This window comes from Conexibacter sp. JCM 18997 (assembly GCF_055391915.1).
Genome location: NZ_AP043885.1, coordinates 5,139,268 through 5,192,772, shown reverse-complemented (window position 1 = coordinate 5,192,772; position 53,505 = coordinate 5,139,268). Strand labels below are relative to the sequence as shown.

At 72.6% G+C, this 53,505-nt stretch carries 58 protein-coding genes, 1 tRNA gene, 1 pseudogene and 1 riboswitch (2 of these 61 cut by a window edge); of the genes and pseudogenes, 30 read left to right on the top strand and 30 right to left on the bottom strand.

Translation table 11 applies throughout. The features are described from left to right. The 4 genes from ACZ5UI_RS26035 to ACZ5UI_RS26020 form a co-directional block, all read left to right on the top strand. Window positions 1-656, top strand: the 3' portion of a protein-coding gene (locus ACZ5UI_RS26035; RefSeq protein ID WP_464192703.1) for a GNAT family N-acetyltransferase. Its footprint begins 178 nt before the window's first position; the window shows 656 of its 834 coding nt (coding positions 179-834); its start codon lies off the left edge, out of view; its stop codon occupies window positions 654-656. 191 nt (window positions 657-847) lie between these two features. Then, window positions 848-994 (top strand): hypothetical protein, encoded by a 147-nt coding sequence (locus ACZ5UI_RS26030; protein ID WP_464192701.1) that lies wholly within the window; start codon window positions 848-850, stop codon window positions 992-994. Window positions 995-1,016: 22 nt separating this feature from the next. After that, entirely contained in the window at window positions 1,017-1,364 is a 348-nt protein-coding gene (locus tag ACZ5UI_RS26025) for a rhodanese-like domain-containing protein (protein WP_464192698.1), read from the top strand. Window positions 1,365-1,377: 13 nt separating this feature from the next. After that, entirely contained in the window at window positions 1,378-2,427 is a 1,050-nt protein-coding gene (locus ACZ5UI_RS26020) for a glycoside hydrolase family 113 (RefSeq protein ID WP_464192696.1), read from the top strand. A gap of 15 nt (window positions 2,428-2,442) precedes the next feature. On the opposite strand, the gene ACZ5UI_RS26015 is transcribed toward ACZ5UI_RS26020, so the two are convergent. After that, complete coding sequence (locus tag ACZ5UI_RS26015; RefSeq protein ID WP_464192693.1) at window positions 2,443-2,646, bottom strand: cold-shock protein; 204 nt, start codon at window positions 2,644-2,646, stop codon at window positions 2,443-2,445. Between the two features lie 95 nt (window positions 2,647-2,741). Next, window positions 2,742-3,194 carry an SRPBCC family protein gene (locus ACZ5UI_RS26010; RefSeq protein ID WP_464192691.1) on the bottom strand — a complete coding sequence of 151 codons (453 nt, stop codon included), beginning with the start codon at window positions 3,192-3,194 and terminating at the stop codon, window positions 2,742-2,744. 41 nt (window positions 3,195-3,235) lie between these two features. Here ACZ5UI_RS26010 and ACZ5UI_RS26005 point away from each other — a divergent pair, with 41 nt between their 5' ends. Further along, window positions 3,236-4,975: a sensor histidine kinase gene (locus ACZ5UI_RS26005; RefSeq protein ID WP_464192688.1), complete on the top strand. Its 1,740-nt coding sequence runs from the start codon at window positions 3,236-3,238 to the stop codon at window positions 4,973-4,975. On the opposite strand, the gene ACZ5UI_RS26000 is transcribed toward ACZ5UI_RS26005, so the two are convergent. After that, window positions 4,939-5,655: a response regulator transcription factor gene (locus tag ACZ5UI_RS26000; RefSeq protein ID WP_464192686.1), complete on the bottom strand. Its 717-nt coding sequence runs from the start codon at window positions 5,653-5,655 to the stop codon at window positions 4,939-4,941. The two genes, ACZ5UI_RS26005 and ACZ5UI_RS26000, sit on opposite strands and share 37 nt — an antisense overlap. 33 nt (window positions 5,656-5,688) lie before the next feature. On the opposite strand from ACZ5UI_RS26000, the gene arfB reads away from it, so the two are divergent. Together arfB and ACZ5UI_RS25990 are read left to right on the top strand one after the other, a co-directional pair. Continuing rightward, window positions 5,689-6,102 carry an alternative ribosome rescue aminoacyl-tRNA hydrolase ArfB gene (gene arfB / locus ACZ5UI_RS25995; protein WP_464192683.1) on the top strand — a complete coding sequence of 138 codons (414 nt, stop codon included), beginning with the start codon at window positions 5,689-5,691 and terminating at the stop codon, window positions 6,100-6,102. Then, entirely contained in the window at window positions 6,095-7,147 is a 1,053-nt protein-coding gene (locus ACZ5UI_RS25990) for a phospholipase D-like domain-containing protein (RefSeq protein WP_464192681.1), read from the top strand. The genes arfB and ACZ5UI_RS25990 overlap by 8 nt, the downstream gene beginning before the upstream one ends. On the opposite strand, the gene ACZ5UI_RS25985 is transcribed toward ACZ5UI_RS25990, so the two are convergent. Further along, a complete protein-coding gene (locus tag ACZ5UI_RS25985) occupies window positions 7,111-7,833 on the bottom strand; it encodes an LOG family protein (protein ID WP_464192678.1) in 723 nt (240 codons plus the stop codon). The two genes, ACZ5UI_RS25990 and ACZ5UI_RS25985, sit on opposite strands and share 37 nt — an antisense overlap. A 27-nt stretch (window positions 7,834-7,860) precedes the next feature. Here ACZ5UI_RS25985 and ACZ5UI_RS25980 point away from each other — a divergent pair, with 27 nt between their 5' ends. Continuing rightward, on the top strand, window positions 7,861-9,324 hold the full coding sequence (locus ACZ5UI_RS25980; protein ID WP_464192676.1) for an MFS transporter: 1,464 nt from the start codon (window positions 7,861-7,863) through the stop codon (window positions 9,322-9,324). Here ACZ5UI_RS25980 and ACZ5UI_RS25975 read toward each other — a convergent pair. From ACZ5UI_RS25975 to ACZ5UI_RS25960, 4 genes and pseudogenes are all read right to left on the bottom strand, one after another. Continuing rightward, window positions 9,321-10,295: a PDR/VanB family oxidoreductase gene (locus tag ACZ5UI_RS25975; RefSeq protein ID WP_464192674.1), complete on the bottom strand. Its 975-nt coding sequence runs from the start codon at window positions 10,293-10,295 to the stop codon at window positions 9,321-9,323. The two genes, ACZ5UI_RS25980 and ACZ5UI_RS25975, sit on opposite strands and share 4 nt — an antisense overlap. Window positions 10,296-10,411: 116 nt before the next feature. Beyond that, window positions 10,412-11,488 (bottom strand): annotated as a pseudogene (locus ACZ5UI_RS25970) (aromatic ring-hydroxylating dioxygenase subunit alpha); the annotation flags it as partial. Between the two features lie 64 nt (window positions 11,489-11,552). Further along, on the bottom strand, window positions 11,553-11,945 hold the full coding sequence (locus ACZ5UI_RS25965) for a thiol-disulfide oxidoreductase DCC family protein (protein ID WP_464192670.1): 393 nt from the start codon (window positions 11,943-11,945) through the stop codon (window positions 11,553-11,555). 110 nt (window positions 11,946-12,055) lie between these two features. Next, on the bottom strand, window positions 12,056-12,820 hold the full coding sequence (locus tag ACZ5UI_RS25960) for a peptidoglycan-binding domain-containing protein (protein WP_464192668.1): 765 nt from the start codon (window positions 12,818-12,820) through the stop codon (window positions 12,056-12,058). A 125-nt stretch (window positions 12,821-12,945) separates the two neighbouring features. Beyond that, window positions 12,946-13,109, bottom strand: a riboswitch (cyclic di-AMP (ydaO/yuaA leader). Window positions 13,110-13,207: 98 nt separating this feature from the next. On the opposite strand from ACZ5UI_RS25960, the gene ACZ5UI_RS25955 reads away from it, so the two are divergent. Next, entirely contained in the window at window positions 13,208-14,911 is a 1,704-nt protein-coding gene (locus ACZ5UI_RS25955) for an ABC transporter ATP-binding protein (RefSeq protein WP_464192666.1), read from the top strand. 63 nt (window positions 14,912-14,974) lie between these two features. On the opposite strand, the gene ACZ5UI_RS25950 is transcribed toward ACZ5UI_RS25955, so the two are convergent. Continuing rightward, complete coding sequence (locus ACZ5UI_RS25950) at window positions 14,975-16,102, bottom strand: M20/M25/M40 family metallo-hydrolase (RefSeq protein WP_464192663.1); 1,128 nt, start codon at window positions 16,100-16,102, stop codon at window positions 14,975-14,977. 96 nt (window positions 16,103-16,198) lie between these two features. Between ACZ5UI_RS25950 and ACZ5UI_RS25945 the strand changes: the two genes are divergently transcribed. Next, complete coding sequence (locus tag ACZ5UI_RS25945; RefSeq protein WP_464192661.1) at window positions 16,199-16,954, top strand: hypothetical protein; 756 nt, start codon at window positions 16,199-16,201, stop codon at window positions 16,952-16,954. A 9-nt stretch (window positions 16,955-16,963) separates the two neighbouring features. On the opposite strand, the gene ACZ5UI_RS25940 is transcribed toward ACZ5UI_RS25945, so the two are convergent. Then, window positions 16,964-17,533 carry a histidine phosphatase family protein gene (locus ACZ5UI_RS25940; RefSeq protein ID WP_464192659.1) on the bottom strand — a complete coding sequence of 190 codons (570 nt, stop codon included), beginning with the start codon at window positions 17,531-17,533 and terminating at the stop codon, window positions 16,964-16,966. A 36-nt stretch (window positions 17,534-17,569) separates the two neighbouring features. Between ACZ5UI_RS25940 and ACZ5UI_RS25935 the strand changes: the two genes are divergently transcribed. The 4 genes from ACZ5UI_RS25935 to ACZ5UI_RS25920 are packed head-to-tail and all read left to right on the top strand — an operon-like array spanning window position 17,570 to window position 20,494. Next, entirely contained in the window at window positions 17,570-18,175 is a 606-nt protein-coding gene (locus ACZ5UI_RS25935) for a DUF4190 domain-containing protein (protein ID WP_464192656.1), read from the top strand. A 28-nt stretch (window positions 18,176-18,203) separates the two neighbouring features. Beyond that, the gene (locus ACZ5UI_RS25930; protein ID WP_464192654.1) at window positions 18,204-18,368 is read left to right on the top strand and encodes a hypothetical protein; all 165 of its coding nucleotides are present in this window, start codon (window positions 18,204-18,206) and stop codon (window positions 18,366-18,368) included. Next, a complete protein-coding gene (locus ACZ5UI_RS25925) occupies window positions 18,369-19,217 on the top strand; it encodes an ATP-grasp domain-containing protein (RefSeq protein ID WP_464192652.1) in 849 nt (282 codons plus the stop codon). An 11-nt stretch (window positions 19,218-19,228) separates the two neighbouring features. Then, window positions 19,229-20,494, top strand: a complete 1,266-nt coding sequence (locus ACZ5UI_RS25920; RefSeq protein ID WP_464192650.1) for a wax ester/triacylglycerol synthase domain-containing protein — start codon at window positions 19,229-19,231, stop codon at window positions 20,492-20,494. On the opposite strand, the gene ACZ5UI_RS25915 is transcribed toward ACZ5UI_RS25920, so the two are convergent. Together ACZ5UI_RS25915 and ACZ5UI_RS25910 are read right to left on the bottom strand one after the other, a co-directional pair. Beyond that, the gene (locus ACZ5UI_RS25915; RefSeq protein WP_464192647.1) at window positions 20,484-21,911 is read right to left on the bottom strand and encodes an FAD-binding oxidoreductase; all 1,428 of its coding nucleotides are present in this window, start codon (window positions 21,909-21,911) and stop codon (window positions 20,484-20,486) included. The genes ACZ5UI_RS25920 and ACZ5UI_RS25915 overlap by 11 nt on opposite strands. Further along, window positions 21,904-22,251 (bottom strand): DUF4190 domain-containing protein, encoded by a 348-nt coding sequence (locus ACZ5UI_RS25910; RefSeq protein WP_464192645.1) that lies wholly within the window; start codon window positions 22,249-22,251, stop codon window positions 21,904-21,906. The genes ACZ5UI_RS25915 and ACZ5UI_RS25910 overlap by 8 nt, the downstream gene beginning before the upstream one ends. Window positions 22,252-22,292: 41 nt before the next feature. On the opposite strand from ACZ5UI_RS25910, the gene ACZ5UI_RS25905 reads away from it, so the two are divergent. Then, a complete protein-coding gene (locus tag ACZ5UI_RS25905; RefSeq protein WP_464192643.1) occupies window positions 22,293-22,712 on the top strand; it encodes a DUF2752 domain-containing protein in 420 nt (139 codons plus the stop codon). 1 nt (window position 22,713) lies between these two features. Here the strand turns inward: ACZ5UI_RS25905 and ACZ5UI_RS25900 are convergent, their stop codons facing one another. The 4 genes from ACZ5UI_RS25900 to ACZ5UI_RS25885 form a co-directional block, all read right to left on the bottom strand. Next, window positions 22,714-23,418, bottom strand: coding sequence for a hypothetical protein (locus ACZ5UI_RS25900; protein ID WP_464192640.1), 705 nt, complete (start codon window positions 23,416-23,418; stop codon window positions 22,714-22,716). Next, window positions 23,415-24,497 carry a lysylphosphatidylglycerol synthase transmembrane domain-containing protein gene (locus ACZ5UI_RS25895; RefSeq protein ID WP_464192638.1) on the bottom strand — a complete coding sequence of 361 codons (1,083 nt, stop codon included), beginning with the start codon at window positions 24,495-24,497 and terminating at the stop codon, window positions 23,415-23,417. Before ACZ5UI_RS25895 ends, ACZ5UI_RS25900 begins: the two co-directional genes overlap by 4 nt. A gap of 7 nt (window positions 24,498-24,504) precedes the next feature. Continuing rightward, on the bottom strand, window positions 24,505-25,641 hold the full coding sequence (locus tag ACZ5UI_RS25890; RefSeq protein ID WP_464192636.1) for an MFS transporter: 1,137 nt from the start codon (window positions 25,639-25,641) through the stop codon (window positions 24,505-24,507). A gap of 72 nt (window positions 25,642-25,713) precedes the next feature. Beyond that, window positions 25,714-26,451 carry a MerR family transcriptional regulator gene (locus tag ACZ5UI_RS25885; protein WP_464192633.1) on the bottom strand — a complete coding sequence of 246 codons (738 nt, stop codon included), beginning with the start codon at window positions 26,449-26,451 and terminating at the stop codon, window positions 25,714-25,716. A gap of 59 nt (window positions 26,452-26,510) precedes the next feature. Here ACZ5UI_RS25885 and ACZ5UI_RS25880 point away from each other — a divergent pair, with 59 nt between their 5' ends. The 3 genes from ACZ5UI_RS25880 to ACZ5UI_RS25870 are packed head-to-tail and all read left to right on the top strand — an operon-like array spanning window position 26,511 to window position 29,313. Beyond that, on the top strand, window positions 26,511-28,385 hold the full coding sequence (locus tag ACZ5UI_RS25880) for a hypothetical protein (protein ID WP_464192631.1): 1,875 nt from the start codon (window positions 26,511-26,513) through the stop codon (window positions 28,383-28,385). Next, complete coding sequence (locus tag ACZ5UI_RS25875; protein WP_464192628.1) at window positions 28,382-28,516, top strand: hypothetical protein; 135 nt, start codon at window positions 28,382-28,384, stop codon at window positions 28,514-28,516. The genes ACZ5UI_RS25880 and ACZ5UI_RS25875 overlap by 4 nt, the downstream gene beginning before the upstream one ends. A gap of 20 nt (window positions 28,517-28,536) precedes the next feature. After that, window positions 28,537-29,313 (top strand): (2Fe-2S)-binding protein, encoded by a 777-nt coding sequence (locus ACZ5UI_RS25870; RefSeq protein WP_464192626.1) that lies wholly within the window; start codon window positions 28,537-28,539, stop codon window positions 29,311-29,313. Window positions 29,314-29,407: 94 nt separating this feature from the next. Here the strand turns inward: ACZ5UI_RS25870 and ACZ5UI_RS25865 are convergent, their stop codons facing one another. Continuing rightward, window positions 29,408-29,803, bottom strand: a complete 396-nt coding sequence (locus tag ACZ5UI_RS25865; protein ID WP_464192623.1) for an HIT family protein — start codon at window positions 29,801-29,803, stop codon at window positions 29,408-29,410. 29 nt (window positions 29,804-29,832) lie between these two features. Here ACZ5UI_RS25865 and budA point away from each other — a divergent pair, with 29 nt between their 5' ends. After that, window positions 29,833-30,609 carry an acetolactate decarboxylase gene (gene budA, locus ACZ5UI_RS25860; protein WP_464192621.1) on the top strand — a complete coding sequence of 259 codons (777 nt, stop codon included), beginning with the start codon at window positions 29,833-29,835 and terminating at the stop codon, window positions 30,607-30,609. Here the strand turns inward: budA and ACZ5UI_RS25855 are convergent, their stop codons facing one another. Beyond that, window positions 30,610-32,316: a beta-propeller domain-containing protein gene (locus ACZ5UI_RS25855; RefSeq protein WP_464192618.1), complete on the bottom strand. Its 1,707-nt coding sequence runs from the start codon at window positions 32,314-32,316 to the stop codon at window positions 30,610-30,612. A 77-nt stretch (window positions 32,317-32,393) separates the two neighbouring features. Here ACZ5UI_RS25855 and ACZ5UI_RS25850 point away from each other — a divergent pair, with 77 nt between their 5' ends. Further along, a complete protein-coding gene (locus tag ACZ5UI_RS25850) occupies window positions 32,394-32,918 on the top strand; it encodes a PH domain-containing protein (protein WP_464192616.1) in 525 nt (174 codons plus the stop codon). A gap of 12 nt (window positions 32,919-32,930) precedes the next feature. On the opposite strand, the gene ACZ5UI_RS25845 is transcribed toward ACZ5UI_RS25850, so the two are convergent. Both ACZ5UI_RS25845 and ACZ5UI_RS25840 read right to left on the bottom strand, forming a co-directional pair. Continuing rightward, a complete protein-coding gene (locus tag ACZ5UI_RS25845; protein ID WP_464192614.1) occupies window positions 32,931-34,118 on the bottom strand; it encodes an SDR family oxidoreductase in 1,188 nt (395 codons plus the stop codon). Window positions 34,119-34,206: 88 nt separating this feature from the next. Next, the gene (locus ACZ5UI_RS25840; protein WP_464192611.1) at window positions 34,207-34,968 is read right to left on the bottom strand and encodes a hypothetical protein; all 762 of its coding nucleotides are present in this window, start codon (window positions 34,966-34,968) and stop codon (window positions 34,207-34,209) included. A 97-nt stretch (window positions 34,969-35,065) separates the two neighbouring features. Between ACZ5UI_RS25840 and ACZ5UI_RS25835 the strand changes: the two genes are divergently transcribed. Continuing rightward, window positions 35,066-36,487 (top strand): sugar porter family MFS transporter, encoded by a 1,422-nt coding sequence (locus ACZ5UI_RS25835; RefSeq protein WP_464192609.1) that lies wholly within the window; start codon window positions 35,066-35,068, stop codon window positions 36,485-36,487. A gap of 23 nt (window positions 36,488-36,510) precedes the next feature. Continuing rightward, window positions 36,511-36,948, top strand: coding sequence for a hypothetical protein (locus ACZ5UI_RS25830; protein WP_464192606.1), 438 nt, complete (start codon window positions 36,511-36,513; stop codon window positions 36,946-36,948). 9 nt (window positions 36,949-36,957) lie between these two features. Here the strand turns inward: ACZ5UI_RS25830 and ACZ5UI_RS25825 are convergent, their stop codons facing one another. After that, complete coding sequence (locus ACZ5UI_RS25825) at window positions 36,958-37,746, bottom strand: hypothetical protein (RefSeq protein WP_464192604.1); 789 nt, start codon at window positions 37,744-37,746, stop codon at window positions 36,958-36,960. A 97-nt stretch (window positions 37,747-37,843) separates the two neighbouring features. Here ACZ5UI_RS25825 and ACZ5UI_RS25820 point away from each other — a divergent pair, with 97 nt between their 5' ends. Both ACZ5UI_RS25820 and ACZ5UI_RS25815 read left to right on the top strand, forming a co-directional pair. Further along, the gene (locus tag ACZ5UI_RS25820; RefSeq protein ID WP_464197894.1) at window positions 37,844-38,296 is read left to right on the top strand and encodes a phosphoribosyltransferase; all 453 of its coding nucleotides are present in this window, start codon (window positions 37,844-37,846) and stop codon (window positions 38,294-38,296) included. Window positions 38,297-38,390: 94 nt separating this feature from the next. Beyond that, on the top strand, window positions 38,391-39,263 hold the full coding sequence (locus tag ACZ5UI_RS25815) for a hypothetical protein (RefSeq protein ID WP_464192602.1): 873 nt from the start codon (window positions 38,391-38,393) through the stop codon (window positions 39,261-39,263). An 8-nt stretch (window positions 39,264-39,271) separates the two neighbouring features. Here the strand turns inward: ACZ5UI_RS25815 and ACZ5UI_RS25810 are convergent, their stop codons facing one another. Both ACZ5UI_RS25810 and ACZ5UI_RS25805 read right to left on the bottom strand, forming a co-directional pair. Continuing rightward, window positions 39,272-40,324 carry an ABC transporter substrate-binding protein gene (locus ACZ5UI_RS25810; RefSeq protein WP_464192599.1) on the bottom strand — a complete coding sequence of 351 codons (1,053 nt, stop codon included), beginning with the start codon at window positions 40,322-40,324 and terminating at the stop codon, window positions 39,272-39,274. A 45-nt stretch (window positions 40,325-40,369) separates the two neighbouring features. Then, window positions 40,370-40,789: a GFA family protein gene (locus ACZ5UI_RS25805; RefSeq protein ID WP_464192597.1), complete on the bottom strand. Its 420-nt coding sequence runs from the start codon at window positions 40,787-40,789 to the stop codon at window positions 40,370-40,372. A 54-nt stretch (window positions 40,790-40,843) separates the two neighbouring features. On the opposite strand from ACZ5UI_RS25805, the gene ACZ5UI_RS25800 reads away from it, so the two are divergent. After that, entirely contained in the window at window positions 40,844-42,121 is a 1,278-nt protein-coding gene (locus tag ACZ5UI_RS25800; protein ID WP_464192594.1) for a class I SAM-dependent methyltransferase, read from the top strand. Window positions 42,122-42,298: 177 nt separating this feature from the next. On the opposite strand, the gene ACZ5UI_RS25795 is transcribed toward ACZ5UI_RS25800, so the two are convergent. The 3 genes from ACZ5UI_RS25795 to ACZ5UI_RS25785 are packed head-to-tail and all read right to left on the bottom strand — an operon-like array spanning window position 42,299 to window position 46,422. Then, window positions 42,299-44,731, bottom strand: a complete 2,433-nt coding sequence (locus ACZ5UI_RS25795; protein WP_464192592.1) for a GH92 family glycosyl hydrolase — start codon at window positions 44,729-44,731, stop codon at window positions 42,299-42,301. A gap of 9 nt (window positions 44,732-44,740) precedes the next feature. After that, window positions 44,741-45,319, bottom strand: coding sequence for an NIPSNAP family protein (locus tag ACZ5UI_RS25790; RefSeq protein WP_464192590.1), 579 nt, complete (start codon window positions 45,317-45,319; stop codon window positions 44,741-44,743). Continuing rightward, window positions 45,316-46,422, bottom strand: a complete 1,107-nt coding sequence (locus ACZ5UI_RS25785; RefSeq protein ID WP_464192587.1) for a serine hydrolase domain-containing protein — start codon at window positions 46,420-46,422, stop codon at window positions 45,316-45,318. Before ACZ5UI_RS25785 ends, ACZ5UI_RS25790 begins: the two co-directional genes overlap by 4 nt. A 219-nt stretch (window positions 46,423-46,641) precedes the next feature. Here ACZ5UI_RS25785 and dacB point away from each other — a divergent pair, with 219 nt between their 5' ends. From dacB to ACZ5UI_RS25765, 4 genes are all read left to right on the top strand, one after another. Then, complete coding sequence (gene dacB, locus ACZ5UI_RS25780; RefSeq protein WP_464192586.1) at window positions 46,642-48,201, top strand: D-alanyl-D-alanine carboxypeptidase/D-alanyl-D-alanine endopeptidase; 1,560 nt, start codon at window positions 46,642-46,644, stop codon at window positions 48,199-48,201. A gap of 64 nt (window positions 48,202-48,265) precedes the next feature. Continuing rightward, a complete protein-coding gene (locus ACZ5UI_RS25775; RefSeq protein ID WP_464192583.1) occupies window positions 48,266-48,634 on the top strand; it encodes a hypothetical protein in 369 nt (122 codons plus the stop codon). Window positions 48,635-48,657: 23 nt separating this feature from the next. Then, entirely contained in the window at window positions 48,658-49,155 is a 498-nt protein-coding gene (locus tag ACZ5UI_RS25770; RefSeq protein ID WP_464192581.1) for a hypothetical protein, read from the top strand. Between the two features lie 184 nt (window positions 49,156-49,339). Then, a complete protein-coding gene (locus ACZ5UI_RS25765) occupies window positions 49,340-50,206 on the top strand; it encodes a S1 family peptidase (protein ID WP_464192578.1) in 867 nt (288 codons plus the stop codon). 45 nt (window positions 50,207-50,251) lie between these two features. Here ACZ5UI_RS25765 and ACZ5UI_RS25760 read toward each other — a convergent pair. The 4 genes from ACZ5UI_RS25760 to ACZ5UI_RS25745 all read right to left on the bottom strand — a co-directional run bounded on the left by ACZ5UI_RS25760 (window position 50,252) and on the right by ACZ5UI_RS25745 (window position 53,197). Beyond that, a tRNA-Met gene (locus ACZ5UI_RS25760) sits at window positions 50,252-50,325 on the bottom strand. 36 nt (window positions 50,326-50,361) lie between these two features. Beyond that, the gene (locus tag ACZ5UI_RS25755; RefSeq protein ID WP_464192576.1) at window positions 50,362-50,751 is read right to left on the bottom strand and encodes a cupredoxin domain-containing protein; all 390 of its coding nucleotides are present in this window, start codon (window positions 50,749-50,751) and stop codon (window positions 50,362-50,364) included. Next, window positions 50,748-52,082 carry a right-handed parallel beta-helix repeat-containing protein gene (locus tag ACZ5UI_RS25750; RefSeq protein WP_464192574.1) on the bottom strand — a complete coding sequence of 445 codons (1,335 nt, stop codon included), beginning with the start codon at window positions 52,080-52,082 and terminating at the stop codon, window positions 50,748-50,750. Before ACZ5UI_RS25750 ends, ACZ5UI_RS25755 begins: the two co-directional genes overlap by 4 nt. Before the next feature lie 8 nt (window positions 52,083-52,090). Next, window positions 52,091-53,197 (bottom strand): multicopper oxidase domain-containing protein, encoded by a 1,107-nt coding sequence (locus ACZ5UI_RS25745; RefSeq protein WP_464192571.1) that lies wholly within the window; start codon window positions 53,195-53,197, stop codon window positions 52,091-52,093. A gap of 63 nt (window positions 53,198-53,260) precedes the next feature. Here ACZ5UI_RS25745 and ACZ5UI_RS25740 point away from each other — a divergent pair, with 63 nt between their 5' ends. Further along, window positions 53,261-53,505: the 5' portion of a TetR/AcrR family transcriptional regulator gene (locus ACZ5UI_RS25740; protein WP_464192569.1), read on the top strand. 334 nt of this gene lie beyond the right edge of the window; 245 of the gene's 579 nt are visible here — the first part of the coding sequence; the start codon lies at window positions 53,261-53,263; its stop codon lies off the right edge, out of view.

The following is a 53,505-nucleotide window of genomic DNA, read 5'->3' as shown; positions in this document are numbered from 1 at the left end:
CCGGGTTCGGCGCCACAGGGTGGATCGGCGCGCTGGGCGTCGCCTCGCGGGCCCGCCGCCGGGGCGCGGGCACCGCGCTGACCGAGGCCTGCGTCGCGCGCCTGCACGACTTCGGCGCGCGCACCTCCCTGCTGTTCGCCACACCCGCCGGTCTGCCGGTCTACCAGAAGGTCGGCTTCGAGACCGACGGCCTCGTCCACGCCTGGCGCGACGTCGCGCCGCCGCGCGGCCGGTCCGGCGGCGACGGTGTCCGGGCGCTCCTGCCCGCCGACCTGGCCGTCGTCCACGCGCTCGACAGCGCGGCCACCGGCGAGGACCGCGGGCCGGTCTTCCGCGCGATGAACGGCACGCTGGCCGGCCTCGTCGTCGAGCGGGCCGGGCGGGTGGCCGGCAGCGCGCTGCGCTCCCCCTGGGGTCTGGGGCCCAGCGTCGTGGCCACCGATCGGGAGGCCGGCGTCGCGTTGCTGTCGGTGCTGCGCCGGGTGCCCGGCGCGCCGCTGACCGTCAGCCTCCCCGACGCCAACACCGACGCCGTGCGCGCGCTGCGCGCCTGGGGCTTCCAGGCGATCAACGGCGCCACGCGCATGCGCCTGGGACCGCAGCCGGCGTTCCAGCCGACCCAGGTGTTCGGGATGTTCAACCTCTTCTGGGGCTAGCCGAACCCCGTCGCCCCCGCTGTGTGCGCTTGCCCACAGCCCACCCAGAGATTGTCACAAGGGTGTTACAATCTCCCGCGACGGACCGACGACGTGTCCGCAGGAGCGCCACGGAGACGGAAGCCTGTCCCCCGTCCCGACGCGCTCCACCCGCAGCACCCACAACCGCATACGACCAGAAGGATCCGATCATGACCCGACGCCTGATGTCGGTCGTGGCGCGCACCCTGCGCACCAACACCCCGACCGCGCACGACGCCGTCCACTTCCACAACGACGCCGGCCAGCCCGCGCCCTGCTTCGATGCTCGATGCGCCAGGCCGCAACTGGCGACCTAGGAGTCTCAGTACCCTCCGGCGCATGGCAGACGCCGAGCCGGACCCCATCGAGATCGGGCCTCAGGAGGCCGCTGAGCGCCAGCGCGACGGCGTGCTGATCGTCGACGTGCGCGAGGAGTTCGAGTGGGATGCCGGGCACATCCCCGGTGCCCGGCTGATCCCGCTCGGCCAGCTGACCGAGCAGGCGGCCACGCTGCCCGCCGACCAGCCGATCGTCTTCTCCTGCCGCTCGGGCGGGCGCTCGCTGATGGCCGCACAGGCGTTCCGGGCCGCCGGCCGGTCGGCCAGCTCGCTCGCCGGTGGCCTGCAGGCCTGGCAGGACGCCGGGCTGCCCATGGATCCCGAGGACGGCGTCGTCGCCGACCACTAGGCGGGGCGCCGCGTTGGCGATCGCCCTGACCGCCGTCGCGACGATGCTGACGGCGTGCGGGGGCACCAGCGGCAAGACCACGACGACGACCCCGATCGACGTGCCGCCGCTGCGCGACGGGATGGCCCGCGGCGCAAACGTGACCGCCTACAGCCCCGACGCGCTGGCCAGCGGCGACACCAATGCCGCCCTGCAGAACCTGCGCGCCCAGGGCGCCGACTTCGTCGTCTTCCCCGTCCTGTGGTTCATGCCCACCAAGGACTCCACGACGATCGCCCCGGAGACCGAGCAGACGCCGAGCGACGACTCGATCATCGCGGCGGTGCGCCAGGCCAAGGCGCTGGGCATGCGCACCGGGATCGCGCCGCACATCAAGGTCGAGGACGGCACCTTCCGCGGCGAGATCGCGCCGTCCGATCGGGAGGCCTGGTACGCGTCGTACCGCACGATGGTCGAGCACTACGCCTCGCTGGCCCAGCGCGCCAACGCCGGCCTGCTCGTGGTCGGCTCCGAGCTGGTGTCGATGAGCAAGGACACCGACCAGTGGAAGTCGATCATCTCCGACGCGCGCGGGCGCTTCTTCGGCCGCCTCACCTACGCGGCCAACTGGGTCCAGGAGGCCGAGCAGGTCCAGTTCTGGAGCGATCTGGACGCGGTCGGGATCGACGCCTACATGCCGCTGACGCCCGACGACCCGAACCCGACGATCGACGAGATCGAGGCGGCCTGGGGTCAGTGGATCCCCCGCATGAAGGCGGTCGGCGACAAGGCGGGCAAGCCCGTCCTGCTCACCGAGATCGGCTTCACCAGCCGCGAGGGCACGGCGCAGGCGCCCGCCACCGAAGGCGACGGCGCCATCAGCCAGCAGGCGCAGGCCAACGCCTACGCCGGATCCTTCCGCGCGCTGGGGCACCAGGACTGGATCGGCGGCATGCTGATCTGGGACTGGTCGGCCGAGAGCCGTACCACCGCAGGGGACTACAGCCCACAGGGCAAGCAGGCCCAGACCGTCATGCGCCGCTGGTTCGGTGGTGGCGTCGCCCCCAGCGACACCACGGGTTGAGGGGCGAGCTGGTTCTTAGATCTTCGCGACGTTGATCGCCTTGGGACCCTTGTCCCCGGCTTCTTCGTCGTAGGACACCTTCGCGCCCTCCGCGAGGGTGCGATAGCCATCCGCCTGGATGGAGCTGTGGTGCACGAAGAGGTCGCGCGAGCCTTCGTCCGGGGTGATGAACCCGAACCCCTTCTCGTCGCTGAACCACTTCACGGTTCCTGTGGCCATAGCAGCCGTTTCCTCCGATGATTCCTCTCGCCGGGGTCCTCTCCCCGGGCCGACGGCGGGAACGTACCATGTGTCACACACGCACTCATAGGGTCCTACGCGAACAGTGATGTCTCAGTTTTCGGAGCAGCCCGTTCGTCGAGGCGTCGAAGGGTCACCGCGAAGCGCCAGGCGAGCCACCGGCGAGCCCCCAATGCGAGCAGCAGACGGTCGCCGCGGCCGGCGCTGAGCACGTCCGCGACGAGCGTCACGCGCGTGGCCTGAGCGCCCTGGGCGACCAGCTGCCAGCGCACCCGCGCGGAGGTCTGACCGCCCAACATGGCGATGCCCTCCAGCTCGGTCGGGGCGACCCGCTCGGTCACGCGCACGTGCACCGTCCGGCGCACGCCGGCGGGCCCGCGCAGGCGGATCGAGCCGCCGTCGGCGTCGATGCGCAGCACCTCGGTCCAGCGGTCGGCCAGCATCCAGTGCTCACGCAGGTCGGCCAGCAGCGCCCACACGGCGTCCACGGGTGCCCGGACCTGCGCCTCCGCCGCGATCGGCCGCATGCGGGCAGCCTACGTAGGATCACCGAGGCAAGGACGCTGCCGTGCACCGCAATCTCATCACCCGCCTCGGGGTCGCGACCGGGATCGTCGCCGCGATCATCGCCCTCGTCTTCGTGCTCGTGTTCGACACGGTTCGCACGGCGCACGACGCCGCGGGCAACGCCGAGCGGGCCGAGCAGCTGGCCGACGCGGCCGAGGACCTCGACCTCGTCGTCGGCCAGGTGGCGATCGGCGTGCAGGCGCTCGAGCGCGACGAGCCGCCCGCCGGGCTGCGCGTCGCCCGCGCGGACCTCCCGGTCCTCAGCGCCCGCGATCAGCGCCTGGCCGCCGGCGACGACGCGCGCGAGCAGCGCGCCCGCGACATCGACCAGCGCCTGCAGGCGTGGCTGGCCGGCGAGGTCGATCCCGAGCTCGACGAGCGCCGCGACGTGACCACGACCGCGACCCCGCGCCTGCTCGACCTGCACGCGCGCCTACGCTCGCTGCACGACGACGAGGCGGCCCGCGCCCGCGACGAGCGCGCCACGTCCTCCAGCGCCGAGCGGCGCGCCACCGTGCTGACGATCGCCGGCCTGGGCGGCTCCGCCGGGCTGATCTTCCTGCTCACCGCCTACCTGGCCCAGTACATCGTCGTTCCCCTGCGGCGCGTCGGCCGCGCCGCTCAGCGCATCGCCGCCGGCGACCTGACCGCGCGTGTGGCCGAGGAAGGCGATGCCGAGCCCGTCGAGCTGGCCCGGTCGTTCAACGAGATGGCGTCCTCGCTGCAGCAGCGCAGCACCGAGCTGGCCCGTCGCGTGCGCATCAACGACGCGGTGCTCGACGCCACCCCCGACGCGATCGGCCTGTACGGGCCGGCGGGCGAGGTCGTCCTGCAGAACGCGCCGATGGAGGCGCTGGGCCCCGGGCTGCTCGACGACCCCGGCGAGGATCCGGACCGCGAGCTGCGCGACGAGGTGCAGCGCGACGGCCGCCTGCTGGCCCGCTGGGGCGCCCCGGTGCGCGACCACGAGGGCCAGCTGCTGGGGCGCATCGTCGTGCTGCGCGACATCACCGCCGAGCGCGAGTCCGAGCGCCTCAAGGACGAGTTCTTCGCGCTCGTCTCCCACGAGCTGCGCACCCCGCTGACCTCGATCCTCGGCTTCCTGGAGCTCGTGCTCGACGAGGACGAGCCGCTGGACCCGGCGGTCCGCCGCCAGCTGGAGGTCGTGCACCGAAACGCGCGGCGCCTGCTGCGGCTGGTCGGCGACATGCTGTTCGTCGCCCAGGCCCAGGGTGGCCGGCTGACCATCAAGCGCGGGCCGGTGGATCTGGGCGAGGTGGCCGCCGAGGCGCTCGAGGCCGCCCGTCCGGCGGCCGAGGTCGCGCGCGTCGTGCTGACGCTGCGCACGGCGGCCGTCCGACCGGTGCTGGGCGACGACGACCGCCTCGGCCAGCTGCTCGACAACCTGGTCTCCAACGCGATCAAGTTCACCCCCGCGGGCGGCGACGTGATCGTCCGCGTGGAGCCGGACGCCGCCGGCGGCGGCGCCGCCGTCGAGGTCTCCGACACCGGACCGGGCGTCGCCCCCGACGAGCAGGAGCACCTGTTCGAGCGCTTCTACCGCGCGTCCGGCGCCACGTCGGCCTCGATCCCGGGCATGGGGCTCGGGCTGACGATCGTGCAGGCGATCGCCCGCGCCCACGGCGGCACCGTGCAGCTGGCCAGCGCGCCCGGCGAGGGCTTCGCCGTGCGGGTCGTGCTGCCCTACGCCGCGGGCGGCGGCGACGCGGGCGACCGGTAGCGGTAGCCGAAGCCGCGAACGGTCTCGATCGGCACCTCACCGGACGCGTCGACCGCCTCCAGCTTGCGCCGCAGGTAGCCGACGTAGAGCTTGACCTGGCCCGGCGAGGCGGCATCGGCGCCCCACACCTGGTCGAGGATCTGGTCGCGCCCGAGGATCTGGTCGCGATGGCGGACGAGCACCTGCAGCAGGCGCAGCTCCAGCGGCGTCAAGACGACGCCCTTGCCCAGCACCTCGACCGTCGCGTTGGCCGAGTCGATGTGCAGGTAGCCATCCTCGTAGACCTCCGGGGCGGCCGACGTGCTCGTGTGCACGCGGCGCAGCAGCGCCTGCACACGGGCCAGCAGCTCCTGGCGGCCGAACGGCTTGGTCACGTAGTCGTCGGCGCCGGCGCGCAGCCCGCGGACCTTCTCCAGCTCGCTGGCGTGGGCGGTCAGCATCAGCACCGGGACGTCGCTGAAGTCGCGGATCCGCTCGAGCGCCTGCCAGCCGTCGAGCTCGGGCATGGCCACGTCGAGGATGACCAGCGCGGGGTTGTGGGCGTGCACGCCGCGGAGCGCCTCGCGCCCGTTCGCGGCCTCGATCACGTCGAGGCCGTCGCGGCGCAACAACTCCCGGACGAGCTCCCGAATGTCGGGATCGTCGTCGGCGACCAGGACGCGAGCAACAGGCACGAGCACCGTTTCTTACCAGTCACGTCAGACTCGCGTGCGATGGAGGACCCGATTCGCATCACCCGCGACCTGTCGCTGCCGCTCTCGGAGGTGCTGATTCGCACGTCGCGATCCAGCGGTCCCGGCGGCCAGCACGCGAACGTGACCGCGTCTCGCGTGGAGGCGGTGTTCGACATCCACGCCTCGCAATCGCTGTCCGATCGCCAGCGCGAGCGCCTGCTGGCCCGCTTCGGCCCGCGCGTCGTCGCCGTCGCCCAGGACGCCCGCTCGCAGTCGCGCAACCGCGAGCTGGCGCTGGAGCGCCTGCGCGACCGGATCGCCGGCGCGCTGCACGTGCACCGCCCGCGCACGGCGACCAAGCCGTCGCGCGCGGCCCGGGCGCGGCGGGTGGAGGCCAAGAAGCAGCGGGGCTCCGTCAAGCGCGACCGACGCAGGCCGACCGGCGATGACTGAGCCGATCGAGCTGACGTTCCTGGAGGACGGCGGTCAGAGCGCCGACGACGTGGCCGACCGGATCCTGGCCTTCCTGGCCCCCGCCCGGCGCTCGCTGGAGCTGGCGCTGTACGACATCCGCCTGCCCGGTCCGGTCGGCGACCGCGTGCGCGACGCGCTGGTCGGCGTGCACGAGCGGGGCGTCGAGGTGCGCCTGGCCTACAACACCAACGCCGCCGCCTTCCCCGAGGACTCGGCGCCGCCGCGCACCGATCCAGGCCTGATCGAGTCGCTGCCGCTGCCCACACGGGCGATCCCCGGCGTCCCCGATCTGATGCATCACAAGTACGTCGTGCGCGACGGCGAGGCCGTGCTGACCGGCTCGACGAACTGGACGCTGGACTCCTGGGAGCGCCAGGAGAACGTGCTGGTCGTGGTCGAGGACGTCGGGGTGGCCACGACCTACCGGGCCGACTTCGACGACCTGTGGGCCATGCGCCGCGTGCTGGGCAGCGGCGCGGACCCGGTGCGCACCTTCGGCGTCGGCCACGCCAGCGTGCGCCCGTGGTTCTGCCCCGCGCACGGGCCCGAGCTGTCGCGGCGCATCGCCACGGCGATCGCGCGGGCCAAACGGCGGGTGCGGATCGCCTCGCCGCTGCTCACCGCCCACCACATCCTGCGCGCGCTGGACGCCGCCGAGGGCGACATCGCCGGCGTCGTCGACGCCACCCAGGTCCGCCAGGTCCTGCACCAGTGGCGGATGCCGAGCTCCAGCGCCACGTGGAAGGCCGACACGCTCGTGCGGCTGCTGGAGCGCCACGGCTTCGCGGGCAAGCGCTCCGTGCCCTGGGCGGTCGACCAGCCCCACGACTTCCTGCACGCCAAGGTCGCCGTGTGCGACGACACCGTCTTCGTCGGCTCGTTCAACCACTCGCACTCGGGCGAGCAGAACGCCGAGAACGTCCTGGAGATCGAGGACGCCGCGCTGGCCCAGCGCTTCGCCGAGTGGATCGACGCGCTGCGCGCCCGCTACGACGGCGCGACGCCCTGGGCCAGCGCCGCCTGACGCATCCGGAAGGCGACCTCGTCGGGCTCGTCGACCAGCTCGACGAGATCGAGGTCCTCGGCCGAGACGTAGCCGCCGCCCAGCAGCCGGTCCTGCACCCAGTCCCACAGCGGGCCCCAGTGCTCGCGCCCGACGAGCACGACCGGGAAGTGGCGGACCTTGTCGGTCTGGATCAGCACGAGCGCCTCGAACAGCTCGTCCAGCGTGCCGAAGCCCCCGGGCAGGACGACGAAGCCGGTCGCGTAGCGCACGAAGCAGACCTTGCGGGCGAAGAAGTAGCGGAAGGTCAGCGACAGGTCGACGTAGGGGTTCTCGTGTTGCTCGAAGGGCAGCTCGATGTTCAGGCCGATCGAGCGGGCGCCGACCTCGCGGGCGCCGCGGTTGGCCGCCTCCATCAGCCCCGGGCCGCCGCCGGTGATGACGGTGAACCCGGCCCGCCCGAGCGCGGCGCCGACCGCCGTGCCCAGCGCGTAGTCCGGGTCGTCGGGCGCGACCCGCGCCGAGCCGAACACCGTCACCCCGCACTCGGTGCCGGCCAGCGCGTCGAAGCCCATCTTCAGGTCGGCCTGCATCCGGGCCAGCCGCTCGGCGTCGGTGTGCAGCGACTCGACGACCGGGGACTCGGCGGCCAGCAGCTCCTCGTCGGGGGTCAGCGGGATGCGGATCCCGGTGTCGTGCTCGGTCATATCGTTTGCTTGCTAACTTTCATGGGCATGGCCTTCGGCGTCGCCAACGATCACCCCAACTACAAGTGGTGGGCGCTGTCGTGCACCAGCCTGGGGATGCTGCTGGCCACCGTCAACTCGGGCACGCTGATCATCGCGCTCCCGGACCTCGAGCGCGCGCTGCACACCTCGCTGCTGGAGCTCGTGTGGGTGATCCTCGTCTACCTGATCGCCTCGACCGTGCTCGTGCTCACCGCCGGGCGCCTGTCGGACCTGTTCGGGCGCAAGAACGCCTACGTCGGCGGCTTCCTGCTGTTCGCGGCCGCATCGCTGGGCGCGGGCTTCGCCGGCGGCGGGACCGAGCTGCTGATCTGGCGCGTCGTGCAGGGCATCGGCGCCGCGTTCCTGTTCGCCAACGCCAGCGCGATCGTCACCGACGCCTTCCCCCGCGAGCAGCTCGGCCTGGCCATGGGCACCAACGTGATGATCGCCGCCGTCGGCCTCGTCGTCGGACCCGTGCTGGGCGGCGCGCTCGTGCTGATCGGCTGGCAGTGGGTGTTCTGGTTCAACGTCCCGTTCGCGCTGCTGGGCAGCCTGTGGGCCTGGAGCGTGCTGCACGAGCTGCACCGGCCCGACGAGATCCGCGGCCTGGACGTCGGCGGGACCGTGCTGTTCGTCGTCGGCCTGACCGCGCTGGTCTACGCGATCTCCAAGGGCGGCCTGACCAGCTGGACCGAGCCGATCGTGCTCGTCTCCTTCGCCATCGCGATCGTGCTGCTGCCGCTGTTCGTCGTGGTCGAGCGCGGCCAGCGGGCGCCGATGCTGGACCTGACGATCTTCGACGACCGCCTGTTCGCGGCGGCCTCCGCGGCGGCGTTCCTCAACGGGCTGGGCCGCTTCGCCCTGACCTTCATCTTCGTCTTCTACTACCAGGGCGCCCAGGGCGACGACCCGATCGTCGCGGGCATCAAGCTCGCCCCGATGGCCCTGGGGATGCTCGTCGCCTCGCCGCCCGCGGGCTGGTGGGCCGACCGCCACGGCTCGCGCGTGCTGGCCACAGCCGGGATGGCCGTCACCGCCGTGGGGATCGCCGGCATGACGCTGCTGCAGGCCGACTCCCCGTACTGGATCTCGGCGATCATGCTGCTGCTCGTCGGGGTCGGGTTCGGCGTGTTCAACAGCCCCAACACCTCGGCCATGATGGGCGTCGTGGCGCCCAACCGGCGCGGCATCGCGGCGGGCGCGCGCACGATGGTGCAGAACACCGGCGCGGTCATCTCGATCGCGCTGGTCATGGCGATCATCACGTCGGGCATCCCCAAGGAGACGCTGTTCAAGATCTTCTCGGGCCTGGCCGACCAGCTGCCGGCCGCGGCGATCGACGCGTTCATCACCAACATGCACACGGCGCTGTGGGTGCTTACCGGCGTCACGGTGCTGGGCACGCTGATCTGCCTGCTGCGCCCGTCGACCAGCCGGGGCATCGAGCTGGCCGCCGGCCACGCCGGCTAGACCCGCCGCCCGGTGTCGATGGTGATCGCGCCGCCGACGGCGCGCGACACGCACGTGCACAGCTTGCGCCCCTCGGCCTGCTGGGCCTCGGACAGGAACACGTCGCGGTGGTCGAGCTCGCCCTCCGCCTCGAGCACGTCGACCACGCACAGCCCGCACTCGCCGCGCAGGCAGTCCCACATCACCTCGACGCCGGCGGCACGCATCGCGCTGAGCATCGTGCGGTTGGCCGGCACGGCGATCTCGCGGTCGTCGTGGCTGAGCCGCACCACGAACGGCTCGGCCGCGAAGCGCCCGCCCGAGGCGAACGTCTCGAAGCGCAGCAGGTCCGCCGGGCGGCCGGCCTCGCGCCAGGCCTGCTGCGCGGCCTCGCGCAAGGCCTGCGGCCCACACAGGTACAGCTCGCCCCCGGGGTCCAGACGCCGCAGCTCGGCGGCGAGGTCGACCCGCCGGCCCTCGTCGGAGACGAACAGCTCCAGCCGCTCGCCGTGCAGCTGCGCCAGCTCGGTGGCGAAGGCCAGCTGCTCGCGGGTGCGCGCCGCGTAGAGCAGCCGGTAGTCCGCGCCGCGTCGGTGCAGGGCCTGGGCCATGCCGACGAGCGGCGTGATGCCGATGCCGCCGGCGATCAGCAGGTACTCGGGGCGGCCCAGGTCCAGCTCGAAGTGGCTGCGCGGCGCCGACACCTCGATCCGCGCGCCGGGCGCCAGCGCGCGCACGGCGTCCGAGCCACCCCGGCCGGCCGCCAGGCGCTTGACCGCGATCCGGTAGGCGCCGCCGGCCGGCGCGGCGCCCACGAGCGAGTAGGAGCGCACGTCGGGCAGCTCGTCGATCATCACGGCGATGTCGATGTGGCTGCCGGTCGCGTAGGACTGCGCGCCCGCCGCGGGCTCGATCTCGATCAGGCGCACGTCGGTCGCGACGTCACGCACCGCGCGGACCCGAGCGGCGGCGAAGGTGCCGCCCGCGCTCATGCCACGCCCAGGCGCCGGCGATCGGCCTCCGTGGCCTGCACGTGGACCGTCTCCGGCTCGCCCGCCGCGGCCGCCCGACCGTCGGAGACGGCGCCGGCGTAGCGCGCGTCGTCGCCGCGCTCGGCGGCCACCAGCTCGTCGATCAGCCGCCGCGCCCACATCGCGCCGCTGTCGATGTTCAGGTTGTAGAACTGCTTCTCCGGGTTGGCGTCGATCGCCCGCTGCTGGGCGTTGAGCACGATCTCGTCCTCGCCGAAGACGCCCGCGACGCCGTCGCGCAGCAGCGTGGTGATGCGCTGGTCCTCGAGGCTGTAGTTGCGCGCGAACGCCCAGAAGTAGTGGCAGCTGCCCGCGTTCTCCGGGGTCATCGTGTTGAGCACGAACCCGTTGACGCCCTGGGAGCGGTCGCCCTCCGGCGCGCCGGTGCCGGTCGGGGCGACCCCGACGTCGATGGCGATCGTGCTGGGCGGCTCGTAGTGGACGATCTGCCAGCGGTCGACGTTGCCCTCCGGCGCGTGCCCCAGCTTCCACCCCAGCTGCATCGCCCAGAACGGCGGTGCCGGCACGTCGATCATCCAGCGCGTCACGGTCACCGAGCGCGGGCCGTGGGTGACCTCGAAGGGCACCTCGGCGACCGACCGGTGGCCGATGCTCGACCCGTGCACGAACGTCTCGTGGGTCAGGTCCATGAGGTTGTCGACCACGAGCTTGTAGCTGCAGTCGACGTGGATCAGCGCGCCGTCGCCCGCCCACTCGGGATCGTCGTTCCAGTGCAGGTCGGGCACGCGGTCGGGATCGGCGGCCGCGGGGTCCCCGGTCCACACCCACACGAAGCGGTGGCGCTCGACGATCGGATAGCTGCGCACGCGCGCGGCCGGGTTGATCGTCTCCTGGGAGGGCATGAACACGCAGCGGCCCTCGCCGTTGTACATCAGGCCGTGGTAGCCGCACACGACGTCGTCGTCCTCGAGGTGCCCCTCCGACAGGGGCAGCAGGCGATGCCAGCACGCGTTCTCCAGCGCCACCGGCGACCCGTCGGTGCGCCGGTAGAGCACGAGGTTGCGCCCCGCGATGCGCCGAGGCAGCAGCTCGTGCTTGAGCTCGACGTCGTACGCGGCGGCGTACCAGGCGTCCTGCGGCCACTCCGGCAGCGCGAACGTGCCGGGCGCCACGGACCCGTTGGTGGACCCCATGCCCTCTCCTCTCTCTCAGGCTTCCTGAGAACCTACCCCGCGCGGGCGGGCCCGACGCACCGCGTCAGGCGCGACGGGCGATCTGATCGGCGGCCGCGCGCTTCCAGCGCGACGGCACCCAGCGGCTGATCGCCGTGCGGTGGTCGGCCACCCAGCGATAGCCGCGGTCGACCGGGCCGGGCAGCGCCTCGGCCAGCCAGGCCACCGGCGCGCCCGCGGGCAGCGCGCGCGCGATCACCGCGGTGGCGGCGCCCCCGGAGTGCACGACCCCGGCGTCGTCGACCACGTGCGCCGAGCGCAGGCGCTCGGGCGCGGGGACGCCGCCGCGCTCCAGCAGCGCCTGCCCCTCGGGCGACTGGATCGCCACCGGCCGCAGGCGTCGGTGGCGGTCCCAGGCCAGCAGGCGGGCGACGCTGAACCGGCAGAAGCCGCAGTCGGCGTCGTAGAGGACGATCACCGCAGCGTCAGGTGGCCCGGGCGCATCGGCGCCCGGGTGGCGCGCAGGACTGCGGTGATCGGGACCCGGCGACGCACCGGGCCCCAACCTACCGAGATGTCGACGCGGGGTTAGAGCCCCGTGGGGTGGCGGACCGTGAAGCCCGAGCTGGAGCGCTTGGCGGTCTGCCAGCGCGACGGCTTGGCGCCCGAGGTGTCGAACCGCAGGCCGGCGACGATCATGTACATGTGGTCGCCGCGGGCGTACAGGGTGACCCACTGGCCGGGCCCGGCGTCGCCCCAGGTCTCGAAGTTGCCCGAGGGCAGCGGCGAGTCGAGCAGGTCGGCGCCGTGGAGCGCGTAGGAGACCGAGCCCGAGCAGTCGTAGCCGGTGTCCTTCCACTTCAGCGTGTGACCGCCGCCGTACTTGTACGGCTTGGAGGCGATCTCGTTGCCGGCGGCGATGATCGCCTGGACCGCGGGCGGGGCGCTGGCCGGCGCCGTGGCGGTGCCGTCGGCGTTGAGGATCGCGGTCTCGCCCGGGATGCCGACCGGCGTCTGGGTGGTCGCGCCGCCCATCGTGGTCGTGGTGGCGGGCGTCGTGGTCGTCGTCGTCGTGCCCGTGGTGGTGGGCGTCGTCGTCGACGTCGGCGTGGCCGCGCCCGTCGTCGGGTCGGTCGCCGCATCGGTCTGGCGCGCGGAGGCGCCGTCGACGGCGGCCTGCTGCAGCGTGGGCGCCTCGGTCGGCTCCAGCCGCCCGTTGGGCGTCAGGCCGGCGGTCTGCTCGAAGCTCAACACGGCCCGCTTGGTGGCCGGGCCGAACTGACCGTCGGGGGTGAGGCTCTCGCCGGTCTGGCGCAACAGCTTCTGCGCCACCTTGACGTCGCTACCCGACATGCCCTGCTTGAGCGTGCGCGCTCCGAACGTGTACGCCGATGCGGTTGCCGGTATAGCGGCCACGGCAGCCGTGGTTAGGAACACGGCTACCGCGGGAAGTCGTATGTCAGGCACTACTGGGATCCCCTATCTCTTTCCAGTGCCTGCGGGGTTAGCTGACGGGCTCGCGCAGAAAGAGCAGCGCTACTCCGGCTCTCGGCCGGTGATTCGCCCCGGGCCGCTATTGGCGGCCAAGTGGTTCCCCCGCTGCCCGTCGGCGGAAACGACGGGCATTCGGCTTTGGTCATTCGACGGCGGGAACTGTAGCGAACCCTCCCGCTGTCTGTTTCCCGTAATAGTTGAGCCGTTCAACTATTAGCTAGACTGCCTCCTGTGAGAATCGCGCGATTGTTCCGCCCCTATCGCGGCCGCCTGTCGGCCGTTCTCGGGCTGATCGTGCTGTCTGCAGGGATTTCGATGGTCTCGCCGTTCCTCCTGCGCGCGATCCTCGACACGGCGCTCCCCGACCGCGACACCACGCTGCTGGCCTGGTTGGTCGGCGGAATGATCGCCATCGCCGTGGTCACCGGCGCGCTCGGCGTCGCGCAGACGTGGTTGTCGACCCAGGTCGGCCAGGCCGTCATGCACGACCTGCGCACCCAGGTCTATCGCCATCTGCAGCGGCTGCCGCTCGCCTTCTTCACGCGCACCCGCACGGGCGAGGTGCAGTCGCGCATCGCCAACGACATCGGCGGCGTGCAGTCGGTCGTCACCTCGACGGCCACCTCGATCGTCTCCAACGTCACCACGGTGCTGGCCACGATCGTGGCGATGTTCCTGCTCGATCCCCTGCTGGCCGGCTTCTCGCTCGTCGTGCTGCCGCTGTTCGTGTGGCTGTCGCGGCGGGTCGGCGCCGAGCGGCGCAAGATCACCCGCCGCCGCCAGGAGTCGATGGCCGACATCTCGACGCTGATCGAGGAGTCGCTGTCGGTCTCGGGCATCCTGCTGGGCAAGACCATGGGCCGCACCGGGGCGCTGGCCGAGCGCTTCGACGGCGAGTCGCGCAACCTGGCCGACCTCGAGGTGCGTTCGCGCATGGCCGGTCGCTGGGTGATGGCGACAATCCAGATCTCGTTCACCGCGATGCCGGCCCTGATCTACCTGTTCGCCGGCCTGTCCCCCGACGCGGTGTCGATCGGCACCGTGGTGGCCTTCACCACGCTGCAGACCCGGCTGCTCTCCCCGATCGGGTCGCTGCTGTCGGTCGGCGTCGACGTGCAGAGCTCGCTGGCGCTGTTCGATCGCATCTTCGAGTACCTCGATCTGCCCGTGGACATCCAGCCGGGCGCGCGCGAGCTGCACGGCCGCGGCGGGCGCGTGAGCTTCGACGACGTGTGGTTCCGCTACGGCGAGGACGCGCCCTGGACCCTGGCCGGCGTGTCGATCGACGTCGACCCCGGGACGACGCTGGCCATCGTGGGCGAGACGGGCGCGGGCAAGACGACGATGGGCTACCTCGTCTCCCGCCTGTACGACGTCGAGCGCGGCTCGGTGGCGATCGACGGCGTCGACGTCCGCGACGCGACGCAGGAGTCGCTGGCCGCCACCGTCGGGCTGGTGTCCCAGGACACGTACCTCTTCCACGCCTCGATCGGCGACAACCTGCGCTTCGCCCGGCCCGAGGCGACCGACGAGGAGCTCGTCGCCGCGGCCAAGGCCGCCCGCATCCACGACCTGATCGCCGGCCTGCCCGACGGCTACGACACCGTGGTCGGCGAGCGCGGCTACCGCTTCAGCGGCGGCGAGAAGCAGCGCATCGCGATCGCCCGCACCGTCCTGCGCAACCCGCCGGTGCTCGTGCTCGACGAGGCCACCTCGGCGCTGGACACCGAGACCGAGCGCTTCGTCCAGGAGGCCCTCGACGATCTCTCCGCCGGCCGCACGACGATCGCCATCGCCCACCGCCTCTCCACCGTCCGCCACGCCGACCAGATCGTCGTGCTCGACGCGGGCGAGATCGTCGAACGCGGGACGCACGAGGAGCTGATGGCGCTGGACCGCCGCTACGCCGCGCTGGTGCACGGCGGGCACGGCGAGCTGCTGGCGTCCTAGCCGGGCGCGGGGCGGCTCCGACGGGCAGCGACGGCACGCGAGCGATCGCGCTCCCCGACGCGGTCAGGCCAGCAGCGCGTCGACCATCGCCAGCGCCACCTGCGCTCGCGACTTCAACGACGCGCGCAGCACGAACTCGTGCGGGGCGTGGGCGCCGCCGCCGCGCGGGCCGAGCCCGTCGACGGTGAGCGGGATCACCGGGGCGAAGTGCGACGCGTCGGACGCGCCGCCCCGGGAGGCGGCGATGATCGGCCGGCCCAGCCGCTCGCCCGCGGAGGCGAGCAGCCCGACGGTGGCGTCGCGCGCGTCCATCGCCGGCCAGATGCGCTCGAACTCGGCGTGCAGCTCGGCGCCGCCGACCTCGGTGGGCAGCGAGGCGAGCACCGCGTGGAAGGCCTCGGTGCGATCGGCGCGCAGGTCGCAGTAGAGCTCGCCGCCGCTGGGCACGACGTTGAACGCGTCGCCGGAGTGCAGCACCGTCGGCACCGCGGTCAGGCGATCGGCGCCGCCGGGATCGTGCGCGTCGGCCACGTGCTGCGCCGCGGCGGCCAGGGCCAGCAGCGCGTTGCGCCCGCGCTCCGGGGCCGAGCCGGAGTGCGCCGACGCACCCGTCGCGCGCACGAGCAGCGTCCCCGCGGCCTTGCGGCGCACGACGACGGCGTCCTGGCCCTCCGGCGTCAGCTGGCCCGCCTCGAAGCACAGGCAGGCGTCCCAGCCGGCGAAGCGGTCGATGTGCACGAACGGCGCGCTGCGCCACTCCTCGTCGCAGACCAGCAGCAGCGTGATCTCGGCGAACTCGGACCGCCGCCCCGCCAGCGCCCGCAGGACGCCGAGCGCCAGGACGTCGCCGCCCTTCATGTCGACGGTGCCCGAGCCGATCAGCCGGTCCTGCTCGCGCAGCAGCGGCCGATGCTCCTCGTGGGAGACCACCGTGTCGAGGTGCCCGAGCAGCAGGATGCGCCGCGTGCCGGTGCCCGGGAGCCGGACGATCAGGTCGTCGGCGTGGTCGGGCGACGAGCAGGTGACGCGCTCGGTGGCGGCGGCGGACGGCAGCAGCGCGCCCACGACGCTGATGCACTCCTCGGCGCCGTGCACGTCCCCCGACGGCGACGACACCGCGACGAGCGCCTCGAGCTCGCGCTCGGCCCGCGCAGCGATCTCCTCGGCCTGCTCGGCGATCCACGCGCTCACGGCGTTGCACGGTAGCCCCCGGGTGCGCATGGCAACAGAGACGCCGGGGTATTCGGAGCGCCGAACCACCCCTGCCGCGCCCTCTGGAGGAGAAGGATGCACAAGCTGATCGGGATCGCCGCCGTGGCCGTCGCCTGTTCGGCGGCCCTGCCTGCGGCCGCCGGCGCTCAGGCCCCGCTGCCCCCGCTGCCGCTGCCACTGCCACTGCCCGCCGATCCCGGGCTGCCCGCGCTGCCGGCGCTCCCCGCCCTGCCGGTCCCGGTCCCCGTGCCGCCCGACTCGACCGTGGACCCGCTCGGCCAGGTGTTCGACGCGGCCGGCCAACTGCTGGGCGTGATCGACACGGCCACCGGGCTGTTGATCCCGGCCGCCGCGACGCCGACGCCGACGACGCCCGCCGGCACGACCGGCACGGCGACGACCGGCACCGCCCGGCCGACGACGACCACGACCACCACGACGGCGAAGCCCACCACCACCTCGACCGCGACGAACGGCGCGGCCAGCAGGGCCGACACCGTCGCGCCCGGCCTGAGCCTGCGCGTGAGCTACTCGACCAGCTCGGTCAACGCGCGCAAGAAGGGCCTGCGCGTCGTCGCCCGCTGCACCGAGGCCTGCCGGCTGACGCTGCGCCTGACCAAGGGCGCGCAGTACGCATCGGTGACCAAGACGCTGCGGGCCAACAAGACGACCGCGCTGAACCTGAAGCTGAACTCCGGCGCCAAGAAGGTCCTGGCCCGGGCCCAGCGCGGGACGAAGCTGACGCTGCGCGGCCAGGCGACCGACACGGCCGGCAACCGCTCCAAGATCCTCAGCCGCACCGCGATCGTCCGCGGCGTCGGCCAGCGCTAGGTCAGCGACTCACAGGTTCCATTTCGCCACGGCGGCCTGACCGTGCTCGCTGCCGAGCACGCTCACGCCGGCCGGGGCGAACAGGAAGCGCCGCCCCTCGGCGGGATCCAGCGACAGCCAGCGCGCGGTGAGGATGCGCAGCGCGTGCCCGTGGCCGAACAGCAGGATCCGCTGCGGTGACTGCGCCTTGAGGTCGGCGATCAGGCTGTCCATCCGGGCGCCCACGTCGGCGGCGGACTCGCCGCCGGGGCAGCCGTCGCGCCACAGGTCCCAGTCGGGCCGGGTCTCGTGGATCTGCGCGGTGGTGATCCCCTCGTACTCGCCGTAGTCGAACTCGCGCAGGCGGTCGTCGGGCTGCGGATCGAACCCGGCCAGGTGCGCGGTGTCGAGCGCGCGGCTCAGCGGGCTGGAGCGCACGATGTCGAACGCGACGCCCTCGAGCTTGGGCTGCAGCGCCCGGGCCGCCGCCTCGCCGTCGGCGTTGAGCTTGATGTCGGTGCTGCCGGTGTGCTGGCGCGACACCGTCCACGCGGTGTCGCCGTGGCGGGCCAACCAGAGCTCGGGAAGCGCGTCGGTCATCGGGCAAGTGTCGCGCAACCTGCTTCAATCGCGCCGATGAGCGGAGACGACACGAACCGGGATGCCGAGCGCGCCTTCGGTGGCGACGCCCCCTCATCCGGGGCCGACGCCTTCGGTGGCGGCGGGTTCCAGCCGCCGTCGACCCCGCCCACGGCGCCGTCGACGCCGCCCCGCCCGCAGTCCGCGCCCGTGCCCGCGCCCACCCACGGCGGCTTCGTCCCGCCGGAGATGCCCGCCGCCGACCCGGTCGCGCCGCCCCCGCCTCCGCCCCCGCAGTCGCAGCCGTCGCCGGCCGGCCCGGCCCCCACATCGACCTGGCCGCCGGTCCGCGACCCCGCCACCACCGCGGGCCACGCCTCCACCTGGCCGCCGCCCGATCCCGGCTACAAGCTGCCGGCCGCCGCGGGCGCGACCGCATCGCTGGTGCTGGGGATCATCAGCTGGATCATCTGCCCGATCGTCCTGTCGATCCCGGCGATCATCCTGTCGCGCAAGGCGCGGGCCGAGATCGACGCCAGCCCGACCCCGCTGGGCGGGAAGGACAGCGCCTCGGCGGGCTTCTGGCTGGGCATCTCCTCGCTGATCGTGTGGGGCGGCTTCCTGATCATCGAGATCCTCATCGAGGTGTCACGGAACAGCTGACGGGCCGGCCCGGTATTCTCCCCCGCGCATGTTCGCCGCCAGCCAAGCCTTCCTGATGACCTTCGGCCTGGTCATCGTCTTCCTCGTCGGCCTGCCCGTCCTGGTCAATGTCCTCGTCGTGTTCATCGCCGCGCAGGTGGGCGGCGAGCGCCAGGACAACCTGCAGTACGAGCGCGAGCACCCGAACCCGTAAGTGCCGCGGATCGCGCTGGCGACCTGCGCGGACCTGCCCGACCTCGATCCGGACGATCGCCTGGTCGTCGCGCCGCTGGCCCAGCGGGGCATCGAAGCCGTCCCGGTGATCTGGGACGACCCGGCCGCTGACTGGGCCGCGTTCGACCTGACCGTCGTGCGCAACCCGTGGGACTACATCCTGCGTCGCGACGCGTTCGTCTCCTGGGCCGAGTCGGTGCCGCGGCTGGCCAACGCCGCCGACGTGATCGCCTGGAACACCGACAAGCGCTACCTGCAGGAGCTGGATGCCGCCGGTCTGCCGATCGTGCCGACGGTGTTCGTCGCGCCCGGCCAGAGTCGGGTCGTCGAAGCGGCCGACGCCGCCGAGCTCGTCGTCAAGCCGACGGTCTCGGCGGGCTCGCAGGACACCGTGCGCGTCACCCCGGCCGCCGTCGCCGAGCACATCGGCCGGCTGCACGCCAAGGACAAGACCGCGATGGTCCAGCCCTACCTGAGCGAGGTCGACACGGCCGGCGAGACCGCCCTGCTGTACTTCAACGGCGCCTTCTCCCACGCCATCCGCAAGGGTCCGATGCTCACCCCCGGCGAGGTCAAGGACCCCGAGCTGTTCTACGCCGAGGAGATCTCGGCCCGCGAGCCGTCCGCCGCCGAGCGGGCGCTGGGCGACCGGGTCATGGCCTACGTGCTCGATCGCTTCGGGACGCCGCTGTACGCGCGCGTCGACCTGCTCCCGTTCGGCGACGCCCCGGTGATCATCGAGCTCGAGCTGACCGAGCCGTCCCTGTTCGTCGGCTACGCCGACGGAGCGCCCGAGCGCTTCGCCGACGCGATCGCCGCCGTCCTGTAGCGTCGCCACCGATGGAGGCGGCGATCCCCCTCGGACCCGAGGACCGCACGATCCTGAAGGTCGAAGGACCGACGGTCGCCGGGCACACGTGCAAGGTCATCTCGGTCGGCACCGGTGCGCCTGACATCACGGCGCTGCGCGCGTCGATCGCCGCGCGCCTGCCCAACGTCCCGCAGCTGACCTGGCGCCTGAACGGCGACGACGCCGCGCCCGCGTGGGTGGTCGATCCCGACTTCGACATCGACCGCCACGTGACGGCGGCCGCGCTGGACGCGCCGGTCGACGACGCGGCGCTGACCGCCGAGGTCGCACGCCGCTTCGAGCAGCGCCTGGACCGCGACCGGCCGCTGTGGCACATGGAGCTCGTGCCCACCGCCGACGACGGCGCGGCGATCGTGTGGCGCATCCACCACGCCCTGGCCGACGGCACGACCGCGATGCGCTTCGCCCGCGACGTCCTGTGGGACGCCGTCGGCGCCGATCCGGCCAGCGCGCCGGCCGCGCACCCGTCCAACCCGGCCCAACAGGCCGACGACGAGCGCCGCCGCCAGCACCTGGCCGGCTTCCTGCGCCGCGAGTTCGCCCGCTCGCATCAACGCTCGCCGTTCGACGGGCGCATCGGCACACAACGGGCGATCTCGTTCGCGGCCATCCCGCTGGCGCCGTTGCACGACGCGGCCAAGGGCCACTGCGGCGCGACGCTCAACGACGCGGTGCTGTCGGTCGTCGCGGGCGCGCTGCGCCGCTGGGTGCTGGCCCACCACGGTCGCCTGGGCGAGGTGCGCGTGCGCGTGCCGGTCAGCCTGCACCGCGAGGGCGACGACGCGCTCAACCGCGACTCGTTCTTCAGCGTCGCGCTGCCGCTCAACGAGTCCGATCCGCTGACGCGGCTGATGCTCGTCCACGAGGCCACGCGCCAGCGCAAGGACGACCACGACGCCGAGACGATGGACGACCTGCTCAACGAGCTGGGGCGGATGTCCCCGCGCCTGCGCGAGCTGGCCCGTCAGATCCAGGGCAGCCCCCGCCGGTTCGCCGTCAACGTCTCCAACGTCCCGGGCCCACGCCAGGCGGTGTCGATCCTGGGCGCGCCCGTGCGCGCGCTGCACTCGATCGCCGAGATCGGCGAGCGTCACGCGCTGCGCGTCGCCGTCGTGTCGATGGCCGGCACGCTCGGCTTCGGCTTCTGCGCCGACCCGGCGATCGTCACCGACCTCGAGGTGATGGCCCGCGGCGTGGAGATCGAGGCCGACGCGCTCGTGGCCGCTACGGCGTGATGCCCTGCGCGAAGCGGAACACCTGGTGGGGGTCGTAGCGCGCCTTGACCGCCTGCAGCCGCGGCCAGTTCTGCCCGTAGTAGGCCTGCTGCCAGCCGCCCAGCTGCGGGTCGATGTAGTTCTGGTAGCACTGCCCCGAGGCGTACGGCGCCATCGCCCGGCGGGTCGTCTGCACCCATGAGGTCGAGCTGCCGGGGGCGTAGTACTGGATCGCGAACAGCTGGCGGCGATGGACGAAGGCGGTGGCGTCGGGCGCGACGCGGTTGATCGCCCCGCCGTAGGCGTCGAACAGCAGGGTGCCGCCGCCGCGCTGCACGGCGCCGATCGCCGCGGCCCGGCCGCGCGCGGACAGCGGCTTGGCGAAGTAGTCCGAGCCGGCATCGAACGGCTGGGGCGAGAAGCGATCGCACTCGTCGACGGTCTCGCCCGAGCAGCCGGCCCAGCGCTGCATCATGGCCAGGTAGCCCAGCGTGCCGATGCTCAGCGAGGCGCCGCTGACCTGCAGCAGCGGGCCGATCAGCTTGCGCAGCTGCGCCTGTGAGCCCAGCAGCTGCCCCTGACAGGAGGCCGAGCGGCCGGCGGCCAGCGTGAACAGGGCGGTCAGCGCGCCGGGCGCGTGCGGGGCCAGCTTCTGCCAGGCGGCCAACGCCTCGCTGGCCTGCGACCACGGGTAGGTGATGCGAAACCAGCTCGCGCTGGAGACGCGATGGGCGCGCAGCTGCAGGCGCGTGACGATCCCGAAGTTGCCGCCGCCCCCGCCCTTGCAGGCCCAGAACAAGCCCGGGTTGGAGGTGGCGTCGGCCGTGCGCACCTGACCGTCGGCGGTGACGATCTGCACCGCGCGGATGTTGTCGCAGGTCATCCCGAAGGCCCGGCCGGCCAGCCCCATGCCGCCGCCCAGCGCCAGTCCGCCGAGGCCGACGGTCGGGCACGTGCCGCCGGGAACGGTGGCGCCGCGCCGCGACAGGGCCGCGTACAGGTCGATCAGGTTCGTGCCCGCGCCGGCGGTCACCGTCGAGCCGCTCAGCGAGACCGAGTCGAAACGGCGCAGGTCGACGACCAGCCCGCCCTGGACGGTGCAGTAGCCCGCGTAGGAGTGGCCGCCCGAACGGGCGCGGATCGGCACGTCGTGGCGCGCGGCCCAGCGCACGCAGGCCTGCACGTCGGCGGCGTTGGCCGCCTGCACGACGGCCAGCGGCTTGGCGCCCGCGTAGCGCGAGTTGAACACGAACGCGGCCGAGTTGGACGGCAGCAGCATCGGCCCCTTCAGCTGCCGGCGCAGCGACTGCAGCGCCGGGCTCGGCCGCGCACCCGCCTGGCCGGCCAGCACGAACCCGGGGATCAGCAACGCGGCGCCGCCGGCCGCGGCGCGCCCGACGAGCGCGCGCCGGGTCAGCGAGCCGCTGCCGTCAGTCATCGCCGACGGCCGCGCCGATGATGATCAGCACCGCGAGCAGGGCGATGCCGACGATGCCGCAGACCAGACCGGCGGTGGCCATGCCGCGGCCGGTCTTCTCCGGGAAGGGGCCGGCCGTCTCGTTGCGGCCGAGCACCCCGAAGACGATGCCCAGGATCGCGGGCACGACGCCGACCAGGCACCAGGTGGTCAGCAGGCCGATGACCCCGAGCACGAGCGCGGCGATGGCGAACCCGGACTGGCCGCCGGTCGGCGCGGCCGAGGCGCCGGCGGGCGAGCCGAAGGCGGCGCTCGGCGGGCTGCCGGACGTTCCGAACGGGTCAGGCGGTTCCGACGACATCGGCGAGTTATCGCACACTTCGTAGACTGCGACCGTCGCCGATGCCGCACCTCGCGCACCGCAACCGGCTGAGCCGCTCGGCGAGCATCGGCCTCCTGGTGGTCGGCCTCCTGCCCTTCCTGATCGGCGCCAACCTGCAGGTCAGCGGCGGTCATCTGGACGCGGTCTCGCTGCCCTGTCCGTTCCGCGAGGCGACCGGCCTTCCGTGCCCGTTGTGCGGGTCGACGCGGGCGGTCGTGCTGGCCAGCCACCTGGACGCGGGCTTCGGCTCCTACAACGCCGTGATGGTCGCCGTCCTGCTCGGGCTGGCCGGGCTCGGCCTGGCCGGCCTGCTGGTCAGCCGGCGGCCGGGCGCGGGGCTCCGCCTGCCCGCGACCCGATGGCTGGTCGCGGGCGGCGTGACCACCGTTGCCGTGCTGTGGTCGTGGACGCTCGTCCACCACAGCACGATCGTCAGTTGACCTAGACGGCGGGTGCCTCGGGGGCGACGACCGGCGCGGGCTCGGTGCCCTCGACGGCGCGCAGCTCGAAGAACAGGATCGCCGAGGCCAGCGCGGTCAGCGGCGCCAGCAGGAAGCTGACGATCCACGAGACGAGGACCGCGACGATCGTTCCACCCCCGCTGACCAGGAGCGCGGCGAGCCCACCGATCACCAGCGTGACGATCCAGAAGACCACGATCACGCCCAGCGTCTGCCAGAAGTTCGGCTTGACCAGGTCCCAGCTGCGGCTCATCGCGTCGAACACCCCGCGCCGCTCCACGACGATCGCCGGGGCCAGCACGGCCCACAGCGTCAGCAGGATCACGCCCGGGATGATGCACAGCACGAGGCCGATGCCGATCGCGATGCCCGCGAGGATCGAGGCCAGGACCAACGTCAGCAGCACCGGGGTGACCTGCCGGAACAACCCACCCATCGACGCGTCCAGCTCGCCGTCACGCGTGTCGTTGACCACCTCGACGACGACGCCCGTGTAGAGCTGGCTGACGATGATGCTGATGACCGTCCCGATCAGCGACAGCCACACGCTGTCGCGCCCGGCCAGGCTGAACGCGGCGTTGATCAGGAACAGGATCGCCGCGATGCTGATCAGCACCACGAAGTACTTCTGGTACGTCTTGAAGACCTTGTCGACGACGGTGCCGACATCGATGTTGCGTTTCACGCCTGCCTCTCGTGGGCGGTTGGGTGTGCCCCTGCGCGCGCAACCCTAGACCCCGCCGTGGCCGATTGCAGTAGCGCTTCCTCCTCGTCGCTCTCGCCGTAGCGGCGCCGGTGCAGGAACCAGCCGACCAGGCCGGCGGGCAACGGCAGCCAGTAGGAGGCCAAGCGGTAGGCCAGCGCGGCCAGCACCGCCGCGCCGCCGTGGACGCCGGCCAGCGCCAGCGTGCCGGTCAACCCGGCCTCGACGAAGCCCAGCCCGCCGGGCGTCAGCGGGATCTGGGCCAGCACCTGGGCGGAGACGAAGGCCAGCAGCACGAGCGTCGGCCGGGGCGAGGCGCCGACGGCGGCCAGCGCGGCCAGCAGCGCCAGGTAGTCGAAGAACCAGCGGCCGATCGTGGCCAGCAGCGCCTCCCACCAGTTGCGGCCCAGCACCTCGAGGATCAGGTCGCGCTCGGCCAGCACGCGGTCGGGCAGGTCGGTCATCGGCGTGCGCTTGTGCCACAGGCGGTTGCGCACGCGCTGGACGAAGCCGGCCAGCTGGCACAGCGGGCCGTTCATGGTGATCAGCGCGGCGCCCACGGCGAACATGGCCGCGAACACGACGAGGCCGATCAGCGCCGCCCGCACCAGCTCGTTGTCGGTCGACACGACCCCGCGCAGCACGGCGGGGATCGCGAACACCGGCAGCGCCAGCAGGACCGCGAAGACCAGCAGCGACGAGGCGGTCAGCCCCGACGCGGCGGCGGCGCCAGGCACGCCGGACTGCACCAGCATGCGGTACTGCAGCGCGCCGGCCGCGGCGCCGCCGCCCGGCACGATCCGCCCGAACGCGTTGCCGGCCACCTGCGAGGTGGCGATCGCGAACATGTCGTGGGTGCGCACGGCCAGGCGCTGGAGGATCCACAGGCACACGAAGCTGGCCGACTCGGCGATCAGCATGGCCACGAACCACACCGGCTCCAGGTGGGTCAGGCGCGGCCACGCCGACAGCACCTGAAGCAGGCTGGGGAAGACGAGGTACAGCGAGATCGCCGTGACGACGAGCAGGAGGACTGTGCGCGGGAGCTTGCGACGCGTCACGAAACCCTCAGTATGACCGGACCGCGCCGCGCTTCCGCCCGTGCACGAGACCGGGCGCGGCCGCGCGCAGCCCCAGCCCGACCAGCAGCACCGCGACGGCGATCAGCACCCACAGGACGGTGTTCCACCCGTTGGTGGCGTCGTGCAGCGCGCCCATCGCCAGCGGGCTGGCCGCCGCGGCGACATAGCCGATGCCCTGCACCATGCCCGCCAGGGCGGTCGCCCGTGGCCCGTCGGGCGCGCGCAGCACGACGAGCGTCATCGACAGCGAGAAGCTGCCGCCCTGGGCGATGCCGAGCACGACCATCCACAGCGGCGTCAGCGCCGTCCGCGACAGCAGCAGGCCGGCGAAGCCGATCGCCCACAGCGCGCCCACCACCACGACCATCGGGCGCTGGTCCGGCACCCGCGCGGCCAGCAGCGGCGTGACCAGCGACAACGGGATGCCGACCACGAGGAAGATGGCCACCATCGCCCCGGCCCGCCCGTCGCTCAGGCCGCCATCGCGCAACAGCTCGGCCAGCCAGGCGACCGCGGCGTAGAAGAGCACGGACTGCGCGGCGAACAGCGCGGTCAGCGACCAGGCCACGCGGTCGCCGCGCATCTGGATCGGCTCGGGCGCCTCGACCGCGTCGGATGCCGCACGCCGGCGGCGCGCGGTCCGGGCGATCGGCAGCCAGGCGATCGCCGCGACCGCCGCGGGCAGCGCCCACACGGCCAGCGAGGCCTGCCAGGAACCCAGCGCGCGCTCCAGCGGCACCGCCAGCCCGGCGGCCAGCGCCGCACCGCCGACCATCACGCTCGCGTAGCCGCCCAGCAGCGCCCCGGGCCGCGCCCACTCGCGCTTGATCATCACCGGCATCAGGACGTTGGCCACCGCGATGCCCGCGCCCAGCACGAAGGTGCCCAGGAACAGCGGCGCCAGCTCGGGGACGATGCGCAGCCCGGCCCCGGCGACCAGCGCGACCATGCCGCCCAGCAGCGCCAGCTCGACGCCCACGCGCCGGGCCAGCCAGGGGACCGCGGCACCCGCGGCCGCGAAGCACAGCAGCGGCAGGGTGGTGAGCACGCCCGCGCCCACATGCGACAGGCCCAGGTCGGCGCGCAGGTCGTCGAGCACCGGCCCGACCGAGGTCAGCGCCACCCGCAGGTTGAACGCGATCGCCAGCAGGGCGAACGCGGGCCACCAGCGCCGGCCGGCGGTGGCGGTCGTGACCTACCGCCCGCTCGAGCGCTTGGTCAGCTCTTCGCCCAGCGCCTTCTCGACGGCCTTGGTCATCACCTGCTGGAAGGTGGCCAGCAGCGCCTCGCCGGCCAGCGGGCGCAGGCGTTCGACCGCGGCGGCGGCGCGGGCCCAGCCCTCGGGGTCGTGACCGGACTCGATCTGCCCGAGGATGTCCTCGCGGAACAGGCGGATGAAGGCGTCGGCCACCGACTGCGAGCTGCGCGTGACCTGCTCGAGCACGGCGAGCGCGTGGCCGATCGGCACGCCGAGCGAGACGACCTCCTCACCCGCGCGCAGCAGCGCGGGGCTGGGCACCTCGTAGCGGTCGTCGCCCACCGAGACGATCAGGCGCAGCTTCTCGGCCCGGCGCAGCAGCTTGGGATCGTCGATGCCGAAGCGGCGGGCCAGCTCGGCGGCGTCGACGTACTCGGGCTCCTCGTCGGCGAAGGGCGACAGCACGCTGCGCGTGAAGCCGAGCAGCTCGGTGCCCGCGCCCGTGGTCTGCGCCAGCAGCCGCTCGATCGCCTTGAGGTTGAAGCCCTCGGCCTGCATCTCGCGGATCAGCTCGAGGCGCGCGAGGTGCTCGGGCCCGTAGTAGCCCGTGCGGGCGCGCACGACGGGCGGGGGCAGCAGCCCGCGCGACTGGTGGGCGCGGATGTTGCGCACGGTCACGCCGCTGCGGCGCGCCAGCTCGTCGATCGTCAGCTCCTGCTCGGCCGGATCCGTCATGAGACGCACGTCACAGTATCGGGGGTTATATGTACCATCAATCGGTGTAACATAGATCCATGTCCCGCTCCCTGTTGGCGGCCGCCGCTCCCGCGGGCGGTGCCGCGCTCGACCAGGTCTTCATCGCGTCCGCCGTCGCGACCCTGCTGACGATCGCCATGCTCGCCCTCGCGGTGGGCCATCGCAGCGGCCGGATCGCCTGGATCGGGCGCCTGGGCGCCTACGGCGAGCGGCTCACCGGCCTGCCCGGGTGGGCGGTCGTGCCGTCGGCGATCACCGGCGTCTCGCTGATCGTCGCGCTGGTCGGCATGTACTGGGACATCTCGCTGCACATCGACAACGGCCGCGACCCCGGCCCGTTGGCCAACCCCGCGCACTACCTGATCCTTCTCGGCCTGTTCGGGGTGCTGTTCGCCTCGGTCGCGGCAATCGCGCTCCCGCTCGAGCGCACCGGCCCGACGGCGGTCAAGATCGCTCCCGGCTGGTACGCGCCCGTGGGCGGCGTGCTGCTGTTCTTCTGCGCGGCCTTCGCGCTCACCGGCTTCCCGCTCGACGACGTCTGGCATCGCCTGTTCGGCCAGGACGTGACGCTGTGGGGGCCGACCCACCTGATGCTGATCGGCGGCGCGTCGCTGGCCACGATCGCCGCGCTCGTGCTCAGCGCCGAGGGCGTCGCCGCCACCCGCCGCGACGGTCGCCGCCGCGAGGTGACGCCCGTCCAGCGCCGCATGCACTGGGTGCGCACCGGCCTGCTGGCCGGCGGCCTGCTCGTCGCGCTGTCCACCTTCCAGGCCGAGTTCGACTTCGGCGTGCCGCAGTTCGCGCTGGCCTTCCAGCCGCTGCTGCTGGCGCTCGCCTCGGGCATCGCGCTCGTCGTGGCCCGCATCCACCTGGGCCGCGGCGGCGCGCTGCTGGCCGTCCTCTCCTTCCTGGTCATGCGCGGCCTGCTGGCCCTGCTCGTCGGCCCCGTCCTCGGCCAGACGATGCCCCACTTCCCCCTGTACGTGGTCGAGGCGCTCGTCGTCGAGGCCGTCGCGCTGTGGCTGGGCCGCGAGCGCCCGCTGCTGCTCGGCGCCGTCGCCGGCCTGGGCATCGGCACGCTGGGCACGCTGTCGGAGTGGGGCTGGACCCACGTGTTCATGCCCGTCGCCTGGCCGGTCGAGCTGATGGGCCGCGGGTTCCTGCTGGCCGTCGTGACCGGCGTCGCCGCCGGCCTGGTCGGCGGCTGGATCGGCGCCGCGGTCACGCCGCAGGTGCCGCTGCCCGGCCGCGCGGGGCGCTCGGCCACGGTCGCGTTCGCCGTGCTGCTGGCGGCGATCGCCTGGACGTTGCCCGTCACCACCGGCAGCGACGTGCGCGCCTCGGTCACCCTGCGCGAGCTGACGCCCGCGCCCGACCGCACCGTGCAGGCCACGGTCCGGCTGCAACCGGGCGACGCCGCCGACGGCGCGCTGTGGTTCATGCAGACCTCCTGGCAGGGCGGCGGCTCGGTCATCGCCCCGTTGCGTGAGACCGCGCCCGGCGTGTGGCAGACGACGAAGCCGATGCCCGTCTCGGGCGAGTGGAAGAGCCTGCTGCGCCTGCACCGACCGGGCTCGATCGACGGCCTGCCCGTGTTCCTGCCCAACGACCCGGCGATCCCCGCCGCGGAGGTCCCGGCCCGGGCCAGCTTCGAGCGCACGTTCTCGCTGGACCGCCACATCCTCCAGCGCGAGGCCAAGACCGGCGTGGCCGGCTGGCTGTGGCTGGTCGCCTACCTGATCGTGCTGGCCATCGCGCTGTCGATGGCGGCCGCGCTCGGCTGGGGCCTGTCGCGCGTGCGCCGCAACCTCGATCCCGAGGACGGCACGCCGCCCCCGTCGATCTCCGGCGAGGAGCGCTTCACGCGCGAGCCGGCCGCCCCGCGCCCGACCGGCGCCCCGGTGGCGTCGTGATCCTCGCCCACATCGGCCACGTGCTGATCGACCTGCCGCTGTACGGCGGCCCGGTCGTCGGGCTGGTGGCGGCGCTGTTCGTCGTACGGCGCATGGGCGGCATCGAGCACCGCCAACGCGACCCGCATTAGGGTCGCCTAACCTACGGGCGGTGCACCCGCTCGGCGAGACCTTGGCCCGAATCGACGGGCGGGTGCACGGAGCCCAGCTCGGGGCGCCCGACGGGTGGCTCAGCCCCGCCGACCTGGTCGGGGACCCGGACGTGTTCGCCTCCGCCCTGGCCATCGCCACCGCCGCCTACGACACCGCGCGCCGCGACATCCTGGGCAACCGGCTGCTGGAGATCTGGGCCTGGCTGGTGGCCACGCCCGCCGCGATGACGCTGCTCCTGGAGCGGCGGCTGCCCGACATCGGCGCGGCCAACGTCACCGTCGACCCCGGCCTGTGGAGCGACCCCGCGCCGATCGCGCTGCGCACCGGGCGCTTCTGGTGCCTGCCCGGCGATTCGGCCGCCGAGCACGCCGACGCGGTCGTGGTGGCCGACGAGCGCGCGCTCGCGCTGCAGTACGCCGAGACGCTGCGCGAGCACCACCTGGGGCCGCTGGTCGAACACATCGCCGGCTGGTCGCGCCGCGGCCGGCGCGCCCTGTGGCGCGGCGCGACCGATCAGCTCGTCGGCGCCCTCACCGGCGCGGGCAGCGCGACCGACCGCGAGGACGACGCGCTGGCGCTGGCCCGCCTGACCGGCGCCCGCGTCGAGGTGCGGCGCTTCGAGCTCGACGGCCTGCCGGCGCACACGATGCACCTGCGCGAGGGCTGCTGCCTGTACTACCGGGTCGACGGGCGGCCACCCAACTGCTCCAACTGCCCGCTGATCGACGACGAGCGACGCGTCGAGCTGCTGGCCGCCGAGCTGCGCGCGTCCTAGTGTCCTGATTCAAAAATTCGCCCGCATCTGGCGGCGCCGGAATCGTGTCTGCCCCGGCATCCACCAGCTGCACACGAATTTCCGAATCAGGACACTAGCTGGCGATCCGCGCGCGCAGCGCCTGCGCCATCTGGGCCAGGTCGTCCTGGTCGGCCTCGCGGGCCTGGCGGAAGTCGATGTCGTAGATCTCGTCCAGCGGCACGAGGTGCACGTGCGCGTGCGGGACCTCGAGACCGACCACGGCGACGCCCACGCGAGCGGCGCCCGACTCGGCCTTGATGGCCGCGGCGACCGGCTTGGCGAACACGAACAGGTCGCCCAGCAGATCGTCGGGGAGGTCGAACAGCTCGTCGATCTCCTGCTTGGGGATCACCAGCGTGTGACCGGCGCGGATCGGGCGGATGTCGAGGAAGGCCAGGAAGCGGTCGTCCTCGCGGATCTTGTGGGCCGGGATCTCTCCGGCGACGATGCGGGTGAAGAGCGAGGCCATGCGGCCACGTTATCTATCGTCCGCTCGCCATGGATGACCGCCTCCTGCACGCGCTCCACGTGCGCGCCCTGCACCACGCCGAGCTGCACCCCGAGCACGAGCCGCACGTGCTCTTCCAGATCTCGACGATCGGCGCGCTGCTCGACGGCGCCTACGAGGGCGACGTGACGATCGGCGAGGTGCTCGAGCACGGCGACCTCGGCCTGGGCACGCTGAACGCGCTCGACGGCGAGCTCGTCGTGGTCGACGGCGTCGCCTACCGGGCCGACGTGGACGGCGGCCTGCACCCGGTCGCCCCCGACCGGCTCACCCCGTTCGCGGTGGTCACGCCGTTCGCGGCCGACGTGACGGTCGAGCTGACCGGGCCGCTGACGCTCCAGCAGCTGCTGGCCACGGTCGACGAGCACCTCCCCGGCGGGGCGACGCTGGCCCACGCGGTGCGGGTCGACGGCCACTTCACCTCGGTCCGCGCGCGCTCGGTGCCCGCCCAGCACAAGCCCTACCGGCCGCTGGGGGAGGTCGTGGCCGAGCAGCACGTCTTCGACCTGCCCGACGGCGACGCGACGATGGTCGGCTTCCGCTTCCCCGCCGATGCGGGCGCGCTCAACGTCACCGGCCACCACCTGCACGTGGCCGACGCCGCCCGCGCCCGCGGCGGCCACGTCTTCGACTGCGTGCTCGAGCACGGCACGCTGCAGATCGACCACTCCTCCGACGTGCACGCCGAGCTCCCGCCGGGCGTGGAGATCCCCACGACCGTCGACGAGGCGCAAGCGGCCGCGGTCGCCGCGGCCGAGACGGAGTAGCTACCCCGCGGCGGTCGGGAACGGCAGCCAGCTCTGCGCGGCCAGGCCGTCCAGCGCCGCCGACTGCACGCCCGCGTACGGATCGATCAGCAGCAGGCGGTCGCCGACCACGACCGCCCGCGAGAACGTGCTCGGCGCGGTGGCGCTGACCCGGCCCGCCTCGGCGATCTGGGTCTGGCCGATCTTCAGCCCGACTGAGCCGCTGAACGTGCGGTCCGACACCGGCAGCACGACGAGGCGCGTGGCCGGCCACCACAGGAACGCGTGGTGGTCGCTCTCGGCCATCGTCCAGGCATCGGCGCCCAGCGAGCGCGCGTCCAGCCGCTTGGGCGCGGCGGGATCGGAGACGTCGAACAGCGACACCTGGGCGCCGAGCAGACGTCCCTGCTCGGTGGCGTCCTGCCCCACGCCGAGCAGCAGGCCGTTGCCCACCGGGTGCAGGTAGGCCGAGTAGCCCAGCAGCTTCAGCTCCCCGGCCACCCGGGGCGCGGCCGGCTGCGACAGGTCCAGCGTGTAGAGCGGGTCGGTCTGGCGGAAGGTCACGACATAGCCGACGTCGCCGATGAAGCGCACCCCGCGGATGCGCTCGTCGGGGCCGATGCCGGTGACCGACCCCAGCGGCTGGAGCGCCGGGTTCAGCGTCGTGACGGTCGAGTCGCGCTCGCCGGTCGAGGCGACACGCAGCACCTGGCCCTGCTCCGACAGCGACCACTGGCTGAGCAACGACCCGGGGACCGAGCCGCTGGCCGCGTAGTCGGCGCCGTCGCCGCGCAACGCGAACCGGTGGATCGCCGTGGTCGCGGCCGTCGCGCCGGGGTCCCAGCGCTGCGTGGCGATGTACAGGTTGTCGGCCGAGGCGTACACCGTCTCGGCGTCGGCCATGACGGCGGCGGCCGAGATCGGCACGGGACCGGCGTCGATGTCGACGGTGAGCACGGTGGTCAGGCCCGTGCCCGAGAAGACCGGGGGCCGGCGCACGTTCCCGCAGCGCACGAGCTGACGCGGCTGCGCGCCGCTCAGCGTCGCGGTCGGGACCCAGCCGCCGACGCTGTCGATCGAGATCGGATCGATGACGTATCGGGGCGCCGAGTTGACGACGATGCGGGCCAGCCGGCCGTCGGCCCGCGACGTGACCGGGCTGCCGTCGAAGGTCAGCGTCCGCCCGACCACCATGCGCGCGGGATCGCGCACGTCGACGCTGGCCAGGACGGTCTGCGGCGGCTGGTAGGCGATGCGCTCGAGGCTGGGCCCGTCGATCGGCAGCGGACGCACCGGCTCGACGACCTGCTGGCCGATGACCAGCGCGCGGCCGTCGTGCAGCAGCAGCTCGTCGCCGCTGCCGGGGAGCGCGACCGCGCCGATGATCCGCGGCGTCGCGGCGCGCGCGTCGATCGAGTACAGCGTGGACCCCGAGACGACGAACAGCGTCTGGCCGTCGGTCTTGACGACGTCGGGCTCGTCGATGCCCGCCTCCTGGACGTTCGTCTGCGAGACGTCGTCGGTGGCGGCGGTCTTCTCCGACGAGCCGCCCGCGCCCGCGCTGGACTGCGGCGCGGCGGTCGGACCGATCGTCGGCGTGACCGTCGTGGTCGGCAGCGGCATCGCGGCCCGGGCGTGCGCCGAGGCGTACTGCACCAGCGCCGGGCACGAGGCGAAGGTCTTCAGCCGCGGTCCCTTGGCCGGCGCGGTCGCCGGGAGCAGCAGCACGCCAGCCATCAACGTCCCCGCAATGACCCTCCCCGTCATGGACTCCAACCTAGCGCGACCGTAGACTCGCGCGCACCATGGACATGCATCCCGGTGAGGAGATCATCTACAACGGCCACCCGTCGTGGCGCTCGACGTGGGCGCTGTACGGCCGGGGCCTGCTCATCGCGATCATCCTGACGCTGCTGGTCGGCGGCGGAACCGCGGTGTTCGGCGACCAGGCGGAGTGGACGCTGGCCATCCTCGTCGGCGTGGTCGTGCTGTGCATCACGATCCTCGTCGGCTTCGTCCACCGGATGTTCACGATCTACACGATCACCACGCAGCGGCTGCGCATCCAGAAGGGCATCATCGCCCGCAAGGTGCAGCAGACGCGCATCGAGCGCGTGCAGAACGTCAACACCGACCAGGGCGTCCTCGAGCGCATCCTGAAGGTGGGCGACGTCGACTTCGACACCGCCGGCACGACCGACTCGGACTTCCGCTTCAACGGCGTCGGCGACCCCGAGGCCGTGGTCACCGCCGTGGACCGGGCCCAGCGCGAGCACTCGATTCACACCACCGAGTCCGGCGGCGACCCGACGCTGACCGACGGCCTGTAGGCCGCTGGGCCGCTAGGCCGTCGCGGGGCGCACGACGCGGGCGAACCGCCCGCTGCGCTCGGCCGGCTCGGGCGCCGGCGCGCGGCCCCAGTCGACCTGCTCGGCGTAGTCGATCAAGCCGTCGAAGTAGGCGGCCAGCGGCGCGGGAACCAGGCCCGTGGGCTCCAGCGCGGCCCGCGTCCGCGTCGCGTCGAAGCGCACGCGCGCGGCGAAGTACGGGAAGAACACGTCGGCCCGCTGCAGCCAGCGCTTGCGCGACCCGCTGCTGCGGGCCAGGAGCACCGGATGCACGGCGCGCCGGTACAGCGCGGGCGACACCGTGCGCAGCGGCGGGCGCCCCATGCGCCGGGCGCTGAGCGCGATCAGCTCGGCCACGCTGCTGGCCCGCTCCGAGGCGGTCAGGTGGTAGGTCCGGCACTCGCCCGCGTCGCTCAACGCGAGCGTGGCGATCGCGTCGGCCACGTAGGAGACCGAGACCACGTCGACCGGCGCCGAGCGCACGGCCGGCACGAGCGGCAGCGCTCCCCGCGCGTAGGCGCGCAGCGGCGTGTAGATCACGTTGAACGACGAGGTCCAGCCGCTGTCCTGATCCCCGACCACGATCGACGGGCGCAGGATCTGCACCGGCAGGCGCTCGGCGTGCGCGCGCACCAGCGCCTCGGCCTCCCACTTCGTCTGCTCGTAGGTGTTGTTGAACGCCTGGCCGACGTCGTGGTCGTCCTCGGTGAAGCGGCCCCGGTGCGTGCCTGCGACGTAGGCGGTCGAGACCTGCGTGTAGCGGTGCAGCCCGTTGCCGTGCTGCGCGCAGCGCGCGGCCAGGTCCAGCACTCGGCGCGTGCCCTCCACGTTGATCGCGCGCGCCTCCTCCAACGGCAGCGTGAACGACACCGACGCGGCCGAGTGGATCACGTCGGTCACCCAGCGCGAGATCGCCTCGGTCTGGCGCTCGTCCAGGCCGAGCCACGGCTGCTGCAGGTCGGCGGCGACGGCCACCACCCGCTCGCAGGCGGCGTCGAGGTCGTCGACGAGCGGGGCCAGCGCCACGCGAATCCGTTCGGCGGCCTGGGCGTCGTCGTCGGCGCGGACGAGCGCCCACACGCGGCGCTCAAAGGGTGCGTTGACGAGCCGGGCCAGCAGCGCGGTTCCGACAAAGCCGGTCGCGCCGGTCAGCAGCACGTCACCGTGATGGGAGGTGCGCATGGCCTTCAAGGTGCCACATCGCCCCGCGCGTCTCCCCGACCCGCTGAACAGACTTCGAGCGACCGGCTCCGACCGCCGGTCGAACGGCTCAGGCGACCTTCTCGCCCGTGAACGGCTGCTGACCGAGCGGCCCGGCGGACACCGTTCCGGTCATCACGTCACCGTCGACCGACGCCGTGAAGTCGAACTCCATCGGCATCGGCTGGGTGGCCGAGATGTGCCAGACCAGGTCGTTGCCGTCGACCGTGCCGCCGTCGAAGTCGAAGACCCCGAACGCGGTGTTGGAGCGCCCCGACAGGGCGGTTCCGTCGGTGTGGAGCGTCAGCAGGACCTGCTGCTCGCCCATCGGCGTGTCGAGCTTGCACTGCCAATCGCCGTCGATGCCGGGCATGGTGTCGGAAGAGCTCCTCTGCGGGGGTGGCGTGAAGGCACTGGGTGTGCCCGGGAGCGTGCCCGAGCGCATCGCGCGGAACATTCGCAGAAGCGCCGCCGCGTCGGCGTACGCCGCCAGGAACAGCGCGAGCGCGAGCAGCAGCCCGGCCCAGGCGACGGCGGTGCGGCCGGCGTCGATGTCCAGGAAGCGGATGAACGTCAGCAGCAGCACGAGCGCCGACAGCGCGAGCGTCGGCAGCTGCAGCGGGAGCGCCGGCCCGAGCTGCAGGCCCGACGCGCGCAGGCCGAGCACGATGGCGATGAGGAAGGCGAGCATTCCCGCGCCCACGCCCACGCCGTGCCACATGGTCGCGGTGAACGCGCCGTCCAGCAGGCTCTGCCAGTCCAGGAACGACGCCACGATGTAGGCGAACAGCGTGGCCAGGACGGCGATGAAGGTGCGGGCCTGCGTCGGCATGGTCCGGCGATCCTCGCAGAAGTTGGCCTCGTGGCCGATCAAGCGTCTAGAGTCGCGACGCGGGGGCTTCCGTTGCCCCACAACACGGAGGGTCACGTTGCCGATCACCGCCCACGGGCACCACACCTCGTACCAGGCACGCACCTGGATGGCCGCCGGGATCGCCGGCATGGGCGGCCTGCTGTTCGGCTACGACACCGGGATGATCTCCGGGGCCCAGGTGTTCATCGAGCAGGACTTCGATGTGTCCGCCTCCGGGATCGGCGTCGTGGTCAGCGCGGTCACGCTCGGCGCGCTGGTCGGCGCCCTGCTGTCCAGCGGCTTGACCGAGCGCTTCTCCCGCCGGGCGCTGATCGTCCTCTCGGCGGTCGTCTTCATCATCGGCGCGGTCCTCGCGGCGGCGGCGCCGACGCTGTTCGTGCTCGTCGTCGCGCGCTTCGTCATCGGCCTGGGCATCGGCGTGGCCTCGACGGTCGTCCCGCTCTACATCGCCGAGATCGTGCCGGTCAAATCGCGCGGCTCGATGGTCGCGTTGTTCCAGCTGGCGATCACCGCCGGCATCCTGCTCGCCTACCTGGTCAACGCGGCCTTCGCCGACGACGGCGAATGGCGCGCGGTGTTCGCGCTGGCCTGCGTGCCCGCCACGCTGCTGCTGTTCGGGATGCTGCTGCTGCCCGAGAGCCCCCGGTGGCTGGTCGCCCGCGGGCGCGACGCCGAGGCCCATGCCGTGCTCGACGAGGTGCGCGATCCCGACGACCCGGCCACCGAGCACGAGTTCCAGGAGATCGTCGACACGGTGCAGGCCGAGCGCCAGCGCGTGAAGGAGCCGATCCTGCGCGCGCTCAGCAGCCCGCTCGCGCGGACGATCCTGTTCGTGGGCATCGGGCTGGGGATCTTCCAGCAGATCACCGGCATCAACACGATCATCTACTACGCCCCGACGATCCTGGCCCAGGCCGGCCTGGGCACCGAGACCTCGATCATCACCACCGCCGGGATCGGCGCGCTGAACTTCAGCGCCACCGTGATCGCGTTGATGGTCGTCGATCGCATCAACCGCCGCACGATGCTGCTGGGCGGCATGATCGGCATGACCGCGTCGATGGGCCTGCTGGCCACGATGTTCGCGATCGACGACTTCACCGGCATCCTGCGCTGGGTCGCCGTCGGGTCGCTGTTCTCGTTCATCGCCTTCTTCGCCGTCAGCTGGGGCTGGGGCTTCTGGGTGCTGGCCAGCGAGATCTACCCGCTGTTCATCCGCGGCCAGGCGATCTCGATCGGCAACTCGATCCAGTGGGGCGCGAACTTCCTGATCTCGCTGCTGTTCCCGATCCTGCTGTCCTCCTGGGGCGGCGCGCCGGTGTTCTACATGCTCGCCGGCTTCGGGGTGCTCGCCCTGGTCTTCACCCAGCGGTTCGTCCCCGAGACGCGCGGCAAGACGCTCGAGGAGATCGAGGCGCAGTGGCGCAAGCGCGCGGGCATGTCCGACGCGCCCGCGGCCGCGACCGTCGGCGACTGACGCAGGTCGATAGCTTGATGGGCGTGTCTCGTCTCGCCCTCATCCTCACCTTGGCCGGCGGCCTGCTCGTCACCGCCGTCCCCGCCCTGGCCGCCAGCCACACCGACAACTCGACCGCGACCGTCCACAAGGTCTCGGGCAGCGGCAACACCACGGTCTACACCGGCAAGATGACCTCGACCGCCCTGGGAACGGGCACGGTCCGCCAGACGGTCATCATCGGCAAGGGCCTGAGCGTCACCGGCAGCTACACCGCCACCTACAAGGGCGGCACGGTCCGCGGCACCGTCAAGGCGCAGGCCAAGCTCGGCGGCAGCGGCATCACCTTCACCGGCACCGCGAAGATCACCGGCGGCACCGGCAAGTACCAGGGCGCCTCCGGCTCGTCCAGCTACTCCGGCACGGCCAACCTGAGCGGCACCTCCGCCACGTTCACGCAGCGGGGCACGATCAACTACTGACCGGCTCGCTCAGCCCTGCGGGGTGAGCGAGTCCAGCCGCAGGTCGTAGGACTCCTCGTACTCGGCGGCCTTGCCGATCGGGGTGTCGCTGGCGTCCTTGACCGACACCGTGATGCGCACCGGCAGCCCGGTGTCGGCGTCCAGCCACCAGTCCATCGTGCCCGGGCCGTGGGTGTTCGTCGTGCCCTTCAGCGTGTAGCGGTCGCGCAGGTGGACCGTGTCCACCGACGTGCCACCGACGTCGACCTGCTCCCGGCCGACGGCGCGCACCGTGTCGCTGCGCGTCGTGTCGTCGGTCTTGCAGGTGAAGGTCTGCGCGTCGCCTCCGGTCTTCAGCGGGAAGCCGCCGCCGGCGCACTGGTAGGTGCGGTCGTCGGTGCGGCCGTAGAAGGAGTGGACGTCGCGGAAGCTGCGCGGCTTGAGCAGCCCGTCCTCCTTGCACAGCGACCATTCCTCGACGCGCTTGTCCAGCGCGGTCCAGGTCTGCTGGAACCCGCAGTCGGTCGCCCGGATGGCGATCGCCGTCTTGGCCGGGTAGTCGTGCTTGCTCGTGCCCAGCAGCGTCGTCTGCTCGCCGCCCGTCGTCGTGTACTCGTAGACGCCCGCGTCGGGGATCTTCACGCCGGCCGGCAGCGCGGTGGTCGCGGCCGCGGTGGTCTGGCCCCGGTACTCCTCGACGACCTTGTTGACGGCGACCGGCGCGGTGTCGTCGCGTACCAGCCAGGCGCGCGCGAACAGCAGCGCGGCGACCAGGAGAGCGCCGACCGAGGCGATGACGATCAGCGTCTTGCGTCGCATGCGTGCAGGGAAACCTACCGTGCCGCGCTGTCGCGATAGGCTCGCGGACGTGAGCGCCGACACCGTGCCCGAGCGCGAGGTTCTCGCCTGGAGCGAGATGCAGGAGGCCACGCGCACCCTGGCCCAGACGATCCACGACAGCGGGTTCCGCCCGGACTTCGTCCTGGCCATCGCCCGCGGCGGGCTGATCGCCGCCGGCGCGCTGGCCTACGCGCTGGGCGTGAAGAACACGGCCGCGATGAGCGTCGAGTTCTACACCGGCGTGGACCAGCGCCTGGACGTGCCGATGATCCTGCCGCCCGTGCCGCAGCTGATCGACCTGGAGCACAGCAACCTGCTGATCGCCGACGACGTGGCCGACACCGGCGCCACGCTGGAGCTCGTCCGCGACTTCGTCGCCCCGCGCGTCGCCGAGGTGCGCACCGCCTGTCTGTACGAGAAGCCGCGGTCGATCATCAAGTGCGACTACGTGTGGCGCCGCACCGATCGCTGGATCGTCTTCCCCTGGAGCGCCGAGCCGCCCATCGGCGGCGAGCAGCGCGAGGCGTAGACCGCCTCACTAGGCTGACCCCATCGCCGTCGAGCTCGATCCGGCCGCCGTACCCGCCGCCCTGCGGCCCCCACGTCGCGTCACGCGACGCCAGGTGCTGTCGATCGGCATCCCGCTGATCTGCATCGTCGCGCTGTCGATCACGATCTTCAGCCGGCGCGACACGTTCGTCCACGCGCTGGAGAGCACGCCGCTGTGGCTGCTCGGCGTCGCGGTGCTGCTGCAGCTCATCGCGCTGCTGTCGCGCAGCGAGGCCTGGCTGATGTGCGTCGGCGCCGCGGGCTCGACCGTCCCGCGTCGCGGCGTCTTTCACGCCTCGGGCGTCGGCGGACTGGTGGGGATCATCAACGGCCCGGCCGGCGTCGCCGCGCGCATCGCCACGCTGCGCCGCGCCTCACCGCCCGATGCCCCGCGCACGACCACGATCCTGGCCGCCGAGGTGCCGATCGTCGCGGTCGAGATCGTCCTCGCCGCGCTCACGTCGTTCACGCTGCTGGGCCCGCTCGGCCTGCCCTGGTGGGTGCCGGTGCTGACCGCGATTGCCGCCTCGGCCGCGGTCATCGCGCTGACCCGGTTTGCGATGCATCGCACCGAGGGCCTGTGGAGCGGCCTGGCCGTGCTGCGCACGTTGCACGGGCGCGGGCGGATCATCGGGCTGGTGCTCGTCGCCGTGTTCTGCCAGATCGCGCGCAACTACCTGGCGCTGCACGCGATCGGCGTCGACGCGTCGGTGTTCGACGCGATCGCCGTGCTGATCGCCATGATCACGCTCAGCCAGCTGCCGATCGGCCCGAGCGTCGGCGCCGCCGCGGTGATCCTGATCCTGGGCACCAACGGGGTCGCCCTGACCGCCGCCGCCGGCGTCCTGCTGTCGGCGACGGGCATGGCGGGCACCCTGTGCTTCGGCGCCTGGGCCCTGGGCGACCGGTTGCGCGTGCGTCCGTCGCGCGCGATCGCCCGGGCCTGACGCGGGCCTCAGGCTTCGGTGTCCGGGTCGCCGTCGGCGGCCGCGGCGATCTTCGGCACCAGCTCGTCGACGAGCAGCGGGATGCTCAGCACGCTGATGAACGAGGTGGCCTCGTACAGCGTGCCCTTCTCCGGCAGGAACACGTCGCGGCCCTCGGTGTGGACGGGCAGCGTCCCGTAGACGCCGCGCTCGAGCTTGGCCCGCGGCTTGTCCTTGGCGAACCACAGCACCATGTCCTGGTCGAGCAGGTCGGTGCGCTCCTCCGACAGCTGGCCGCCGAAGTCGTCCTTGGCCACGTCGCGCAGCTCGTCGGGGAACGTGAAGCCGAGGTCGCCCATCAGCCGGGTGCGCGCGTCCTGCGGCCCGTATACGTACAGGCCGTTGTAGGGCGTCGCCACGATCGCGGTCTGGTCAGCGAACTCGGGGTGCTCCCGGGCCACGGCCGCCAGCTGCGCCTCGGCCTTGGCCTGCAGCGCGGCCGCCTGCTTGGGCCGGCCGACCGCCCGGCCGACGGTCGAGATCTCGTCCTGCCAGGAGCTGCCCCAGTCGACCTGGTCGGGCGGCTGGGCCACCGTCGGCGCGATCTGCGCGAGCTTGTCGTAGTCGTCCTGCGACAACCCGGAGTAGACCGCGAGGATCAGGTCGGGCCGCAGCGAGGCGATCTTCTCGAACTGCAGTCCGTCGGTGTAGTCGAGCACCTCGGGCAGCTCACCGTCGCCCAGCGCCTCCTTGGCCCACGGGAAGATCGCCCCCGGATGCTTGCCGTACCACTCGGTCGTGGCGACGGGATCGAGGCCCAGGGCCAGGAGGGCGTCCTGCTCGCGCAGGCCGGCGACGACGATGCGCTTGGGTTCGGACTCGATCGTCGTCTCGCCGTAGCGGTGCGGGATCGTCACCGGTAGGGCGCCGGGCTCCGTCCCGGTGGTCGTGGCGGCCGTCTCCGTGGCCGCGGCACCGCCCGTCGCGCCCTCCGAGCCGCCGTCTTCGCTACCGCAGGCGGCGAGCGTGACGGAGACCAGGAGCGCGGCGAGCAGCGCCGGCAGGGGAAGGGTGCGCAGCATAATTAGGGCACCCTAACATCATCCTGCGACCAGGCCGGCGCGCCGCTATCGGGCCAGCCCGCGTGGGAAGCGCGCCCGCTCCACCTCGTCCGGCGTCGCCCACGGCAGCGCCGACTCACACCAGATCTCGAACTGCGGATCGAGCCAGCTGCGGTCCTCCAGCGTCCCTGCCTTGATCACCGCGATCTGCGGATCGGCGTCGGGCAGGCTGACGATCGGCGACCCACAGCCCCGGCAGAACTGCCGCTGCAGGGGCAGCTCGGACTCGGTGCCGATGGTGACGATCTCCGCCAGCGTGTCGCCGCTGATCTCCAGCGTGTCGCGCGGCACGACGACGACCACCGAGAACGCGGTCCCGGTCTGCTTCTGGCACTCCGTGCAGTGGCAGATCCCGATCGCGATGGGATCCGCGGCACACGCGTAGGTGATGCTGCCGCACAGGCAGCTTCCGTCGAGGTTGGCCATGGGCGCGACCGTACCGGGGACCATCGGCGCCGCGCGACGTTTTATGGTTTTCCCGTGGCCGAGAGCGTCGCCGAAGCCGTCGGGGCCGTGCTGCCCACCCTCGCCGGAGGGCGCTTCGCCGTCCTTCCGTTCGCGCTCGTCTTCTGGGATGGCAGCGTGCTGCCGGGCAGCCGCGCCACGGGCGATCTGGGCACGATCCACGTCGAGCGCCGCGCCGTCGGGCAGATCCTCCACGAGCCCAACCAGCTCGGGCTGTCGCGCGCGTTCATCACCGGGCAGCTGCGCTTCGACGGCGACACCCGCGACGTGCTCGCCCGTCGCGGGGACTTCCGCGGCGCGGCGCTGACGGCGCGCGAGCTGGCCACGCTCGCCGCGCTGGGCGTGCGGCTGGCCGGGCTGGACGCGATCCGGCCCTCGCTCGTGCCCGACAGCGAGCTGCGCCCGCGCGGGCGCCGCCACTCGCTGCTGCGCGACCGCCACGCGGTCCGCCACCACTACGACGTCTCCAACGCGTTCTACCGGCGGCTGCTGGGACCGACGATGGTCTACTCGTGCGCGTACTTCGCCGACCCCGGCGAGTCGCTCGATGCCGCCCAGGAGCGCAAGCTCGAGCGGATCTGCCGCAAGCTGCGCCTGCAGCCCGGCGACCGGTTCCTGGACATCGGCTGCGGCTGGGGCTCGCTGGCCATCCACGCCGCGCGCGAGCACGGCGCCCGCGCGGTGGGCATCACGCTGTCCGAGCCGCAGGCGGCGCTGGCCCGCGAGCGGGCCGCGGCGGCCGGCGTCGGCGACCGCGTCGAGATCCGCGTCGCCGACTACCGCGAGACGGTCGACGGCCCGTACGACAAGATCGCCTCGATCGGCATGGTCGAGCACGTCGGCGCGGCGCAGATCGACGCCTACGCGGCGACGATCGCCGGTCTGCTGCGCCCCGGCGGCCTGGCGCTCAACCACGGCATCACGCGGCTGTTCTCCGCGGGCCCGGCCGGCCCCAAGTCGCTGATCCAGCGCTACGTGTTCCCCGACGGCGAGGTGCTGCCGCTGGAGCAGATGCTCAGCGCGCTGCGCGGCGCCGGGCTGGAGGCCCACGACGTCGAGTCGATGCGCGAGCACTACGCGCTGACGCTGTGGGGGTGGCTGGACAACCTGGCCGCCGAGCGCGACGCGGCGATCGCCGAGATCGGCATCGAGCGCACCCGCGTGTGGGAGCTCTACATGACCGGCTCGGCGCTGGCCTTCGAGGCCGGCGACATCGGGATCCACCAGGCGCTGCTGGTCAAGCCGGGCGGCCCGAGCGGCCTGCCGCTGGTCCGCGACGATCTGGCCGGTTAGGTGAGCAGGGACCGCGCGGCCCGCGTCGAAGAACGCCGCGGGGGGATGTCGCAACAGAACGAGCCAAGGAGCATCGCCATGTTGTGGATTCCATTCGGACTGTGTCTTCTGGCCATTCTCATGGCCGTCGTCGGCGTGCTCATCGGGCCCGACGACAAGCGCGAGCCCTGACCGCGGTCAGCCGCAGACGCCCGCGCCCGCGAAGGACGGCGGCGCGGCCTGGGCCTGCGTCCCCCACTTCGACGTCGCCTTCCCGGTGAGGCCGAAGCGCAGCGTCCCGCCGCGCGCCACGTCGTCCCAGGTCAGCCACGTGCGCTTCAGCGGGCGGCCCTGGAACGCGACGCGCTGCACGTAGGGGCGCGCGACGTCCGCGCGCGGCGCCCGGATGTCCAGCGTGCCCCGGGCCAGGCGCACGGTGGCGCGCGGGAACAGCGGGCTGCTCAGCGTGAGCACGCCGTCGCCGGGCACCGACGGCCCGAGGCCGAGCGCGCCGAAGACCCACCAGGCCGACATCGCGCCGCCGTCGTCGTTGCCGGGGAAGCCGCCGGGCGTCGGGCGGTACAGCGAGAGCATCGCCCGGCGCATGATGCTCGCGCCGCTGGCCGGCCGGCCGAGCCAGTCGTACAGGTAGGGCGTCAGCAGCGTCGGCTCGTTGCCCAGGAAGGCGTGCGCGCTGTCGGCGCCCGCGTTGAGCTTGGCGAAGAAGCGATCGAGCCGCTTCAGGGCGGCGGCCCGGCCGCCGAGGCGCTGGACCAGACCGGCCACGTCGTGGGGCACGAACCACGTGTACTGCTCGGCCGAGCCCTCGACGAAGCCGGTGACGCTGTCGGCCGCCTGCGCGACGAACGCGCCGTCGGCCGCGTTGCGCGGCTGGATCATCGACCGGGCCGGGTCGAACACGTTGCGCCAGTTGCCCGAGCGCGCCGCGAACGTGCGGCAGGTCGCGCCGTCGCCGGTGGCCGCCGCCAGTCGCGCGATGGCGAAGTCGGCCAGCGCGTACTCCAGCGTCGTCGCCGCGGTCCCCCACACCTTCTCGGGCGCGAACGTCTGGCCGGCGCTGTCGGTGTTGCGCTCGAAGCCCACGTAGCCGAGGCGCAGGTAGTCCTCCAGCCCGGCGCGCTGGACGTAGAGCCCGTTGGGCACCTGCTTGGGCTCGGTCGCGCCGTTGACCATCGCGGCCAGCGCGGCCTTCGCGTCGAAGTCGCGCGCGCCGAAGGCGTGGGCGCCGGCGATCAGCAGATCCGCGGGATCGCCGACCATCACGTTCGTCTGCCCGTCGAGCACCGGCCACTTGGGCAGCGCGCCCGAGTCGTGCTGGTCGGCGACCAGGCTGGCGGCCAGATCCGACGCCGCCTGCGGATCGACGATGGCCATCAGCGGCATCTGGGCGCGGTAGGTGTCCCAGCCCGAGATGTTCGCGTACTTGTCGAAGCCGTCGGCGCGGTGGACCTGACCGTCCATGCCCAGGTACTGGCCGTCGGCGTCGCTGAACACGTTGGGCATCACCTGCGCGTGGTAGAGCGCGGTGTAGAAGGTGCGCCGGTCGGCCGCTCGGCCGCCCTGGACGCGAATCCCCGCCAGGCGCTCGTCCCACGTGCGCTTGGCGGCGGCGCGCATCGCGTCGAACGAGGCGGTCGCGTCGGCGGCGAGGTTGCGTCGCGCGCCGTCGACGCTGACGCTGGAGATCGCCACGCGCGCGGTCACCGTGCGCTGCGCGGCCGTGTCGAAGGTCGCGTAGGCGCCGGCCAGCGCGCCGCGGGTCACGTCACCGGGCAGCGAGGGCGGCAGGCCGGCGGTGCGCTTGTACTGCAGGTTCAGCGGGCCGGGCGCGTCGGGGACGCTGTCGGTCGCGTCGGTCGCGCCCGGTTGCAGCGTCGTGCGCTGCCACGTGCCGGAGCCCGCGAACGCCTGGTCGAAGCGCGCGACGAAGTAGATCCGGTAGCGGTCGGCGGCGTAGCAGAAGCCTCCGGACGAGACGCTGCCGCTGATCTCGCGTCGGGCGGCGTCCACGTGCACGTCGACGGCGGTGTTGCCCATCGCGCTGCCGCCCGCGTTGACGAGCACCGAGCCGCTGGCGCCGGCCGGGAAGGTCAGGCGCAGCGCCCCCGCGCGCTTGGCCGCGGTCAGCTCGGCGTCGATCTGACCGGCGCCGGGGTTCAGCGCCACGCGGTAGTCGCCGGGCCTGGCCACCTCGCCGGCGTGGCTGAAGGACGGGATGTAGCGGGGATCGACGTCGAACGTGTCGCCCGGTGACGGCGATGCGTCGATCGCGTGGGTCGTGGGCAGCAGCGGCACGTCCTGCAGGCCGGCGCACCCGGCGCCGGACAGGTGCGTCAGGCTGAACCCACGGAGCTTGCTGTCGGAGTAGGAGTAGCCGCCGGCCGGGTTCTCCGTGCTGGGGAACGTGTCGGGGCTGAGCTGGACCATCCCGAACGGGGCGACCGGCCCGGGGTACGTCGCGCCCGCCCCGCCGCCGGTGCCGAAGTCGGCCGCGCCCTCAGCGGTGCCGACGCGCGTGTCGACGTTGGCCGACAGCGACGCGGCGTTGGCCGGCGCGACCGCGGCGAGCAGCGCCAGCACCGGCGCGAGAACGACCCATCCCCGAGACATCTGGACACATCATGTCTCATCTGCGCGAGCGAGGCGCAGCACGTGCGCCGGACCCGTGGTCCGGCCGCGCAGCGCCTCGGGCGCCACGGCCTGTGTGGCCCCCACCACCACCAGGACCTCCTCGCCCTCGCGGACCGGCAGACGCGGATAGGTGTTCGGGCTGTGCTCGGTGGCGTAGACCGAGACGTGGTCGCCCAGCTGGACGACCACGTCGCGTTCGGCCTCGGGCCCCAGCGGCGCGTCGAGCGCGAACGTCGTGACGACGGTCGCCGCCTTGGGCAGCTCGGCCTCCTGCAGGGGGCGCAGGAGCAGCACGTCGTCGAAGGCGACCATCGTGGCGTTGGCCGCGTCGGCGTGACGCGCCCAGTCGGGCCCCTCGTAGAAGGCGCGCAGCCCGCGATCGCGCGCCTCCATGTCGGCGAAGCCGCGCAGCCACACGAACGCGTCCGGATCGTCGAGGTCCTCGTACCAGGCCAGCACGCGCAGGCCGACCGCCTCCTGCGGCGCGACCAGCTCGCGCGCGAACAGGTCGGTCAGCGTGTCGCGCGCCCCCGGATGCAGCCGGTAGCGCCGCAGCTCGACGATCACGTGCCCAGCAGCGCGCAGACCGCCTTGGCCTGGACCGCGCGCAGCTGCGTCAGCAGCCGGCCGGACGGGGGCGGGATGTTCAGCGTCGTGGTGACCGAGCGCGACCCGTCCGCGGTGGCGGCGGCCCACTGCGCGTAGCCCGGGAAGCTGCCGGTGTGGCCGTAGACCACGCCGCACGGGGTCGTGTAGCGGAACAGCGCCAGGCCGGCCGCGTTGGTGCCGGGCCCGGGCGGGCTCGACGAGCCGGGCACGAACTGCATCTGCTGCTCCTGCTCGGCCGCGCCGAAGAACTTCTGGCCCAGGTCGGCCCGGATGAAGGCGGCCAGGTCGGTCGGCGTCGAGACGATCGCGCCCGAGGCCCATGCGCCGCTCGGGGACAGGAACGTGGTCACGTCCTGCGGCGGGTCCTTGGGGCTGACGACGTAGCCGTGGATGAACGGCACCGGCAGCGAGATCCGCCGGGTCGGGAAGGAGGTCTCCGTGAGCCCGGTGGGGTCGAAGACGATGTCCTTCAGCAGCGTGCCGTACGGCGTGCCGGTGACCGCCTCGGCGATCAGGCCGACGACGATGTTGTCGGTGTTGGAGTACTCGTACTTCGACGCGGGCGTGAAGTTCAGCGGGTCGTTGCGGACCCAGCCGACGACCTCCAGGGGCGTGACGAACCCGCGTGGATCGTTCGTCGCCTGCTCGGCGAACCCGTCCGAGCGGGTGTAGTCGGGCAGCCCGCTGGTGTGGTTGAGCATCTGCCGGATCGTCACGGCGGCCCAGGCCGCCGGCAGGCTGGGCAGCCGCTGGCCGATCGTGTCGTCCAGGCCGAGCTTGCCCTCCTGCACGAGGTGCAGCGCGACGGCGCCGTTGAACGCCTTGGCGACGCTGGCGATGCGCATGTGCTGGGTGGCCGTCGGCGCGCCGCGCTTGGTCACGTCGGCGCGGCCGGCGCGCAGCACGGTGAGCTTCCCGTCGCGATACAGCGTCGCGACCGCACCGGGAGGCCCGCCCTTCGCGCGGACGAGCTGCTGCAGGCCCCGCTGGACCTCGGCGTCGGACGTGGCCGCCAGCGCTGCGCCGGGAGCGAGCAGGGGCAGAACGACTGCGGCGCACAACAGGCGCGGCGATGGAATGCGTCGGCGAGAGCGGAACATGCGACGTCCACCTTGGCGCATCGGAGACGGCGTTGACAAGGGGACACAAGTCCCCTGTACATCGGGGTTCCAGCGGCGAAACTGGCGCGATGCGATCACCGAGGTGATCGGCCCCGAACACGTCTATACGCTGCCCGCAGCACCGCCCACCACCCCGGACGACGAGTGATGCTCCCCATGATGAAGGCCTCCCGCCGCGCGCTCGCGGTCACTGGATTGCTGGCCGCCGGCGCGCTCGCCCCCGCCGCCGCGGCCGAGACCGGGCCGGTGCCCGGCCTGGATCCCGCCGCGCTGGCCGTGATGAACCAGCCTGCCTACGCCAACGGCCAGTGGTTCATCTCCGTCAAGGACCTGGCCACCGGCGAGTCGCTGATCTCGCTCAACGCCGATGCGCTGGTCGAGCCCGGCTCGGTGGTCAAGACGTACTCGATGGGCGCCGGCTGGCTGCAGTTCGGGCCCGACCACCAGGTGGTCACGCCGGTCAAGCGCAACGGCCGCGTCGTGCGGGGCACGCTCAAGGGCGACCTGATCCTGGTCGGCGCGGGCGACATGACGATGGGCGGGCGGACCAAGCCCGACGGCACCGTCGACTTCACCAACCTCGACCACAACGACGCCAACCCCCTGCCGGGCGCGACGCTGACGCCGGAGAACCCGCTGGCCGGGCTCGACGACCTGGCCCAGCAGGTGCGGGCCTCGGGCGTGCGCACCGTGGCGGGCAACGTCGTCGTGGACGACCGGCTGTGGGAGACCAAGGACCTGGTGCCCAACGGCCCCGTGTCGCCGATCATCATCAATCAGAACCTGATCGACTTCACCACCACGCCGGGGGCGGTCGGCCAGGCGCCGAGGATCGTCATGTCGCCCAAGGTGGCGCCCTGGCGGGTCGTCAACGAGGTCAAGACGGTCGCCGCGGGCGGGACGACGAAGATCGTCCCCTCCTCCCCCGGGTTCGGGAAGGTCGTGCTCAGCGGCACGATCGCCGCCGACGCCGGTCCGGTCGTCAACACCTACGACTTCCAGGACCCGGCCCGCTATGCCCGCACCGCGTTCATCGAGGCGCTGCGCCGGGCCGGCGTGCGCGTCAAGGCCAACCCGATCTCGCCCAACCCGGCCGGGCGGCTGCCCGCCAAGCGTGCGGTGACCGACCTGCCCGCCGTGGCCACGCTGAAGTCGCTGTCGCTGAAGGAGGAGGCGACCTACGTCCTGAAGGTGTCCTACAACCGCGGCGCCCAGACGATGATCTGCCTGCTGGCCGTGCAGGCGGGCAGCACCGACTGCGACGACGGCCTGGCCCGGGCCGCGCAGATCTGGCGGGGCGCCGGGCTGAACACCAACGTGCCGATGCTGGTCGACGGCTCCGGGCTGACCGGCAACCTGATCACCGCCAACAACCAGGTCCAGCTCCAGACGATCATGGGACGCCGCCCCGACGCCGCGGCGTGGCAGTCGACGCTGCCGATCATCGGGGTCGACGGCTCGCTGGCCGAGGTGCAGAAGGGCGGTCCGGCCACCGGGAAGATCTTCGCCAAGACGGGCACGCTCGCCGCGGGGAACTTCTTCAACGAGCAGATCCTGTTCCCGGCCAAGGCGCTGGGCGGCTTCATGGACGCCAAGAGCGGACGCCGGCTGGCCTTCGCGATCGTCGCGGGCAACAGCACCTTCTCCGACATCGACGGCGCGTTCGCCGCCAACGACGACGTGGGCAAGGTCGCGACGCTCATCCAGCAGAGCTACTGAACGCGACGCTCGCCGTGTCGCGCCCGTGACAGACCGCGGGCGTGACACGGGCGAGCATCGCGGCATGTCCATCACCCTGCGTCGCGCCACCACCGTCCTCGCCGTCGCCAGCGTCGCCGTCGGGCTCGCCACGCCCGGCGCCGCGCTGGCGGCCAAGAAGCCCACGCCCACGAAGAAGGGCGGCCCGTCCGTGACCCACACCGTCCACGCGCCCGGGTACAACGCCCGGGTCGAGGGCGGCGCGACCGGCCAGGGCCCCGGCACCGAGTCGTTCTGCGAGGGCGTCGCCGACGACGTCAACGCGGCCATCGACGAGGCCGAGAGCCAGGCCCTGCAGGGCAACGAGCAGGGGATGGTCAACGCCTCGGCCGCCGCCGACGCGCTGGTCGACTACGGCATGGATCGCGGCTGCTTCTTCACCGACGTGGCCTGACCCGCGGTCTCTATCGTGGGGCGATGGCCAGGACGCACCGAGCCCACGTCGAGGAGCTCCTGGCCGACGCCGCGGCCGAGCACGAGATGCTCCTGCGCCAGCTCCCGCCGGAGATCGCCGCCGCGCTCCCGGTCGACGCCCAGGGCCTGACCAACGCGATCGACCACCTGGCCGTGGCCGTCGGGCTGACCGAGGCCGAGCGCCGGGCCCTGATCCGCCCGCACGCGCAGAACCCGGCGGTGATGCACGCTCGCGTGTTCGGCGCCGCGCCCCTGAGCCGCGACACGGTGATCGGGTCGTTCGTCGAGGGCGCGCGCGTGCGCGCCGACGCGCTCGGCGCCCTGGCCGACGCGGCCGGCGGCCAGGAGCTCGGCGTCGCGGTCCGGGCCATCCTGGTCGAGCGCCCGCCGCCGGTGGCCACCGACGGCGAGGACGTCGAGCCGGAGCTGCGCGACACCTACGCGGCGCAGGAACGCGCCGCGATCGTGATCGCCGCCTGGCTCGACCGCGACGCCGCGTAGCCACCGCGCCCGCCCCGGCCGAGTGGCGACTTGATCCCGCCGAGAGGGACGAGATCGCCACTCGGCCCGCTGGGGGGCGTCGCCCGGGCTCCGCGGCCGGCCGGCCGCTTGTGTCGGCAGGCCGACACAGGCCGCGCGTGGCGCTCGACAGACGCGGTCGCGGCCCGCCCGTAGCGTCGCGGCCATGCTCTCGCACCGTCGTCGCCTCCTCATCTCACTCGCCACGGCCGCCGTCGCGGCCAGCGCCCTGACCGGCTCCGCCTCGGCCTACGTGACCGGCCACGATGCGCTGGCCGACAAGCCGTTCACCACCGGCCTGCGGCTGGCCGGCGGGCACGAGTTCTTCTGCACCGGCACGCTGCTGCAGCCCTCCTGGGTGCTGACCGCGGCGCACTGCCTGGACGGGGGCCGCACCGCCGCGAGCCTCGAGCTGGTGATCGGCGACCGCAACATCGACGATGCCACCGACCCCGCGCAGACGCGCTACGCCGACCGCATCGCCCTGCATCCCGGCTGGGGTGGGGACACCGGCGACGAGAACGACGTCGCGCTCGTCCACCTGACCTCGCCCTCGACGATCGCCCCGGTCCGCCTGGGCACCACGCCCACGCTGGTCGCCGGCATCCAGCGCTGCGTCGACCGGACCGCCAACGCGACGTTCGGCCCGGCCACGGCGCTGCCCCAGACCTGCGAGTCCGGACGCGGCAAGGCGCTGGGCTGGGGCCGGCTGTCGATGAGCGCGAGCGGCACGTCCCACGTGCTGCGCGAGGTCACGCCGCGGATCTTCGGCTGGTCCGACGACACCTTCTGGCGGGCCAAGGCGGGCGCCTGCCCCGGCGACAGCGGCGGCCCGCTGCTGGTGCTGACCGCCGACGGCTCGCCCCGTCAGATCGGCGTGGCCAGCTACAACGAGCACGGCGGCGGCGTGTTCGACTGGCTCAAGGGCGATCAGTGCTCGACCAAGGGCTTCGACTTCTTCTCCGACGTGGCCGGCGGCTCGCTGCGCACCTGGGTCGAGGCGACCACCGGCGTGCGTGACCACCGCAGCTGACCCCGACAACGACGAAGGGCCCTCGTACGAGGGCCCTTCGATCAGTAGCGGGGGCAGGATTCGAACCTGCGACCTTCGGGTTATGAGCCCGACGAGCTACCAGACTGCTCCACCCCGCGGCGAAGCAATCAGTTTAGCACCGAACCACCGGCGCTTCAGCGAACGGTGATGTCCATGACCATCTCCTCGTGCAGCGAGCAGATGATGTGGTACTTGCCGGCCACGGTCAGCTTCTTGGTGTAGACGTACTCCGACGCGGCGATCTCGGACTCGAACTTCTTGACCCCCTTGGGGCCCTTGTCCAGCGTCACGTCGTGGGTGTCGCCGGTGGTGATCGGCCACTCCCACTTGATCGTCGAGCCCTTGGGGACCGTCAGCTTCGCGGGCTCGTAGTAGTTGTCGAAGATCCCGACCTTCTCGGTGACGGGCTTGGGCGCCTTCTTCTTCTTGCCCGCCGCCCCCGCCCCGGCCGCAGCCGGGGCGAGAGCGATGGCGGACACAGCAAGGGCCGACAGGGCGATCTTGGCGTGCTTGGTCAACGTCATCGAGGCTTGGTACCCGTCCACGTGTTGTAGTTCTCCAGCGGCACGAGACCGGCGATGGGCGCGTGCGGCCCGACGATCCAGTACTGCTGGTGCGTCGGGTCAAGGGCCCAGTTGACCATCTCGGACTGCGTGGCGGCGTTGAACGTGTTCGCGCCCGTGAAGGGACACGGCACGAACGGGCCGCCGTCGGCCGGGGTGGTGGTCTGGACGCCGGTGTTGGGGCCCCAGCAGTTGTTGCTGCCGTTGCCGTCGTACACCAGGTCGCGACCGTTGGGATCGGCGCCACCGGCGCCGAGCACGTTGTTCTTGACCTGGTTGCCGATCAGGTCCTTGGCCGACGCGTCCTTGAGCAGGAACTGCTGGATCGCACCGATGCCGGCCAGGTAGTTGCCGAACACGCGGTTGTTCTCGACCACGTTGGTGCGACCGCCGAACAGCAGGATGCCGACGCCCGGCGGGTACGGCGTCGACTCACCCGTCGGGGGACGCACCTCGAACGGCGCGCCGTTGAAGTAGTTGAAGTTGTTCCAGAAGACGTCGTTGTCGGAGATGACGTTGGCCTCCTCCGGCGGGTACTTCTCCGACGTCAGCGCGTTGGGCACCAGGCCCAGCCCGTTGTTGTAGAAGCGCGACTTCGTGATCGTCACGTAGCGCATGTTCGAGCCCGACCAGCCGAGCACGTTCTCCGAGGAGGAGATGTTCGTGACGATCGTGCGGACCGGCTTGTCCTGCGGCGGCGTCTGCCCGATGTAGAAGCCGCCGTCGTTGTTCCAGTGCGCCTCGGAGTCGCGCATCGAGCCGCCGATGGCGTTGAAGGCGTAGATGCCGTAGACGCCCGTCGGACCCATCGCGCGCAGGTTGGCGAACGTGTAGCCCGTGGCGTTGGTCACGAAGAAGCCGTTGCCCCGGTAGCCCTCGGTGGTGAAGCCCTGCAACGTCACCTCGTTGGCGGCGTTGATGAGCACCGAGTTCTGGTTCTTGGGCGCCTTCAGGCTGCTCAGGTCGATGACGACCTTGGACGGATCGGCCGCGTTGCCGATCAGCTTCAGGTAGCGCTTGGAGGGGCCCGTGATCTTCACGGACTCCTTGTACGTGCCGTCGCCGACCTTGACGGTGTCGCCCGCCTTGGCCTTGTTGACGGCCGACTGGATCGTCTTGAACTTGCAGCCCGACGCACACACCTTCAGCGTCTTGAACGGGCCCTTGGGCTTCTTCTGGATCGCGCCGGGCTTGCCGGGCGCGGGGTAGTCAGCCGCCAACGCCGGAGCGGTCACGCAGAGCGTGGCCGCCAGGGCGGTGAGCAGGACGGCTGTGCGGGAGCGAGTGCGCACCATTCCTCCTAGGGTTGAACGAGGTACCAGCCGGTCATGCCCGCGTGCATGTGCGACAGCACGTGGCAGTGATAGAGCCAGCGCCCCGGGTTGTCCTCCGTCCAGCGCGCGGTCACCGAGGTCATCGGGCCGAGCAGCTGGTTATCCACATGCGTCCCATCCGCCGCAGTCCAGCGGTGACCATGGATGTGAAACGTGTGGAGCATGTCGTCGCCGCCGAAGACGTGGAACGCCACGTCGTCGCCGACCTTGGCCTGGATCGTCGGCGTGTTCCCTGCCGCGACCCGGCCGTTGATGCACTGGAAGTTCTTGCGCAGCTTGGTGATGGCCGGCAGGAACGAGTGGAAGTACAGAAACGCCTCGACGTTGGGGCGCTTGGCCCCCTTCTCACGGATGGCGATGCAGCCGAACAGCCCCCGGTGGGTGTTCAGCTCCTCGTTGGGACCGTGGTCGTGGTACGGCCACACGCCGACGCTGTCGGGGGTCGCCTCCCACGTGTAGGTGAACTCCTCGCCGGGGGCGATGAAGCCGCCGACGCGGGTGAAGTCGCCCTGGTAGGCGCCGTCGTAGTCGGGCGTGTAGCGAACGCCGTGCGGGTGCATGGTCACCGCCTGGCCGAAGTGCTCGTCGCCGTTGCGGAAGTGGACGCGCAGCACGTCGCCGACCTCGGCCTCCAGCAGCGGGCCGGGGATCGTGGCCTCGCCCAGCGGCGCGGCGAAGCCCTCGCTCCACAGGCGGTAGGCGAAGGCCTGGAAGGAGCGCGGCCGCGGGATCGGCTCGGCCATGAACTCGTCGTAGCCCGAGGGCGCGACGTCCCAGGGCGCGCTCTTGGCCTCGATCCAGTACTCGCGCACCTGGCCGCCGGGCCGCGGCTCGGGCGTGCCGAACTGCAGGCCGTCGATGGCGGGCACCTGGCCGCGGACGACCTTCGCCTTGGGCGGCACGCCGGCCGCGCGCGCCTTCAGGGCCTTGGGCTTGGAGAGGTTGCGGGCGATCTCGTCGACCTTGGCCACGTCGTCCGGCGACGTGATCTCAAAGGACTTTCCCCCGATGGTGCAGATGAGCGCGGCGCCCCCGACCCCAAGGAACGCCCGGCGATCGATTCCCCGTGGCATGCGAACGGCAACGTACAACAACCTCGTACTTGCGTACAACTTTTGCGCTACGGTCCGCAGCCAATGGAGGCGTCACCGGCTCGACAGGCGCGGGGTCACGAACGGGTCGAGCAGATCCTGCGCGCCACGCTGACCGTCATCGCGCGCGACGGCGTGGCCGGCGTCACCCACCGCACCGTGGCCGAGGCGGCGGCCGTACCGCTCGGGTCGCTGACCTACTACTTCGCCTCCAAGCAGGACCTGCTGCGCGAGGCGCTGCGCCTGCACGTGCGCGAGGACGCGGGTCGCCTGCGCGCGCTGACCGACGC

Bases quoted from the DNA above. Each gene is read 5' to 3' on its own strand.
- ACZ5UI_RS26030 (WP_464192701.1), top strand. From the start codon at position 848: ATGACCCGACGCCTGATGTCGGTCGTGGCGCGCACCCTGCGCACCAAC.
- ACZ5UI_RS26025 (WP_464192698.1), top strand. From the start codon at position 1,017: ATGGCAGACGCCGAGCCGGACCCCATCGAGATCGGGCCTCAGGAGGCC.
- ACZ5UI_RS26015 (WP_464192693.1), bottom strand. From the start codon at position 2,646: ATGGCCACAGGAACCGTGAAGTGGTTCAGCGACGAGAAGGGGTTCGGG.
- ACZ5UI_RS26010 (WP_464192691.1), bottom strand. From the start codon at position 3,194: ATGCGGCCGATCGCGGCGGAGGCGCAGGTCCGGGCACCCGTGGACGCC.
- arfB (WP_464192683.1), top strand. From the start codon at position 5,689: ATGGAGGACCCGATTCGCATCACCCGCGACCTGTCGCTGCCGCTCTCG.
- ACZ5UI_RS25990 (WP_464192681.1), top strand. From the start codon at position 6,095: ATGACTGAGCCGATCGAGCTGACGTTCCTGGAGGACGGCGGTCAGAGC.
- ACZ5UI_RS25985 (WP_464192678.1), bottom strand. From the start codon at position 7,833: ATGACCGAGCACGACACCGGGATCCGCATCCCGCTGACCCCCGACGAG.
- ACZ5UI_RS25980 (WP_464192676.1), top strand. From the start codon at position 7,861: ATGGCCTTCGGCGTCGCCAACGATCACCCCAACTACAAGTGGTGGGCG.
- ACZ5UI_RS25975 (WP_464192674.1), bottom strand. From the start codon at position 10,295: ATGAGCGCGGGCGGCACCTTCGCCGCCGCTCGGGTCCGCGCGGTGCGT.
- ACZ5UI_RS25960 (WP_464192668.1), bottom strand. From the start codon at position 12,820: ATGTCGGGTAGCGACGTCAAGGTGGCGCAGAAGCTGTTGCGCCAGACC.
- ACZ5UI_RS25945 (WP_464192661.1), top strand. From the start codon at position 16,199: ATGCACAAGCTGATCGGGATCGCCGCCGTGGCCGTCGCCTGTTCGGCG.
- ACZ5UI_RS25940 (WP_464192659.1), bottom strand. From the start codon at position 17,533: ATGACCGACGCGCTTCCCGAGCTCTGGTTGGCCCGCCACGGCGACACC.
- ACZ5UI_RS25935 (WP_464192656.1), top strand. From the start codon at position 17,570: ATGAGCGGAGACGACACGAACCGGGATGCCGAGCGCGCCTTCGGTGGC.
- ACZ5UI_RS25930 (WP_464192654.1), top strand. From the start codon at position 18,204: ATGTTCGCCGCCAGCCAAGCCTTCCTGATGACCTTCGGCCTGGTCATC.
- ACZ5UI_RS25920 (WP_464192650.1), top strand. From the start codon at position 19,229: ATGGAGGCGGCGATCCCCCTCGGACCCGAGGACCGCACGATCCTGAAG.
- ACZ5UI_RS25915 (WP_464192647.1), bottom strand. From the start codon at position 21,911: ATGACTGACGGCAGCGGCTCGCTGACCCGGCGCGCGCTCGTCGGGCGC.
- ACZ5UI_RS25910 (WP_464192645.1), bottom strand. From the start codon at position 22,251: ATGTCGTCGGAACCGCCTGACCCGTTCGGAACGTCCGGCAGCCCGCCG.
- ACZ5UI_RS25905 (WP_464192643.1), top strand. From the start codon at position 22,293: ATGCCGCACCTCGCGCACCGCAACCGGCTGAGCCGCTCGGCGAGCATC.
- ACZ5UI_RS25885 (WP_464192633.1), bottom strand. From the start codon at position 26,451: ATGACGGATCCGGCCGAGCAGGAGCTGACGATCGACGAGCTGGCGCGC.
- ACZ5UI_RS25880 (WP_464192631.1), top strand. From the start codon at position 26,511: ATGTCCCGCTCCCTGTTGGCGGCCGCCGCTCCCGCGGGCGGTGCCGCG.
- ACZ5UI_RS25865 (WP_464192623.1), bottom strand. From the start codon at position 29,803: ATGGCCTCGCTCTTCACCCGCATCGTCGCCGGAGAGATCCCGGCCCAC.
- budA (WP_464192621.1), top strand. From the start codon at position 29,833: ATGGATGACCGCCTCCTGCACGCGCTCCACGTGCGCGCCCTGCACCAC.
- ACZ5UI_RS25850 (WP_464192616.1), top strand. From the start codon at position 32,394: ATGGACATGCATCCCGGTGAGGAGATCATCTACAACGGCCACCCGTCG.
- ACZ5UI_RS25845 (WP_464192614.1), bottom strand. From the start codon at position 34,118: ATGCGCACCTCCCATCACGGTGACGTGCTGCTGACCGGCGCGACCGGC.
- ACZ5UI_RS25840 (WP_464192611.1), bottom strand. From the start codon at position 34,968: ATGCCGACGCAGGCCCGCACCTTCATCGCCGTCCTGGCCACGCTGTTC.
- ACZ5UI_RS25825 (WP_464192604.1), bottom strand. From the start codon at position 37,746: ATGCGACGCAAGACGCTGATCGTCATCGCCTCGGTCGGCGCTCTCCTG.
- ACZ5UI_RS25820 (WP_464197894.1), top strand. From the start codon at position 37,844: ATGCAGGAGGCCACGCGCACCCTGGCCCAGACGATCCACGACAGCGGG.
- ACZ5UI_RS25810 (WP_464192599.1), bottom strand. From the start codon at position 40,324: ATGCTGCGCACCCTTCCCCTGCCGGCGCTGCTCGCCGCGCTCCTGGTC.
- ACZ5UI_RS25805 (WP_464192597.1), bottom strand. From the start codon at position 40,789: ATGGCCAACCTCGACGGAAGCTGCCTGTGCGGCAGCATCACCTACGCG.
- ACZ5UI_RS25795 (WP_464192592.1), bottom strand. From the start codon at position 44,731: ATGTCTCGGGGATGGGTCGTTCTCGCGCCGGTGCTGGCGCTGCTCGCC.
- dacB (WP_464192586.1), top strand. From the start codon at position 46,642: ATGAAGGCCTCCCGCCGCGCGCTCGCGGTCACTGGATTGCTGGCCGCC.
- ACZ5UI_RS25775 (WP_464192583.1), top strand. From the start codon at position 48,266: ATGTCCATCACCCTGCGTCGCGCCACCACCGTCCTCGCCGTCGCCAGC.
- ACZ5UI_RS25770 (WP_464192581.1), top strand. From the start codon at position 48,658: ATGGCCAGGACGCACCGAGCCCACGTCGAGGAGCTCCTGGCCGACGCC.
- ACZ5UI_RS25765 (WP_464192578.1), top strand. From the start codon at position 49,340: ATGCTCTCGCACCGTCGTCGCCTCCTCATCTCACTCGCCACGGCCGCC.
- ACZ5UI_RS25755 (WP_464192576.1), bottom strand. From the start codon at position 50,751: ATGACGTTGACCAAGCACGCCAAGATCGCCCTGTCGGCCCTTGCTGTG.
- ACZ5UI_RS25745 (WP_464192571.1), bottom strand. From the start codon at position 53,197: ATGCCACGGGGAATCGATCGCCGGGCGTTCCTTGGGGTCGGGGGCGCC.